The organism is Paramagnetospirillum magnetotacticum MS-1 (genome assembly GCF_000829825.1).
Classification (GTDB): Bacteria; Pseudomonadota; Alphaproteobacteria; order Rhodospirillales; family Magnetospirillaceae; genus Phaeospirillum; species Phaeospirillum magnetotacticum.
Window position 1 is genome coordinate 57487 of sequence record NZ_JXSL01000022.1, and the last position, 56270, is coordinate 113756.

Below are 56270 nucleotides of genomic sequence, written 5' to 3' on the forward strand. Positions count from 1 at the left end.
GACGCCATCATCTTCGGCTCGCCGACCTATATGGGCGCCGTCTTGGCCAAGTTCAAAGAGTTCATGGAATGGAGCTCCAAGACCTGGTACGGCCGGGGCTGGATCGACAAGCTGGCGGCTGGTTTCACCGTCTCGGCCAGCCAAAACGGTGACAAGCTGGCGGTTCTTCAGCAATTGTCGGTCTTCGCCGCCCAGCACGGCATGATCTGGGTCGGTCTCGACCTGCTGCCCGGCAACAACAATTCCAAGGGCAGCGTCGAGGATCTGAACCGCCTGGGCAGCTTCCTGGGGGCCATGGCCCAGGCCAATGCAGACCAAGGGCCAGAAGGCGTCACAAACGCCGACAAGAAGACCGCCACCCATCTGGGCAAGCGCGTCGCCGAGGCGGCCGCGCGGTGGAAGAAATAGGAGGGGGAAGACGGCCTGGCGTCTGTCTGATTTACACTGAATCGGCTTTTTTGTTCCGTCACCCTCGGGCTTGACCCGAGGGTCCATGGATGGCCGGGTGAAGCCCACGGCTGTGCGGTTTAAATTTCCATGAGAGACCCGAATGGCAAAGCCAATGCGGGTTTCATCCGGTCATGGAACACGGAGGACACGGATGCCGCTTCGCGGCCAAGAATGATCACGGATTATAAAAATCCCATATGGTCATTCTGGGCCAAGGTCAGGGAGATGGCCGGAAACAAGAACATTTCCGTGTCTATCCGTGAGCGGTGCAAAGCACCGCATCCGTGACATCCGTGTCTCATGACTCCACGTCTGCCGCCTTAAATTAAACCGGACAGCCGTAGGTCAAGCCCGGCCATGACCGAATAATAGGATGCCCCCGCTAAAAGCGGACGGCCCAACCGTTCTCGGCCAGCACCGTGCCCGCCAGATACAGCGAGCCGCAGATCAGGATGCGGGCCGGGTCGGTGCTGGCCGAGACCAGTTCGGCGATGGCGGCTTCCACCGAGGGCGAGGGCTTGGCGTCCAGGCAGAAATGCCGGGTCGCCGCATGGGCAGCGTCCTCGGCGGACAGGCTTGCCGCCTCGCCCGGAATACTGATGGTGCGCAGGGTATGAAAACGGGCCGCCAGGGGTTCCAGATAGCCGTCCACATCCTTGGTGGACAGAATGCCGAATACGCCCATCAGGGGCTTGTCCCGCCAGGAACGGGCGTGCTGGGCGATGGCTTCGGCGGCATGGGGGTTGTGCCCGCCGTCCAGCCACACTTCCCAGCCCTGGGGCAGCAGATCCACCAGCGGTCCCTTGGTCAGGCGTTGCAGCCGCGCGGGCCATTCCACCGACCGGATGCCAAGGCTCAGGGCGCCTTGGGGAAAGTCGGGAAAGACCGGGGGCGCCTGGGTGCGCGACAGGCGCTCGATACAGGCCAGGGCCAGGGCGGTGTTGCGGTACTGAAAGGCTCCGGCCAGGGCGGGGGCGGGCAGGCTCCATTCCACCGAGGGGCCGCGATAGAAAAGCCCGCCATCGGGAGCGGTGCGGGCGAAGAAGTGCTCGCCCTCCTTGATCAGCGGCACGCCCAGTTCGGTGGAACGGGCATCCAGCACCTTGGCCGCCTTTCGCCCCTGCTTGGCGACCATGCAGGCCACCCCGCGCTTCATGATGCCCGCCTTTTCGGCGGCGATGGCCTCGATGCGGCCGCCTAAGAAACTTTCGTGGTCCATGGCGATGGGGGTCAGCACGGTCAGCGCCGGGCGGTCCACCACATTGGTGGCATCCAGCCGCCCGCCCAGGCCAGTCTCCAGGATGCAGACCTCCGCGGGATGCCTGGCGAAGGCCAGGAAGGCGGCGGCGGTGGTGATCTCGAAGAAGGTGATGGGATTGCCGCCATTGGCCGCCTCGACCTCTTCCAACAGGGCCAGAAGCTCCGGATCGGTGGGCAGCGTGCCTGCGATGCGGATGCGCTCGGCAAAGCGCACCAGATGGGGCGAGGTGTAGACATGGGCCCGCATCCCAGCCGCCTCGAACAGGGCGCGCAAGGTCGCCACCGTAGAGCCTTTGCCGTTGGTTCCCGCCACATGGATCACCGGCGCCAGCTTGTCCTGGGGATTGCCCAGGGCGTCCAGCAGGCGCAGCACGCGCTCCAACGACAGGTCGATGACTTTGGGATGCAGCCGGGTCAGGCGGTCGAGAATACTGTCGATCATGGCCGTAAACTTGGGGTCAGGCGCGATCCGGCAGGGTGAAGGTGAAGGTGCTGCCCTGGTCGGGGGCGGACACCACCCGGATGCGGCCGCCGTGACGTTCCACGATCTTGCGGCAGATGGCAAGGCCAATCCCCGTCCCCTCATAGCGCTGGAGGGAATGAAGGCGCTGGAACACCACGAAGATCTTGTCCCAATAGGCTTCGTCGATGCCGATGCCGTTATCGGCGATGGAGAATTCCCAGGCTCCGTCGCTTCGCGCCGCCGTCACGCTGATGTCGGGCTTGCGGCCTTCATGGTGGAACTTGATGGCATTGGCGATCAGGTGCTGGAACAGAACCCGGATCTGCCCCGGATCGGCGTTGACCACGGGCAGGGCGCCGTGGCTGACCACGGCCTTGGTTTCGTCGATCTTGGGCTTCAGGGCATCGAGCGCGTCTATCAGCACAGCCTCGGTATCCGTCGGCGGGAAGGTGGCCGACCCCCGGTCGATCATGGTGTATTCCAGCAGACCGGCCAACTGGTCGCGCATGCGGTGGGCGCCATCGATGGCATAGGCGATATACTGGGCGGCGTCCTCGCCCAGCTTGTCGCCATAGCGCAGCTGCAGCAGTTGCAGGAAGCTGACGATGGTCCGGGCCGGCTCCTGCAGATCGTGGGCGGCGACGGCGGTGACCATTTCCAGATCGTAATGGGCGCGGCGCAGACTTTCCTCGGCGGATTTGCGGTCAGTGATGTCGCGGCTGACGCCCACCATGCCCAGCAAGCTTCCCTTGGCATCGTAAATGGGGGCCTTGACGGTTTCCAGCAGGACGTGGCGCCCGTCGGGATAGTCGATCCACTCCTCGTTGGTGGACGGGCGCCCGGCGGCCATGGCATCGCGGTCCTTGGCGCGGTAGAATTCGGCGACCTCGGCGGGGGCGAATTCGTGGTCGCTCTTGCCGATCATCTCGGATTCCGGTTTGCCGCAATAGGTGGCAAAGGCCCGGTTATAGCCAAGATAGCGCGACTGCGAATCCTTGAAGAAGATCAGGTCGGGAACCGAATCCATCAAGGTGCGCAGCAAGGCCTGTTCCTTGGCCAGGGCCGCATAAGGCGCCTTGATGCCTGAGACGAACAGCGCGCTGTAGATCAGCAGATAGGCCAGCGCCTTGCCCACATGCCCGGCCAGATTGAAGAAATCGCCCACATCGCCGTAAAGGGTCAGCAAGACACCGGCCAGGGCCAAAATCCAGGCGGCGGCGGCCAATTTCAGTTCATTGCGGTCGCCGGTGCGGCGGTAACGCAGATACAAGAGGCTGGCGGCACCCGTATAGGCGGCCGATAGAACGTATTCCGCGACGATCTTGAAGGGGGTAAGACCGCTGCCGGGAATGAAGGTCCGCGGGAACCAGTCGGGGTGGGCGACTCCAACGACGATCAGTCCCGCAGTCAGCACGCCGACCGCGCCCAGCCATGCCCGCCGGTTCATGCCGCTTAACTTGTGCTCGGAGGTGAGAATGGCCAAAAGAAGGCCCGCGGCCATGGCGAGACGACCGAGAAGCCAAAGATTGATGGCCTTTTCCGGGCCGCTGGGGGTGATCAGGTCCGGCATCCCGGCATAGGAGAGGGTGTGGAAGATGTCGATGGCTGAAGCCGACATGGCGGCCAGCCCCAGGATCAGATTTCTCTGACTGCGGTCGGAGTGGCGAACCGCCCAGCCGAGCGAGAACACCATCAGCGACACGGCGATGCTGACCAGCTCGAGGCCGGAATGAACCGCCAGATAGGCTGCCGGATTTTCAAAGACCTGCCCCGGCGGGACGATTCGCACGGCCGCGCCGCAAAGCACCGCGGCCGCCACCAGCAGAAGCGGCGGCAGGACCAGAGGCAGAATGACCTTATCGTCCGGACGCATGTCGGGAATCCTATGAGGGAAGCCCAAAAAGTAATACCGAGGTCCAGGACCTCGGTATTACCATTTATTTAGTATAGTGCCTTGGAGCGATGATTGCCAGTCCCGTTAAAGCGGGCTCAGTCCTGATCCACCGCATCCGGGATATCGATGGGCAGCGATAGCAGATCGCCCGCCGCCCCGCGATTGCGCAGCAGGGACAGGATGCGAATCATGGTGGCGCGCAGGTCGCGGCGCGGCACCACCATGTCGACCATGCCGTGCTCCAGCAGGTATTCCGCCTTCTGGAAGCCCTCGGGCAGCTTTTCGCGGATGGTGCTCTCGATGACGCGGGCGCCTGCGAAGCCGATCACCGCGCCGGGCTCGGCGATGGCGATGTCACCCAGCATGGCGAAGCTGGCCGAGACGCCGCCGGTGGTGGGGTCGGTCAGCAGCACGATATAGGGCAACCGCTTTTCCTTGACCTTGTCCACCGCCACGGTGGTGCGGGCCATCTGCATCAGGGACAGGATGCCTTCCTGCATGCGGGCGCCGCCCGAGGCGGGAATGACGATCAGCGGCGCATCCTGCAGCACGGCCAGTTCAGCCGCCGCCACGATACCCTCGCCCACCGCGACGCCCATGGAGCCGCCCTGGAAGTCGAAGTTGAAGCAGGCGGCCACCACATTCATGCCGCCCATGCGGCCGTGGGCCACCACGATGGCGTCGGTTTCGCCGGTCTTGGAGCGGGTGTCCTTGAGCCGGTCGGTATAGCGCTTCTGGTCCTTGAACTTCAGCGGGTCGTCGGCGACCTTGGGCAGTTCGATGCGCTGGAACTGGCCGTCATCGAACAGCATGCCGAGGCGCTTCTTAACCGAAAGCCGCAGGTGATGGCCGCAATGCTGGCAAACGTTCAGGGACTTCTCCAGGTCGCGGTGGAAGATCATATGACCGCAACCCGGGCATTTGAGCCACAGATTGTCGGGCACCTCCTTGGGCGCTACCAGTCCGACCAGGCGCTCCTTGAGCGAGCGGCGGGTCTCGTTGAGGTTGGTCAGCCAATTCATGGGGAATGCTCCTACTTGCGCGCGCCCCGCACGCCCTCGGCCAGGTCCTTGACCAGGGCCAGGGGGGCGGAGACGGCGGAAGGCTTGCCGATATTGTCGGCCAGAACCGAGACGATGGCGGAACCCACCACGGCGCCGTCGGCGACGCGCGCCACCTGGGCCGCCTGGGCGGGGGCCTTGATGCCGAAGCCGACACAGACTGGCAGATCCGTGTGGCGGCGGATGCGGGCGACCGCGTCGTCGATGGCCGATTGGGCCGCCGAAGCCGTGCCGGTGATGCCCGCGATGGACACGTAGTAAACGAAGCCCGAGGCGTTGGACAGCACCACGGGCAGGCGGGCGTCGTCGCTGGTGGGCGTGGTCAGCACGATGAAGTCGATGCCGGACCGGCGCAGATGGGGCACCAGTTCGTCGGCCTCCTCGGGCGGCAGGTCGACGATGATCAGCCCGTCCACTCCGGCCCGGGCGGCGTCGGCGGAGAACTTTTCCGCGCCCCAGGCATAGACGGGGTTGTAGTAGCCCATGAGGATGATGGGAGTCTCAGAATCCGTCTTGCGGAAGACCTCGACCATCTCCAGGGTTTGTTTCAACGAGCCGCCAGCCTTCAGCGCCCGGCCTGCCGCCAGTTCGATCACCGGGCCGTCGGCCATGGGATCGGTGAAGGGCATGCCCAGCTCAATGATGTCGGCGCCCGCCGCAGGCATGCCGTCCAGCAAGGCCTGGCTGGTGGCGCGGTCGGGGTCGCCCGCCGTGATGAAGGTCACCAGGGCGGCGCGGTTCTCGGCCTTCAGCTTGGCGAAGCGCTGTTCAAGCCTGCTCATCAGACTAACCCCCCCAGATGCTCGTCGCCCAGCGCCTTGGCGATGGTGCTGACATCCTTGTCGCCGCGTCCCGACAGATTGATCACCATCAGGTGATCCTTGGGCAGGGTGGGGGCGATCTTGGAGGCATAGGCGATGGCGTGGCTGGATTCCAGCGCCGGGATGATGCCTTCCAGGCGGGTGCATTGCTGGAAGGCGACGACGGCCTCGTCATCCTTGACCGAGACGTATTCCACCCGGCCACTTTCATGCAGCCAGGCATGTTCCGGCCCGATGCCGGGATAGTCCAGGCCCGCCGAGATGGAATGGGCCTCGGCGATCTGGCCGTCGGAATCTTGCAGAAGATAGGTGCGGTTGCCGTGCAGAACGCCCGGCTTGCCGCCGGTAAGGCTGGCGGCGTGCAGCTTGTCCAGGCCGTGACCGGCCGCCTCGACGCCGATGATGCGTACGCTCTTGTCATCGAGGAAGGGGTGGAACAGGCCCATGGCGTTGGAACCGCCCCCGATACAGGCCACCAGGGAATCGGGCAGGCGGCCTTCGGCGGCCATGATCTGGGCGCGCACTTCCTCGCCGATCACCGACTGGAAATCGCGGACCATGGCCGGATAGGGGTGCGGCCCGGCCACCGTGCCGATCAGGTAATAGGTATCGGAGACATTGGAGACCCAGTCGCGGAGCGCATCGTTCATGGCGTCCTTCAGGGTCGCCGCGCCGCTGGTCACCGGCTTGACCTCGGCGCCTAAGAGCTTCATGCGATAGACGTTGGGCATCTGCCGTTCGATATCGGTGGCGCCCATATAGATGACGCATTTCATGCCGAACAGGGCGCAGACGGTGGCGGTGGCCACGCCGTGCTGACCGGCTCCGGTCTCGGCGATGATGCGCTGCTTGCCCATGCGCCGGGCCAGCAGGATCTGGCCGATGCAGTTGTTGATCTTGTGGGCGCCGGTGTGGTTGAGGTCTTCGCGCTTCAAGAACACCTTGGCGCCGCCGAAGGCTTCAGTCAGGCGGCGCGCGAAATACAGCGGATTGGGGCGGCCCACATACTGGGCCAGCAGCGAACGGAACTCGGCCTGGAAGGCGGGATCGGCCTTGGCCGCCGCATAGGCCGCCTCAACCTGGAGAATGAGCGGCATCAGGGTCTCGGCCACATAGCGGCCGCCAAAGATGCCGAAATGGCCGCGCTCATCGGGACCGGCGCGATAGGTGTTCAGGCTTTGCATCGTTTCTATAAGACCCAGGGGGGCGGAAAGGCGCCAATAAAGCAGAAAGCGCCGCCCCTGAGGAGAGATTTTGTGGGGGAGGGCTTTCTCAGTGGGTCAGGCCGACCACGCACAGATGGTCGGGGTCCTGCTTGGCCTGCTTCTTGTGGGCGGCCAGCAGGCGCGAGATGTCGTCGGAGGATCTGGCCTCGCGTCCCGCCGCCAGATGCACCGCGACGCAGCTGATGGTCATCAGGGAAAAGCGGACCGTATTGCCCATCCGGTCCTGGCCGATGATATGACCCTGTCGGCGGGTGTCGTCGTCGTAGAAGCTTTCCACGTCACGGGCGAAATCCTCGATCAGGCGGCGGCAGGTTGCTTCCGCCTGGGCCGCCGCTTCGCCCTTGAACCCGGCGAAAAAATCGTCGCCGCCGATATGACCGGCAAATCCGCCCGCCGCCGCCATTTCCTTGGTCAGCAATTCGCCGAACAGCAAGATGGCGCGGTCGCCCAGCCGAAACCCGTATTTGTCGTTGAACGGTTTGAAATTGTCGAAGTCGAAATAGGCCAGCAGATAAGGTTCGGCGCGATCCTCCAGGGCCTGGCAGACCCAGGACAGGATGACGGCATTGCCGGGAAGCCGGGTCAGCGGGTTCTGGTCGCGCGCCATGGCCAGGTTCTTCTCGTTGATGACGCGCAGCAGGGAATCGGCGGACAGAAAGCCCACATAGCGCGAATCATCGACGATCAGGATGCCTTCGGACCGCTCCACCGCCGAATAGGCCTCCAGGATCTGTTCGGCCTTGGTGTTTATGTCGGCCACGGGACAATGGACGGTGAAGCCCTTGAGGGAGCGCCCATAGCTCTTGTTGGCCATCAGCTCCCGGCCGAAAGGCGAATAGGTGTAGTCCTTCAGTTCCTGGTCGCGCACGATTCCCACCGGGACGCCGGACCCGTCGACCACGGGAAAGAACGAGGCCGATTTATCGCTGCGGAACCGCTCGAACACCTTTTCCATGGGGGCGTCGATGCTTAACGGTTCGGGTCTGGCGATCTGGTCGGCGATGATGCGCTGGTCGCTTCCCGCGTCGCGGCGGTCCAGGCGGGCCAGACGTTCGATCTCGGGGTAGTGGGTCTGCAGTTCCGTCCACGAGAGGGTCGGGCGCTGGATCAGCCAGCCCTGGACCATGTCGCAGCCGATTTCCTTGCAGATGCGGAACTCCCGCTCGGTCTCTACCCCTTCCGCCACCACCACGGCGCCCAGCAGATGGGCGATGGTGACGATATGGGCCAGGAAGACCCGCTTCTTGGCGTCGGCGGCGATGTCGGCCACGAAGAAGCGGTCGATCTTCAGGTAATCGGGTTCGGAATAGTACAGCAGTTGCAGCCCGGAAAAGCCGGTGCCGAAATCGTCGATGGCCAGCCGGAACCCCTGGCGTTTGAAGTGGCGGAAGGTGGCCACCGCGTCCAAGCCGGTATCCAGGGGGTGGCGTTCGGAAATCTCGAACACCACCGAGGATTCGGAAATGCCGTGGCGTTCGGCGATGGCCCGCGTGCGCCGCGCCGGATCGCCCTCGATACTCAGGACGCGGTTGTCGATGTTGAGGAACAGCTTGGCCTGAGGGTGGTGAGGCAATGTGGCGAAGGCCGCCAGGGCCTTGTCGCGCAGAATCAGTTCGATCTCGGCCAGCCGCCCGGCCTCGTGGCAGGAATCAAAGAAGTCCGCGATGGAGTCGTATCCCGCCGCCTCGGTGCCGCGCAGCAGCGCCTCATAGCCATGGCAGACGCCCGAATGGATGCCGACCACCGGTTGCAGCGCGATGGTCAGCTGGTCCAGGACCTGGGAATCCATGATTTGGGCTGGCATTCCGATCGCTCCGGCCGGGCATCCCGGTGCGGATTCATCGGCTGAAGCGGCTAGGCCGTCAACCCTGGGACGGGTATCGGAGGATGAAATTCACGCTCCTGTCATATGCGACTCATGTTCTCACAGCCGTAAACAAAATTTAAACGAAAGACATACGAAATTTCACTTACGTTATTGAATTGTTATCACTCTGTTGATATCTAATCTTATCGTAGGGTTAATCGGCTGCATCGTAAGGGTGGTGGGGTGAATGAGCGGTAAAACTATTCAGCCCTCCGGGCGGGAGCGGACTTTTGCTGAAGACGAGATCATCGTCAGCAAGACCGATACCAAGGGCCGGATGACCTATGTCAACGACGTGTTCCTTTCGGTCTCGGGCTTCACAGAGGCGGAAGTCATCGGCCAGCCGCACAGCATGATCCGGCATCCCGACATGCCGCGCTGCGTGTTCAAGCTGTTGTGGGACACTATCGCGTCGGGCAAGGAGCTGTTCGCCTATGTGGTCAACCTGGCCAAGACCGGCGAGCATTACTGGGTTCTTGCCCACGTCACCCCGGATTTCGGCCCCGACGGCCAGATCGTCGGCTACCACTCCAACCGCCGCGTGCCGCGTCGCGACGCGCTTGCCAAGATTCAGCCCCTGTATCAGAGCCTGCTGAAGATCGAGGAGGCCAGCGCCGACCGCAAGCAGGGCATGGAGGCGGCTTTTGCCGCCCTGGTCGATCAGTTGAAGCGCGAAGGAAAGCCCTATGCAGAATTTGTCCTCGGTCTCTAAGGCCACGCGGGCGTGCCAGATCACCCTCGGACTCTGCGCCGCCTTCGCTCTTGTCGCCCTTCTGCTGCAGAATTGGGTGGCCGCCGGTTTCGCCGTGGTGACCGCCGTGTCGGCCTGGATGCCGCTGGGCTATCTCAGCCGTACCCATGTCAGCGTCGAAAAGGCGGTGAAGGTCTGCCAGGCCGCCGCTTCAGGCAATCTGGGCGTGCGCATCATGGACATCCGCGGCACCGGCAATCTGGCCCTGATGCTGCGCTCCATCAATCGTCTGCTGGATCTGACCGAGGCCTATTGCCGCGAATCCCAGGCGGCCATGGAACACGCCAACCAGCGCCAGTATTTCCGTAAGATCATCCAGACCGGCCTGCGTGGCGATTTCGCCCGCTATGCTGGCGTCATCAACGCGTCTCTGGACCTGATGAAGAGCCGCGACGCCGAAGCCCTGACCTTCGCCGAGCAGAATGTGCGCATTCTGGTCCAGGAGGTGTCGTCCGCCTCCACCCAGTTGCGTCAAAGCTCGGACCGCCTGATGAACAACGCCACCCAGACGGTGGAGCAGGCCATGACCTCGGCTGCCGCCGCGGAGGAGGCTTCGGTCAATGTCCAGTCGGTGGCTGGCGCCGCCGAGGAGCTTGCCGCTTCGTTCGGCGAGATCAACATGCAGACCACGCGGGCCACCGCCATTTCGTCCGAGGCCATGGTGACCGCCCAGCGCACTGACGAGACGGTGCGCGATCTGGGCACGGCGGCGGAAAAGATCGGCTCCGTCCTGTCGCTGATTCAGGATATCGCGTCGCAGACCAACCTGCTGGCCCTCAACGCCACCATCGAGGCGGCCCGTGCGGGCGAGGCGGGCAAGGGCTTCGCCGTGGTCGCCAACGAGGTCAAGACCCTGGCCAACCAGACGGCGCGGGCCACCGAGGAAATCTCGGCCCATGTCAGTCAGATCCAGTTGGCCTCCCAGGGGGCCGCCGTGGCCATCCGCGAGATTGCCCAGATCGTCGGCACCATCCAGGAGACCTCCACCGCCGTGGCCGGTGCCGTGGAAGAGCAGAACGCGGTGACCATGGAAATCTCGCGCAATGTCCAGGAAGCCGCCACCGGCACCGCTTCGGTGTCGGAAGCGGTGGCCTATGTGAAGGATACTGCCGAGACCACCGACAAAGAGGCCCGCGACATCTCCGCCGCCGCCGCCAGTCTGGCGGCGCGCGCCGACGACCTGGAAGCCCAGATCAGCGGCTTCATCGCCAAGATCAAGGGGCAGGCCGCCTGAGTTTCGGGCGGTGGGAGAGCCGGGCATCCGGCTCTCCCGCTTGCTCCCGCCGCCGCGTCGGGGTAAACCGGGTGATGGCTTTGGCGGGGGTTTCATGAAAAAAATCGGTGTGATCGGCGGAGGCGCCTGGGGAACCGCGTTGGCGCTGACCGCGCGTAGGGCGGGGCGCGACGTGGTGCTGTGGGCCCGCGAGCCCCAGGTGGTGGACGACGTCAACACCCGCCACGTCAATTCCGATTTCCTGCCGGGCGTCGATCTCGATCCCGCTCTTCGCGCCACGGCGGATCTGGCCGAGGCGGCCGATGCCGACGCAGTGTTGCTGGTGTCACCGGCCCAGCATCTGCGCGCCGCCTGCCGGGCCTTGGCGCCCCATTGGCGTTCCGGTGTTCCCGCCGTGATCTGTGCCAAGGGAATCGAACTGGCCACCTGTGCCCTGATGCAAGATGCCGTCGCCGCCGAACTGCCCCAGGCGCCCATCGCCGTTCTGTCGGGTCCCACCTTCGCCATCGAGGTGGCGCGCGGTCTACCCACCGCCATCACCCTGGCTTGCGGGGATGCCGCCCTCGGGCGCAAGCTGGTGGACGCCCTGGGCACCGCCACATTCCGTCCCTATCTCTCCGACGATCTGGTGGGCGCGCAGGTCGGCGGCGCCGTCAAGAATGTGCTGGCTATCGCCTGCGGCATCGTCGAGGGCAGGGGCCTGGGCGACAATGCGCGGGCCGCCCTGATCACGCGTGGGCTGGCGGAACTGACCCGTCTGGCCATGGCCAAGGGCGGACGGCCCGAGACCCTGATGGGCCTGTCGGGTCTGGGCGATCTGATCCTGACCGCGTCGTCCACCCAGTCGCGCAACTACTCCTTGGGGTTCGCGCTGGGCGAGGGCCGCGCCCTGGCCGATATCCTGGGCGAGCGCCATTCGGTGACCGAGGGTGTCTACAGCGCCGGGGCCGTGGTCGATATGGCCGGGCGCACCGGCGTCGAAATGCCCATCTCGGCGGCGGTGGACGCGGTGATCAATGGCGGTCAAAGTCTGGACGAGGCCATCCGCGCCCTGCTGTCGCGCCCGTTCCGCAACGAAGGATTATAGCCATGCCCACGCTGCTGAAGATCCGGGGCGTCCTCGCCCTTTGCGTCCTCGCCCTGGCGGGCTGCGCCGAGAACCCGACCGAGGGTCAGGTCTGGGGCACCGGGGCGGGCGCCGTCATCGGCGGCGGTATCGGGCGGGCGGCGGCCATCGGCGCCCCCCAACTGGTCAGCACGTTTACTCCGGTGGGCGCCGTGGCGGGCGCGGCGGCGGGCTACGTGATCGGCGGCTATTTCGACCCGCATCCCAATCGTCTGTGGGCGGCGGCCACCGTCGAGGCGGCCGAAAGCGGCAAGCCCGCGCTCTGGGCGGCGCGTGGATTGGAAGGCAGCGTCACGCCCCAGGGCGAGGGCTGGACCGATGGCGGCGGGCGGGCCTGCCGCCGGTTGCTGCAATCGGCGATGCGGACCGGTGAGGCCGACAGCGTCTATTCCCGCCAGGTGGTGGCCTGCCGCCTTGTCGACGGCACCTGGGAAGTGGTCCTTCCCCCCGAGGACGAAGCCAAGGGCTGAAAATCGTTCCCCATCATGGACTTGCTTGACGGGGGCGGGGGCGTTGGGCATGCTGGCGCCCAAGTTGGAACACAACCAAGGACATGAAATCCATGACCAAGTCGGAGCTGATCGCCCGCCTGGCCGAGGCCAATCCCCATCTCTATCAGCGGGATGTGGAGCGCATCGTCACCACCATTTTTGACGAGATCGCTTCGGCCCTGGCCCGTGGCGACCGGGTGGAGCTGCGGGGCTTCGGCGCTTTCTCGGTGAAAAAGCGTGATCCGCGCACCGGCCGCAATCCCCGTACCGGCGAAACCGTGTCGGTGGACGGCAAGGCGGTTCCCTTCTTCAAGACCGGCAAGCAGCTGCGCGAGAAGCTCAATGTCGGCGGCGGCTCGTGAGGCTCTTCGCCTGGATCATCGGCCTGCCCTTGGCCGTTGCGGTGACGGTCTTCGCTGTCGCCAACCGGGCGGAGATACGTTTCGACCTGTGGCCCCTGCCTTTCGGAATCGACCTGCCCGCCTATCTGGCGGTGCTGGTGCCTTTGGGCCTGGGGCTGGTGGCCGGTTTCCTGCTGGGCTGGGCGTCGGGGCTGAAGGCCCGCCTGCGCGCCGGTTCGCTGCGGCGTCGGCTCGACGCCGCTGAAAAGACCCAGTCTCAAGCCTGAGAGTGTTGTCCCTTGATCAATCCCGTCTATGTCGCCATCGATACCACCGAGGCCGCCCGCGCCATCTCCCTTGCCGAACGCCTGAAGGGGCAGGTCGGCGGTTTCAAGCTGGGCCTGGAATACTTCACCGCCAACGGCCCCGCCGGTATGGAGGCGGTGTCGGGTCTGGGCATGCCGCTCTTCGTCGATCTCAAGCTGCATGACATTCCCAATACCGTGGCCGCCGCCATGAAGGGCGTGGTCCGTCTGGGCGCCGCCATCACCACCATTCATGCCTCGGGCGGCGCCGCCATGATCCGCGCCGCCGTCGATGCCGCCAATGACGAGGCGGCCAAGTTGGGCATCGCCCCGCCCGCCGTGGTGGCGGTGACCGTGCTGACCAGCCTGGATCAGGCCGGGGCCGAGCAGGTGGGTTTCGATCGTCCGGTGCTCGATCAGGTCAAGCGCCTCGCCGCCCTGGCCCAGGACAGCGGCGCAGCCGGTATCGTCTGTTCGCCCCTGGAAGTGGAGGCGGTGCGCGCGCTCTGCGGTCCCGATTTCAAGCTGGTCATTCCGGGCATCCGCCCGGCCTGGAGCGAAGCGGGTGACCAGAAGCGCTTTCTTACCCCCGCCGAGGCCCGCGCCAAGGGCGCCGATGTCCTGGTGATCGGGCGGCCCATCACCGGCGCCGCCGATCCGGCCGAGGCCGCCGCGCGGATCAAGGCCGAACTGGGGCTTTAAGATCATGCCGGTCGAGGTCAAGATCTGCGGCATCACCGACGAAGAGGCCATGGACGCGGCCATCGAGGCCGAGGCCGATTACGTCGGTCTGGTGTTCTTTGCCAAGAGCCCCCGCAATGTCACCCCTGACCGCGCCGCCGAATTGGTGGAATTCGCGCCCGGCGACGTGACCAAGGTCGGCCTGTTCGTCGATCCCGACGATGCCACCCTTGATGCCGTGCTGACCCGGGTGCGGCTCGACCTGCTGCAACTGCACGGCAACGAATCGCCCGAGCGGGTTGAAGCCATCCGCCTGGAATATGGCCTGCCGGTGATGAAAGTGCTGTCGGTGGCGGAGCCCGCCGATCTGGACGGGGCCGAGCCCTATCTGGCGGTGGCCGACCGCCTGCTCTTCGACGCCAAGCCGCCCAAGGGCGCCTTGCTGCCCGGCGGCAACGCGGTCAGCTTCGACTGGTCCATCCTCACGGGGCGCAAATGGGGACTGCCCTGGATGCTGGCCGGGGGGCTGACGCCCGCCAATGTGGCCGAGGCGGTGCGCATCAGCGGAGCATTGGCCGTCGACGTCTCCTCGGGCGTGGAAAGTGCGCCGGGCGTCAAGGATCCCGACAAGATCCGCGCTTTCATCCAGGCCGCTCGAGGCGGCTTGGTGTAATACCATGCCCCGATGAGATGGACACACCGGGGTATGGTTAGGCCCAAAGGGCCGCGTCGCTTATGCGGCGGAAGGCAAGGACGCACAGCGTCCGCCCGCCGTTTGAGGGCGATCATCGGGATCTGGTATAAGTCAGCGAATTCTAAGCCTCGGATGTGAGGAACAGGGTCCGTTCGGCGGCGCGGCGCTTGGTCAGGCCGGGCAGAGCCTTTTTCACGCCGTCCACCGTGGCCTTGTCCCATTTCAGGAACTCGTCTGCGGCGCCCGCATTCAGCTTCTTGAGCAAAGTGGAACCGGCCAAGGCCCCCGCCCCCAGATTGAAGACGAAGTCGCACAGCGCGGCATATTGATTGTCGTTCAATGATGCCTTCACCGCCTTGATGACGCCCTCGCCCGCATGGGCCAGGTCAGCGGCCAGCAGCGCCTCGGCCTTGGCCTCGTCGATGACCATGCCATCGGTGACATTGGGACCGGTATGGCCGTAACCGATGGTCAGCCTGCCCGCCGGGCATAGATAGGTCTTGAGGCGCAGGCCTTCCGAATCCTTGGTGAGGTCCAGACCAGCCTGATTGATTGCTCTCGTCACGACAGAGCCTCACATCGCAATATCCGCTAGGACGCACTTTGCAAGAACAAAGCAGGAATATCAATGCCGATTCTGTAGCTTTTTCGCTACTTGCAGATGGTGATGCCCGGCCCGGCCTCGGTACAGATGAGCTTGCGGTTGCCGAAGCGGGCCACGGATAGGCCGTCCATCTTCTGAATGATCAGTTTCTGCTCGCCGATCAGCCCCATCATGTTGCCCTGGCCGTCGCGGATGACGCTCATGGGCCGTCCGGCCAGTTTGGAATAGGCGACGCCCTCGCCGCCCTTGAGGATCACCGTCTCGCCCGCATCGGTACAAGACAGGGTTTCGCCCTGAGTGATGCACATGCCCGCCCGGGCGGCCCAGGGCAGCAGAACCGCCACCAGAAAAGCCGCCAGGACCTTCGGCATCAGTGAAGTTCCGCGCGGATCTTCTGGCGCAGCACGTCGATGGGCAGGTAATCCTCGCCCGAGGCCTGGAAATGCCAGTAGGTCCAGCCGTTGCAGGCCGGGGCGCCCTGGACCAGGGCTCCCACCTTGTGGATGGAACCGCGATGATCGTCGGTGATCAGCGTGCCGTCGGCCCTGACCTTGGCCACCTTGTCGTGCCGGGTGCCGCCGAACAGAAGATCGCCGGGGGTCAGCAGCCCGCGTTCCAGCACGGTGCCGAAGGGAATGCGCGGCTCGGCCCGCTTGGACGGCGTCATCAGCAAGGAGGGATCGGCCACCTGGATCACCTTGGCGATGCGCTCCTTGGCGGCGGCGATATAGTCGGGATCGCGCTCGCAGCCGATGAAGTTGCGGCCCAGCTTCTTGGCCACCGCGCCGGTGGTGCCGGTGCCGAAGAAGGGGTCCAGCACCACGTCACCCGGCTTGGTCGACGCCATGATGACCCGGTAGAGCAGGGATTCCGGCTTCTGGGTCGGATGGGTCTTGCGCCCGGCCTTGCGCAGGCGCTCGGCCCCGGTGCACAGCGGCAAGGTCCAGTCGCTGCGCATCTGCAGATCGTCGTTCAGCGACTTCATGCTGTCGTAATTGAAGGTGTAGCGCGAATCCGACGACTTGGCGCACCAGATCATGGTCTCATGCGCATTGGTAAAGCGGGTGCCCTTGAAATTGGGCATGGGATTGGTCTTGCGCCACACGATGTCGTTCAGCATCCAAAAGCCCAGATCCTGGAGGATGGCGCCGACGCGGAAGATATTGTGGTAGCTGCCGATCACCCACAGACCGCCGTCGTCCTTCAGCACCCGGCGCGCCGCCTTCAGCCATTCGCGGGTAAAGGCGTCATAGGCGGCGAAGTCGGAGAAGCGGTCCCAATCCTCGTCCACACCCTCGACCTTGGAATTATTGGGCCGCAAAAGCTCGCCGCCCAGCTGCAGGTTATAGGGCGGATCGGCGAAGACCAGATCCACCGAACCGGCGGGCAGGGAGTTCATCATGGCGATGCAATCGCCGGACAGAATGGTGTTGAGGGGCAGGCTCATGGCGGACCAATTCAAGTGGGTTAGACGACTCAATTTGAGTCAAACATGAGAGTCCGTCAAGAACGCATTGGAATCTAATGATTCATCTCTACAGGTTGTGATTTATCCACAGGTTAGAACAGCACATATTGCGCCACGGGGGCGAAAGAGCGGCGGTGATGAGGGGTGGGGCCAAGGCGTTTTAACGCGTCGAGATGCTCCGCCGTGCCGTATCCGGCATTTCTCTCCCAGCCGAATTCGGGATGAGCCAGGGCCAGTTCGGCCATCAGGCCGTCACGCCGGACCTTGGCCACCACGGAAGCCGCCGCGATGGACAGCGAGATGCCATCGCCGCCCACCACACAGCGGATAGGGCAGGGCAGCCGGGGCGGCCGGTTGCCATCCACCAGGGCATGGCCGCATTCTCTGCCTAGGGCGTCATAGGCCCGGCGCATGGCGAGAAAGGTGGCCTGGAGAATATTCAGGCGGTCGATCTCGTCGACCGAGGCCTCGCCGAAGCCGATGGTGGCGGTAGCGGGGACCAGTTCGGCCAGTTCTTCTCGGTTGCGCTTGGACAGCTTCTTGGAATCATCCAGCCGGTCCAGCAGGGCCTTGGGCAGGCGCGCGGCGTCGAGGATCACGGCCGCCGCCACAACCGGCCCGGCCAAAGGCCCGCGGCCCACCTCGTCGATGCCGCAGACGATGCCCCCGATCTCAGATTCCAGTGCCAGGTCCGGCATTGTGATCATCCCTCCAAGAGCCCCGCCGCACCAGGGTGCGGGCCCGCCGCGCGGTGCGGGCTTCGTCGCCGTAAAGCCGCGAGACCAATTCGCGGAACGAATGGACATGCACCGCCGCCACCCGATGCATGCGCCGCATGGTGAACAGCCAGAAGGGCGACAACACCAGGGACAGCACGGTGACCGCCACCACCAGCTTGGTCTCCTGGGCGCTGATCAGCTTAACCGCCTTGCCGGTATCGGCCAGCAAAAACGAGAACTCGCCGATCTGGGCCAGGGCCACCCCGGCCAGGAAAGCGCTGGGCCAGTCCTGACGCGCCAGACGCAGCGCGGCGACGTTCAGCGCCGTCTTGAACAGCGTCACCATGGCTAAAAGAGTGAGAACGGTGCCCAGATTCTTCCAGATGAACTTGAAATCAAGCAGCAACCCGATGGACAGGAAGAACACCATCAACAGCACGCTGCCGATGGGCTGGGCGCGCTTCAAGAGCATGTCGCGCTGGGCGGAATTGCCCAGCACCACGCCGCCCAGAAAGGCGCCATAGGCGGGCGACAGGTCCAGCACCCCGGAAATGGCCGCCGTGCCAAAGCACCAGGCCAGGGAGGAAAGGGTGGCCAGATCGGAATCCCGCGACAGCCGCGAGGTCAGCGGCAGGTCGATACGGCGCTTGGACAGCCACCAGAACAGCAGCACCAGGAACAGCACGGACAGGATCACGCGGGCCAGATCGGCGGGCAGCAACACCTTGGTCTCGAAGGATTCCAGCACCAGCATCATGGGGACCACCGCCATGTCCTGGGCAATCAGGATGCCCAGCGTGGTGCGCCCCACCGGCGTTTCCAACTCGCCCGAGGATTCCAGCACCTTGATCACCACGGCGGTGGACGACACCGCCACGGCGCAGCCCAGCACCACCGCCAGCCCCAGGCTCCAGCCCAAACCGTGGCGCAGCAGCAGCGCCGTGCCGATGGAGCCCGCGATCTGCAAAACGGTGGTGAAGACCGCCGTCTTCCACACTTCGAGAAAACGGATGATGTCCAGCTTCATGCCGATGACGAAGAGCAGCATCAGCACGCCGAACTCGGCCAGGGTGGCCACGGCGTCGCGGTTGCTCACCAGCCCGAAGCCGCTGGGGCCCAGCACCACCCCGGCCAGGATATAGCCGACGATGGCCGGTTGCTTGAGGCGCGTCATCAGCCCGCCGCACAGAACGGCGGCCAGGGCGACGATGGCGGCATAGGTCAGTTCGGGATGATGCAGGTCCATGGCACGTTCTTAACACGAAGGCAGCCCACGGTCTAAAGTGCGGATGTGGCAAGAGTGAGGCGGCTGGAGGGGGGCGGAAAATCATCGGGACGGAAATGGGGATAAGCGATCGGTGGCCGAATCCCACCTGACGCCACCCCCTTGGGTGGGAAGAATCTTGCCGCAACGCAGCATCCGGCATGGCGCGACCCCGCAAACCCCCTGATTTACCAATGCAATTCAGCGTGTTGGCCTCGCCGGTTTGAGTCCTTGACACGGGTGGGTCCAGACCTTATGGTGCCCGCGCTTTTGGCACCAAAGCGCCAGAAGGGGGATTTCGAGGACTGACCTATGGCTGACCACGAGACGCCCCCGTCTTTCGATGACCTCGACGCCCGTCTGCGCGCTGCGCGCGCCAGGGAGGAAGAGGACTCGGGCCGCGGACCGGAACGGCGTGGAACGCCCTCCGGAATGGGTCTGGGGATGCGCATCGGCGTCGAATTGGTGACAAGCGTGCTGGTGGGGACCGGCATCGGTTGGGCGTTGGACGCCTGGCTGAAGACCGCCCCCTGGCTGATGGTGGTTTTCCTGCTCCTTGGCGGAGCGGCCGGCGTCTTGAATGTGTACCGCCTGATGCGCGGCATGGACGAGACGGTGGGCCTGGGCCAGGCGCAGCGGAGAGCCGAACGGGCCGGAGAGAATCCGGCGAAGGACCATTAAGAGAGGCAATGCGGTGGCTAATCCGATCGAGCAGTTCAAGATCCAGCCGTTGGTTCCCCTCAAGGTGGGGAGCGTGGACATTTCGTTCACCAATTCCTCCGCCATGATGGTGCTGTCCATCTGCCTGATCACCCTGTTCCTGACTCTGTCGGTCCGGTCCCGCGCCCTGGTGCCCGGCCGCTGGCAGTCCATGGCCGAGGTGTTCTACGAATTCATCGCCGGAATGCTGCGCGACAATGTGGGCCAGGAAGGGCGGAAGTACTTCCCCTTCATCTTCTCGCTGTTCATGTTCGTGCTGTTCGGCAACCTGCTGGGCATGATGCCCATTCCGGTGATCGGCTTTACCTATACCAGCCATGTGATCGTCACCTTCGCCATGGCCCTGGTGGTGTTCGTGGGCGTCACGGTGATCGGCTTCGCCCGTCACGGCACCCATTATCTGCGCATGTTCTTCCCGCACGGCGCGCCCATCGCGACGGCGGTCATCCTGATCCCCATCGAGCTGATCTCGTATTTCTCGCGTCCCTTCAGCCTCGCCGTCCGTCTCTTCGCCAACATGACCGTGGGTCACATCATCCTCAAGGTCATGGGCGGTTTCGTGGTGTCGCTGGGCGCGTTCTACCTGATCCCGGGCGTTGTTCCCTTCGCCTTCCTGTCGGCCATCACGGTGCTGGAATTCGGTATCGCGCTGCTGCAGGCCTATGTGTTCACCATCCTCTCCTGCATCTATCTGCACGACGCCATCCACATGCACTAAGGTGGTCGGCCGGGCGGTTTGCCGGTTGGGTTACGTTTCAAGTTTCATCTGTTCCGTTTTGTCCTGAAGGAGTTGAGTAAATGGAAGCGAGCGCTGCTAAGTTCATCGGTGCCGGTCTGGCTGCCATCGGCATGATCGGTTCGGGTATCGGCGTGGGCAACATCTGGGCGAACCTGATCGCCACCGTCGGCCGCAACCCCTCCGCCAAGGCCAATGTCGAGCTGTACGGCTGGATCGGCTTCGCGGTGACCGAGGCCATCGCGCTGTTCGCCCTGGTCGTCGCCCTGATGGTTCTCTTCGCCTAATCGCGAAGAACTCTCCTTACGGAACGGTAGGGTCCGCGGCAAGGTGCTGTAACAGCGTCTTGCCGCGGTTCACCGGCCGCTCCGCCCAGTTTTTTCGGGCCTTCCCCGTTTGGGAGCTTTGGGATGCCTCAATTCGATCCCACCTTCTTCGCGCCGCAGCTGTTCTGGCTGGCGCTCACCTTCGTCACCTTGTACTTCGTGATGTCGACGGTGGCCCTGCCCAAGATCGGTGCCGTTCTCGACGAGCGTCAGCGCAAGATCGACGACAACCTCGACAAGGCCGCTCAGTTGAAGGCCGAAGCCGAGGCCGCCGTGGCCGCCTATGAAAAGGCCCTGGCCGAATCCCGCGCCCACGCCCAGTCGGTGATCAAGGAAGCCTCGGACCGCCTGGCGGCCGAAGCCGAGACCCGCAATCGCGAGCTTGCCGCCCGTCTGGCCGATCAGGTCAAGGCTGGCGAGGCCCGCATCGCCGAGGCCAAGGACAAGGCCCTGGCCAATGTCCGCGACGTCGCCATCGACGTTGCCGGCGCGACCATCGCCCGTCTGGTGGGCAGCCCCGCCGACAATGCCCGGCTGGAAGCCGCCGTCGCTAGCGCCCTCAAGGAGCACGGCAAATGATTTCCGTCGCTTACGCCGCCGACGCCGCCCACGCCGCCGCCCACGGCGCCTTCTACACCGAACCCCACTTCTGGGTCGACGTGGCCTTCATCCTGGTGGTGGCCCTGGCTTTCAAGCCGGTGTCGCGCGCCATCGCCGCCGCCCTGGACGCCCGCTCGGCCAAGATCAAGTCCCGTCTCGACGAGGCCCACAAGCTGCGCGAGGAGGCCCAGGAAATGCTGGCCACCTATCAGCGCAAGCAGCGTGACGCCATGAAGGAAGCCGAAGAGATCATCGCCCATGCCAAGGCCGAGGCCGAGCGCCTTGCCAAGCAGGCGGCCAAGGATCTCGAAGCCTCCATGAAGCGCCGCGAACAGATGGCCATGGACCGTATCGCCCAGGCTGAAGCCCAGGCGGTGCGTGAAGTCCAGAACCTGGCCGTGGATGTCGCCATCGGCGCCGCCCAGAAGGTCATCGGCGAAAGCCTGTCGGCCGCCCAGACCGGCGCGCTGCTCGACAACGCCATCAAGGATCTGCCGGGCAAGCTGCACTAGCCCGCCCGATCCGGACCAAACAGAACCCCCGCTGGGCGACCGGCGGGGGTTTTTGTTTGGCTGGCCGGGAATTCTTCACCACGACGGCACGAAGGAGAGGGAAGAAAAAGGAAGGAGAAAAGGACAGAAGATTATCCCTTCTTCATGCTCCTTCCCGCCTTCATGCCTTCGTGGTGAGCAGAGGCCTCACCCCAGATCGAACAGAAGGAACTCGGCCCCGCTTTCCGAAGACAGGGCCAGCTTTGCCTCGTCCTCGATGGCCGCGCCGTCGCCGGCCGCCAGGACTTGACCATTGATCACCAAGGTCCCTGCCACCACCTGAATCCAGGCGCCGCGGCCGTCCGCCAGATGGTGGGTAAGAGTGTGGCCGGGGCTGAGGATGCTGGCATAGATGGCCACATCCTGGTGCAGGATCAGCGAACCGTCGCGCCCATGGCGCGAGGCGATCAGGCGCAGATTGTCGCGCTTGGATTCATCGTTGAAGACGGCCTGACTGTAGCCGGGGGTCAGCCGTTGCGCCTCCGGCAGTATCCAGATCTGCAAAAGGTGCAGGGTCTGGTCCGAAAGCGGATTCATTTCCGAGTGACGGATCCCGGTTCCGGCGGTCATGGCCTGGACCTCGCCGCGCCGGGTCAGGCTATGCGCGCCCGTGCTGTCCTTATGCTCGACGGTGCCGTTGATCACATAGGTCAGGATCTCCATGTCGCGGTGGGGATGGGTGTCGAACCCGGTTTCGGGGGCCACCCAATCCTCGTTGATCACCCGAAGGGCCCGGAAACCCATATGGGCCGGATCGAAATAGTCGGCGAAAGAAAAGGTATGGCGGCTGTCCAGCCAGCCGTGATTGGCGTGGCCGCGTTGGGCGGCGGGGCGCAGATGAAGGGTCATCTCACATCTCCTGTTGGTTTGTTCCCATGCCCAACAGATAGGCTGCTGGAGAAAATTCAACAATTAGCAATGACGTAACAATACTGTTGCTATTGGCGCAACCATCATATCACGCTGCGGCATTGACTCCCGCGCCTCCCTCTCGCTATAAACTGAACTGAACGGTTTAGTTTCGGACATGCCATGAAAAAGCCCATCGCCATTGCTGCCGCCTTGATCGTCGCCTCCATCGGGGGGTGGAGCCTGCTTCGCTGGTCCCAGGACTGGCGCTGGCAGGAATCCACCGACGACGCCTATGTGGATGGCGACATTACCGCCATCTCACCCAAAGTGGCGGGACATGTGGTCGAGCTTGCCGCCCGCGACAACCGAATGGTGGCCAAGGGTGATGTGCTGGTCCGTATCGATGAGCGCGATTACCGGGCCCGTCTGGACGAGGCGGCGGGGCAGGTCAAGGCCCGCCTGGCCCAACTGGTGCAGATCGACGACCGGGTCGCCGTGCAGGAATCGGTGATCGCCCAGTCGGGGGCCTCGATTTCCGCCGCAAAGGCTGAAGTGGTGCGCGCCACCGCCGATTTCGAACGGTCGCGCAAGCTGGTGCGCGAGGATTATGTCAGCCGCCAGCGCTTCGACATATCCCAGGCCGACGCAGCCCGCGCCGCGGCGGGGCTTACCGGTTCGGGCGCCCAATTGCAGGGCGCTCGGCGGCAATTATCGGTACTGGCCTCCGAACACAATGTGGCCCTGGCCCAGTTGGAGCAGGCCAAGGCCGCATTGATACTGGCCGAGACAGAGTTGGAAGCCACCGTCATCCGCTCTCCCGTGGATGGGGTGATCGGCAACCGCGCGGTGCGGGACGGCCAATATGTGCGTCCCGGCCAGATGCTGCTGGCCGTGGTACCTCTGGGCAATGTCTGGATCGACGCCAATTTCAAGGAAACCCAGATCGGCCGCATGAAGCCCGGCAACCGGGCGGAGATCAAGGTCGATGCCTTTCCCGGCGCGGTGATCACCGGTACGGTGGACAGCTTCGCCCCGGCTTCGGGCGCCAAGTTCAGCCTGTTGCCGCCTGAAAACGCCACCGGCAATTTCACCAAGGTGGTCCAGCGCATTCCGGTGCGCATCCGGGTCGATCCCGACAGCCCCCTGGCCGGACAGTTGCGGCCCGGCCTGTCGGTGGTGGTCAAGGTGGATACGCGGGACGAGGGGAAATGACAACGTCCCCAGCCACGCCTCCGCCTCCCATCCGGCCCGAGGACAGGGTGGTCACGGCCCGCGACTGGGTGGGCTTCATGGCCATGGTGGTGGGGATGTTCATGGCGATCCTGGATATCCAGATCGTCGCCAGTTCCATCGCTCAGATCCAGGCGGGCGTCTCGGCCTCGGCCGAGGAGATCAGTTGGGTCCAGACCTCCTATCTCATCGCCGAGGTGGTGATGATCCCGCTATCGGGCTGGCTGGCCCGCGTTGTCTCCACCCGCTATCTGTTCTTCGCTTCCTGCGTCACCTTCACCGTGGCCAGCGCGGCTTGCGCCGTGTCGTGGAGCATTGAATCCATGATCGCCTTCCGCGCCATTCAGGGCTTTCTGGGCGGCGCCATGATTCCCACGGTTTTCGCCACCACCTACATCATCTTTCCACCGCGCATGCAGGCGACCATGTCGGTGGTCATCGGCCTGACCGCCACCATGGCGCCCACCATCGGCCCCAGCCTGGGAGGCTGGCTGACCGAGACCTGGAGCTGGCATTGGCTGTTTCTGGTCAACGTGGTGCCGGGCGTGGTGGTGGCCAGTCTGGTCTATCTCTTCGGACGCAGGGACAAGCCGCAACTGCACATGCTCAAGGGCTTCGACCTGGCGGGCATCGTCCTGGTGGCGCTCTTCCTGGGCGCGCTGCAATACGTACTGGAGGAAGGCCCCGGCGACGACTGGTTCGAGGACCGCCGCATCGTTTTCGTATCGCTGATCTCGGCCATGGCCGGGCTGGCCTTCGTCTGGCGGGAACTGACCGCCAAGTCGCCGGTCGTTGATCTGCGGGCCTTTTCCGACAGCAATTTCGCGGTGGGCTGCCTTTATTCCTTCATCATCGGCATCGGGCTTTATGGCTCGGTCTATGTCATCCCGCTCTATCTGGGCCGCGTGCGGGGCTATTCGGCGCTGGAGATCGGCATCACCATGATGGTGACCGGGCTGTTCCAGGCCCTGTCGGCACCCCTGGCCGGGAATCTGGCCCGTCATGTGGATCTGCGCTATTTGCTGGGCATGGGTCTGGCCCTGTTCGGCGGCGGATTGTGGCTGAACAGCCACCTCACCTCGGAATGGGGGTATTGGGAGATGTTCCTGCCCCAGGCGGTGCGCGGATTGTCGCTGATGTTCTGCTTCGTGCCCATCAATGCGGTGGCCCTGGGCCATCTGCCCCAGGACAAGGTGCAGAACGCGTCGGGGCTTTACAATCTGATGCGCAATCTGGGCGGCGCCATCGGGCTGGCCGCCATCAACACCGCGCTCACCCACCGCATGGATATGCACTATTTACGGATTTCCGAAAGCCTGACCGCCGCCAGGGGCGCGGCGGTGGGAATGCTGGACGGGCTGTCTTCGCGTCTGCAGCCCCTGCTGGACGGCGGTGCCGACCTGGCGGCGCTGAAGTTCCTGTCGCAGCTTTCCCGGCGTGAAGCCATGACCATGGCCTTCGGCGATGTTCTCCTGATGATGGCTTCGGTCTTCGCCCTGGGCCTTGTCCTGCTGCCCCTGCTGCAACCGGTCCGCCATCCCAGCGCGGGAGGGGGAGCGGACGCACATTAAACCGGAACGCGATGGAAGCTGTGGAAACAGATGCCGCTTCCATGCATGATTGCGGTTCAGGGAAAAGCCAGGACCGCCATAGAAGCGGCCGGCGGCAAACGTCAAACGGGGGAAGCGGTGCCGACCTCACGCAACATAGAATCCGCGCATGTTTTTGCGGTGCGGCTGATGCAGCACCTCGTTGTGCCCACTTTCGTGATCAATGCCGAACGGCGCGTGATCATCTGGAACAGGGCCTGCGAGCGCCTGACCGGCGTTCCCGCCCACGAGGTGATCGGCACCTCAGATCACTGGCGGGCCTTCTATGATGAACAGCGCCATTGTCTGGCCGATCTGGTTCTGATGGGCCGCCCCGAGGCCATGGACGAGCTTTACGTCACCCATGCCGAGCCCGGCGACAGCACCCATGGCCTCAGGGCCGAGAATTGGTGCGTCATGCCCCAGGTGAAAAAGCGCCTTTATCTGGCGGTGGATGCGGGTCCCATCTTCGACGAGGACGGCGCTCTCATGGCGGTGGTGGAGACGCTGCGCGACCAGACCGAGCAGAAGCTGGCACAGATGGCGCTGCAAAGCCTGGCGGTCAAGGATGGGCTGACCGGACTGGCCAATCGCCGCTCCTTCGACGAGAAGCTGGAGGCCGAGTGGCTGCATAATCAGCGCGAAGGCACCAGCATGGCCGTCCTGCTGATGGATGTGGATCACTTCAAGCTCTACAACGACACCTATGGTCACCAGATGGGCGACACCTGCCTGAAATCCGTGGCGGCCGCCATCGACAAGCAGGTGTTCCGCCCGTCGGATCTGGCGGCGCGCTATGGCGGCGAGGAATTCGCGGTGATCATGCCCAACACCGACCTGGACGGGGCGCGCCACGTGGCCGACCGCCTGATCGAGGCGGTGCGCGAGCTGCGGCTTCCCCATAGCGCCAGCCAGACCGAGGATTGCGTCACCATTTCCCTCGGCGCGGCCGCCTTCATTCCGTCCGACCAACGCGGCTCGGGCGATCTGGTGGCGGCGGCCGACGCGGCGCTCTACCGCGCCAAGCACCAGGGCCGCAACCGCGTGGTCTGCGCCGACCGGGTGGCGGAACTGGTGGAGGCCTAAAGCGTGATGCCTTAAATATGCATCACGCTTTAGCTTCACTTGTTATGCCCTCTGCCTTAGCGGGCGCCTCCGCGCCCTTGGCCGCTCGCTCAATGCTTGCCTAGAGCACCGCCCGATTATTTCGGGCAGGGATGGCGCTGGGGGTCGGCTTCGTCGCAGACCGCCACGCCGCGCAGGAACTGGGACCATTCCTTCAGCATGTCGGGAGGGACGGGGGCCGTGGCATTGCGCTCGAAGGGCTGGCCGCGCCAGATGCGCTCGACCACGTAAAGCGCCTGGGCGCCCCGGATGGCCTTGACGGCGACCAGACCGCCCAGACCGCTCTGACGGCCCTTGGTGCAGGTGACGGTCAGGGTCGAGACGGGATAGCCGTTGCTGTTGCCCTCGGTTACCGGGCTGGGGCCCGACGCCTCGCAGTTGGTGCGGCTGGCCTCGATGATCCGCTGGATATGTTCGCGGGCATCGGCCTTGGAATCGCCCATGACCTGGATGGTCAGCATCTCGTTCCACTTCTCGGCATTCTGGCCGGGCGGAAAAAGATGGGTGGTCAGCGCATTGCCACCCCGGCTGGTTCCGGCCTCCAGCCATCCAGCGGGCGGGACCAGCAGCAGCCTTTCGCTCAATTGACCGCTGCCCGAGGCCTGCGGCTCCTGAGCCGGGCGTCCTTGCTGGCGCATCTGCGCCTCGGCGGGAAGGGCGGATATGGCCAGGGGCACAACTGCGAGAAGGGCAAGCCGACGCATCATCTGTTCATTTCCCTCAATAGGCTTTGGCCAGGGCGTGGCGCGCCACCTTGCGCATCAGGGTGGGCAGCGCCTGTTCCTCGAGCCGGTCCAGAGGGCACCATACACCACGGACCGCCGCCTGGGCAGAGGCGCGTCCCGCCGCCACCGTCAGTTCCAGGTGGAAGTGGGTAAAGCTGTGAGCCACCACACCCGGCAGAAGCTTCCAGGACTTGGCGGGCAGGGGAGAGGCGGGGGCGGCCTCGTCCAGGCTCCAAGCCGCCTCGCGCCAGTCGGTGGAGGGAAATTCCATCATGCCCCCCAACAGCCCCTTGGGCGGACGGCGGCGCAGCAGCACCGATCCGTCCGGGGCGGTCAGCCAGAAAACCACGCCCCGCCGCGTCGGGCGCTCCGCCTTGGCCAGTTTGGCGGGCAGGGTTTCGGCGATTCCCTGAGCCTGGGCCTGGCAGGTGGGCCGCCAGGGGCACAGGCCACAGGCCGGGCCGCGCGGCGTGCATATGGTGGCGCCCAGATCCATCACCGCCTGGGCGTAATCGCCCGCGCGCAAGTCGGGCGTCAGTGTCGCCGCCAATTCCTTGATCCGGGGTTTGGCGGCGGGCAGAGGTTCGGTTACCGCGAACATCCGCGCCATCACCCGCTCCACATTGCCGTCCACCACCACCGCCCGGCGGCCGAAGGCGATGGCGGCGATGGCTGCCGCGGTGTAATCGCCGATCCCCGGCAATTGCCGCAATCCCGCCTCGTCGTCGGGAAAGCGTCCGCCCCGCCACTCGGCCACCAGCTTGGCGCAGGCGTGGAGGTTGCGCGCCCGGGCGTAATAGCCCAGTCCCGCCCAGGCGGTCATCACCTCGTCCACCGGCGCGGCGGCCAGATCCTCGACCCTGGGCCAGCGGCGGGTAAAGGTCTGGAAATAGGGAATCACGGCGGCGACGGTGGTCTGCTGCAGCATCACCTCGGACAGCCAGACATGATAAGCGTCGGCGGTCTCGCCTGGGCCATAGCGCCACGGCAGAATCCGGCGGTCGCGGTCGTACCAGGCAAGCAAGATGGCGGAGAGGTCGGCAGGACGCATGCCCGAACCATAGTGCAAATCCCCCGCCTCGGGTATGCTTGTAAGATGGCCGACCCCAAGCAAAAGCCCCCGAACAAGCCGTCTGACGAACGCCGCACCCATGGGCTGGTGTCCATCGCCGTGCCCAGCGATCGGGTGACGCGCCCGGTTTTCGGCCGCCATGGCTTTGCCGGAGGCGCCCTGGTGGTGGACTGGCCCGCCATCGTCGGTTCGGCGGTGGCCAGCCATACCCTGCCCATCGGCATCAAGTTTCCGCCTAAGGAACGCACCGAGGGCAGCCTGACGGTCAAGGTGGATTCCGGCGCCTTCGCGCTGGAGATGCAGCATCTGGAGCCGCTGATCCTCGAGCGCATCAACGGTTATTTCGGCTGGAAGGCAGTGGCGCGGCTGAAACTGCGCCAGGGTCCCTTGCCCGATTCCGCCAGGGCCAGCCCCAAGGACGCGGTGCCGGGTTCGCCCTCCAATGCCCCGCTGCCGGCTGGCGAGAGCCTGGCCCAGGTGGAGGACCCGGATCTGCGCGCCGTGTTGGAACGCCTGGGCCGCCTCCTGGCCAAATGATTGCCCTAACCAAATCCTAACGGCTTGCCATATAGTATGAGAGGTTGCCGCAAGCGGCATGGAGCCACCGGATGAACGCCTTTCACGACTTCGCCGACATGACCCGTGATTACGGGCTGGTACGTTATTTCGTGATGACCGTTGCCGTGGCCTCGTTCCTGATGCTGATCCTGTTTCTGTGGGGTCACATCCCCGACCAGCCCGAGGCGCCGGCCGCCCTTCCGGCCGTAACGGCTCCGCAATCGACGGCTCCCTCCTCGTACTGACCTCCCTACGCCTTGTGCGCGGGCGGATCACCACCTAATATCCCGGCCGGATTTCCCATTTTCGGAGGGACCTTGAGGTGAAGCCGTTCCATCGTCTGCTCGGTGCCGCCGCCGCGCTGTTTCTGGTGACCCAGACCGCCGCCGCCGCCGATCTCAGCTATCCCATCGATCAGGTCCTGGGCAAAGCCGATGCGCCCATCACGGTGATCGAATACGCTTCGACCACATGTCCCCACTGCGCCACCTTCCACAAGACCACCCTGCCCAAGTTCAAGGCAGAGTGGATCGAGACCGGCAAGGCCCGGCTGATCTATCGCGACTTCCCCACCGGGCCGCGCGGTCTGTCGGTGGGCGCCTCCATGATCGCCCATTGCGCGGGCCCCGAGCGCTATTTCGGCCTGCTGGCCCTGATCATGGAGCAGCAGGAGAAGTGGATGAGTTCTCCCAATCCCCTGGTCGAGCTGAAGAAGCTGGCCAAACTTGCCGGGATGGGCGAGGACAAGGTGGATGACTGCCTGAAGCGTCAGGATCTGGCCAGCGCCATCAACGAGCGGGCCAAGGAGGGCAACGAGAAGCTGGGAGTGGAGAGCACGCCTTCCCTGATCATCGGCGGCAAGGTCACTCCCGGCGCCATCCCCTATGACGAGTTGGACAAGCTGCTGAAGGCCGCGTCCAAGTAGAATAACACAGGGCGGGAGCCTTCCCCGGGTGATCCAGTTCACCAAGCTGCGTCTGTCGGGCTTCAAGTCCTTCGTCGATCCGGCGGAGCTCGTGATCGAGCCCGGCATGACCGGCGTGGTCGGCCCCAATGGCTGCGGCAAGTCCAATCTTATCGAGGCGCTGCGCTGGGTCATGGGCGAGACCTCGGCGCGCCAGATGCGCGGCGGCGAGATGGACGACGTCATCTTCGGCGGCACGTCGGGGCGGCCTGCCCGCAACGTGGCCGAGGTGATGCTGGGACTGGACAATACGGCGCGCACCGCGCCCCCCCAGTTCGACCGCGACGAGATCGAGGTCATGCGCCGCATCGAGCGGGGCAACGGTTCCAACTACCGCATCAACGGCCTCGATACCCGGGCGCGCGACGTGCAATTGCTGTTCGCCGATGCGGCCACGGGGGCGCGGTCCTCGGGGCTGGTGAGCCAGGGTCGGGTGGGCGCCCTGATCAATGCCAAGCCCGCCGACCGGCGGTCACTGCTGGAAGAGGCGGCGGGCATTTCCGGCCTTTACTCCCGCCGTCACGAGGCCGAGCTTCGCCTCAAGAATGCCGAGCTGAACCTCTCGCGCCTGGACGACGTGCTCGCCACCCTGGACGAGCAGTTGAAGTCGCTGCAAAAGCAGGCGCGCCAGGCCAACCGCTACCGTACGCTTTCGGAACAGATCCGCAGGGTGGAGGCTCAGGTCCTGTATCTGGGCTGGCTGGAAGCCTTGGTTGCCGTGGATGCGGCGCGCGCCGCTTTGCGCGAATCGGAAATGAAGGTGGAGGAGGCCACCGGCCACGCCGCGAACGCTTCGGCCTTCCAGGCGGAAACCGCCGCCGGTCTGCCCGATCTGCGCCGCGCCGATGCCGAAGCCGCCGCCTTGCTGCAAAAAGCCATGGCCGAGCGCGAGCAATTGGAGGCCGAGGAGGGGCGTCTGGCCGAACTGCGCCGCGACCTGGAACGCCGCCTGGAACAGGCCGGGGCCGATCTCCAGCGTGAACACGCGCGCGCCGCCGATGCCGCCCAGGCTCTGGCCCGGCTGGAGGAGGAACGCGCCCTGCTGGCCGAGGCGGGCGAAGGCGAGGCCGAGGCCAAGCTTCTGGCCGAGCAGGCGGTGGATCTGGCCGCCGAGGCCGTGGTCTTGGTGGAACAGGAACTCTCCGCCCTGATGGAGGAGGTGGCTGCCGCCGATGCCGAGCGCGCGGCCGCCCTGCGCCGTCTGTCGGAAAACGAGACCCGCCTTGGCCGCCTTGCCGAGCGCCTGGCCCTGACCGAGCGCCAGAAGGCCGAGATCGAGGGCGAAAGCATCGACCGCTCCGATCTCACCGCCTTGGAAATGGAGTTGGAGGAGACCCTGGAATTCCTGGAGGAATCCAGGGAACAGGCGGAAAAAGCCGACCGCCGCCGGGTGGAAGCCCTGGCGGCGCGCGAATCCGCCCGCGACGCCTTCCAGGCCGCCAATGCCGCCCGGTCGCGGCTGCAGGCCGAGGCCGACGGCCTGCGTCAGGTGTTGGCCCAGGGAAAGGCGGGCGATCATCGTCCGGTACTCGACGACGTTTCGGCGCGTACCGGTTTCGAGCCCGCCTTGGCCGCCGCCTTGGGCGAAGACCTTTCCGCCCCCCTTGATCCCGCCGCGCCGCTACACTGGGAGGATCTGGGGCCGCTGGACCATCCTCCCGCTCTGCCCGATGGCGCCGAGCCCCTGGCGCGCTTCGTGGCGGCGCCTCCCCAACTGGCGCGCCGCCTCGCCCAGGTGGGCGTGGTCAAGGATATGGCCAGCGGCGAGGCCTTGCGCGCCCTGCTGGCGGTGGGCCAGCGTCTGGTGACGCCCGAGGGCGATCTATGGCGCTGGGACGGCTATGTGGCCCGTTCGGGCGCGCCGTCGCCCATGGCCCTGCGTCTGGCCCAGCGCAACCGCCTGCGTGAGCTTGAGGCCTCCCTGGACGATGCCGCCATGGGGGTGGGGGAGGCCGAGGAGAAGGTCGAGACCGCCACTCGCGAAGTGGACAGTGCCGCCGAGGCCGAGCGCCGCGCCAAGGAGGCGGTGAAACAGGCCGAGGCCGAGGCCGCCAAGGCCCGCGACTCCCACGCCAAGCTGTCCCAACGCTTCGCCGCCTTCGAGACCCGCATGGCCGCCGCCACCCAGGCCTGGAACGATGCAACCGCCGACCACGCCCAGGCCGAGGCCGATCTGGCCGAGGCCCGCGCCGCGGTGGCGGCCTTCCCCGAATCCAGCGATGGCCGCGACAAGGTCAATGTGCTGCGCGCCTCACTGGCCGAGCGCCGCTCCACCCTGGTGGAGGCCCGCTCAAGCCTCGACGGCGTGGCCCGCGAAGGTGCCGAGCGCCGCCGCCGCCTTGATGCCTTGGACGGCGACGCCAAATCCTGGCGGGCCCGCGCCGAGGCCGCCAAGGCCCATGTGGATGAACTGGCCGAGCGGCGCGAGGAAATCGCGCTCGAGATGGAACGCCTCGCCAGCCTGCCCGACACCATCGCCAAGCGCCGCGCCGAATTGCTGGACCGCCTGGAAAACGCGGAAACCGCGCGCAAGGCCGCCGCCGATGCGCTGATCAGTGCCGAGCAGCGTCTGGGGGAGGCCGATCGCCGCATGCGCGAAGCCGAAGCCCTGCTGGCCAATGCCCGCGAGGAGCGTATCCGCCGCGAGGCCGCCGTCTCCGCCGCCGATCAGGCCTGCCGTGGCGTGGCGGTGCGCATTGCCGAGCGTCTGGACATGACGCCCGAGCAGTTGCGTGAAGTGGCCGGTCTGGTGGAAGAGGAACGTCCCGACCCCGAGGAGCTTCAACGCAAGTTCGACCGTCTCTCGCGCGAGCGTGACAATATGGGCCCCGTCAATCTGCGCGCCGAGCAGGAGGTGGAGGAACTCGAAGCCCGAATCGGCGGCATGGTGGCGGAAAAGGACGATCTGGTCTCGGCCATCGCCAAGCTGCGCCACGCCATCGGCGACCTCAACCGCGAAGGACGCGAGCGCCTGCTGGCCAGCTTCCAGGCGGTGGACCAGCATTTCCGCGATCTCTTCGTCAAACTGTTCGGCGGCGGCCGCGCTCATCTGGCACTGACCGAATCCGCCGATCCCTTGGAAGCCGGGCTGGAGATCATGGCCAGCCCGCCGGGCAAACGATTGCAGCAACTCTCCTTGCTGTCGGGTGGCGAACAGGCGCTTACCGCCCTGGCCCTGCTGTTCGCCGTGTTCATGACCAATCCGGCGCCCATCTGCGTGCTGGACGAGGTGGACGCGCCCTTGGACGACGCCAATGTGGACCGCTTCTGCTCGCTGGTGGAAGGCATCGCCGGCGTCACCAAGACCCGCTTCCTGATCGTCACCCACCACCGCATGACCATGGCCCGCATGGACCGCCTCTATGGCGTCACCATGGCCGAACGCGGGGTTTCGCAACTGGTCTCGGTCGATCTGGCCCAGGCCGAGGCCTTGCGCGACAAGGTTCTGGCTTAGGGCGCCATATGCGACACACGGTCATCCTGAGGCGTAAGCCAAGGATCTTTCAGGCAGAAGCGGCAGCCGACCCTTCCTGAAAGGCTCTTCGGCTTGCCCGGTTCAGATTTCCATGAGAGCCCCGAATGACAGAGCCAATGCGGAATTCATCTCGTCATGGAACACGGATAGACACGGATGCCGCTTCGCGGCCACGGACGAACACGGATTATGACAATCTTATAGGGTCGTCTTGAGCGTTTCCGTGTTTATCCGCGAGCGGGGCGAAGCACCGCATCCGTGTCATCCGTGTCTCATGACTCCACGTCTGCCAGTACAAGGCCGGTATGACGAGGAAAAGAAGATGTAGACGAAGCTAGCGTCCACGGGCGACAGCCCGTCATTTCGACGCACTACACCTGCCCGATGGGCGGCAGGGTGACGGAGAAGCGCGAGCCCTGGCCGGGGGTGGACTCCACCCAGATGCGGCCGCCATGATGCTCGACGATCTTCTTGCAGACGGCCAGACCGATGCCGGTGCCCTCGTATTCGCCGCGGCGGTGCAGGCGCTGGAAGATGAGGAAGACGCGCTCGAAGTATTTGGGCTCGATACCGATGCCGTTGTCGATCACGGTCAGAATCCATTCCTTGCCGGTATTCTCGGCTTCGATGGAGATGACCGGCTTGCGTTCGGGATCGCGGTACTTGATGGCATTGCCGATCAGGTTCTGGAACAGCCGCATCAGTTCTTCGGCGTCGCCCAGCACGGTGGGAAGGACTTCGGGCGGGGTGGCGAATTCGGCGCCGCATTCCTCGATCTTGGGAGCCAGGGCGCGCAGGGCCCGTTCCACCACGCCTCCCAGCGATACCGGCAGCATGGGGCGCGTCACGCGGCCGATGCGGGAATATTCCAGCAGTTCCAGGATCAGGCGATCCATGCGGGTGGCGCCGTCCTTGGCGAAGGCGATGAATTCGCGGGCGTCGTCATCCAGCTTGTCGTTATAGCGCCGCGCCAGCAGATCCACATAGGACGAGACCATGCGTAGAGGCTCGCGCAGATCGTGGGAGGCCACATAGGCGAATTGCTCAAGCTCGGTGTTGGACCGCTCCAGTTCGTCGGCCTTGTCGCGCAGGCTCTGTTCCGCCCGGTGCTGCTCGGTGATGTCTTTGATGGTGCCGACCATGCGGGTGGGGCGGCCTTCGGCGTCGCGCTCGATCTTGCCCAGCCCGGCGACCCAACGTTCCTCCCCGTCACAGGGCCGGATGATGGGGTAAACCTTGTCGAAATCATGCTGGCCCGCCTGAATCTCCAGCAGATAGGCGCCCATCTCGGCCCTCATGGCCGGGGCCACCAGTTCGAGCCAGCCCTGGCCGGTGCGGATATAGTCGGTAGTGATGCCGAAAATCGTGTCCAGAATGGGCGAACTGCGCCACAGGTCGGTGCGGATGTCGTAGTCGTAATAGCCCAGCTTGGCCACGCTCTGGACCTCAAGCAGCAAGGCCTGGTGTTCGCGGATGGCGATTTCGGCCTGCTTCTTCTCGGTGATATCTTGGACGGTGCCCAGGATTTCCTGTGGTTCGCCCGTCGGAGCCGTGGTGAGCAGGGCCTTGGCGGCCACATATTTGACCTCTCCTCCGGCAGTGATGACGCGATGCTCCACGTCATAGGGCGCGCCGGTCAGAAGGGCGGAAATCGCGTCCTGAACCTGGGCCCGGTCGTCAGGGTGGACCATCGCCATCACCGTGGTGAAGGTGACGGGGGTGCCAGGGGTGATGCCGAAGATGCGGTAGGTCTCTTGCGACCAGCGCACATGGTCGGAGGGAAGGTCCACTTGCCAGGAGCCGATATGGGCGACGCTCTGGGCGCGGTTGAGCGTGGCCTCGCTGTTCTTGAGTTCGGCGCGGGCCGCCACCTCGGTGTGATAGCGGCGCAGCAGCATGACGAACAGGGCCGAAAGCACCAGGATGCCGACCCCCACCATGGAGGACATGCGGATGGTTTGGCGTCGCCACTCGCCCAGGACGGTCTCCACCGGAATGGCGGTGATGACGATCAGCCCATAGCGGTTGATGCGCTGAAAGGCGGTAATGCGGGAAAGGCCGTCCAGGGGCGAATCCGTGACGGCGGTACCTCTGGGCTTGCCCTCGGCGATGGCGGGAAAGGCCTTGGAATTGTCGACCTTGCGGCCCACCGCGCCCTCCATGAACGGCTGGCGGGCCAGGATGATTCCGTCGGGACGTTGCAGATTGACGACGGCTCCGCCGCCCAGGCCAAGGGTCTGGAAAAAGGCCTGGAAGGCGTCGGCCTTGAGGGTGGCGCCCACCACTCCGCCGAAACTGCCGTCGGGATTGGTGATGCGCCGGCTGACGATGATGACCTGATTGCCCGTGACGAGGCCAGTTATCGGCGCGCTGATCAGAGGTATATCGGCAGGGTCGGCCCGATGGGCGACGAAATAGTCGCGTTCGACGATGGAAATCGGCCTGAAGGGAAAGCTTTGACCGTGCAGACGGATGATTCCCTGGGCATCGGCCATGTACAAGATGGGCACGGCGGACATGGCGTCGCCGTAATCACGGAGGATCTGCCAGGATTTATGGTCCTGGCTCAGCTTTTCCCAGTCGCCCATGTGGCGTAACTGGGTTCGGGCCGCCTTCAAAGCCGTGTCGGCGCCTTCGATGGTGCGCAGCACCTGTTCGGCGGCCAGATCGGCCAGGGACTGGGTGCGGTACTCCGCCTGGGCCATGAATATGTCGCGGTCGTGCAGGGCGGTCACGGCCGTCCAGGCCACGACGATCCCCATGGCCAGACCCCATAACACCAGGGGCCACCACTTGATGGGGACGGCCGAGGCGGAAGAGCGGCGGGAGGCGGAAGGCAAAGCTTTGACCATGCAGATTGCGTCGATTCTATCCAATAGTATAAAAGCCCATGGAATGCGTAAAGCGGATAGATCAAATCGCTCAAAAACAAAGGGCCCCGCCGCGGCGGGGCCCTCATAATATTCGCAGAGTAGTAGGTGTTATTGCTTAGCCGCGCGCCATCTTGGCCAGACGCATGCGCAGTGCGTTCAGCTTGATGAAGCCCTGGGCGTCGCGCTGATCATAGACGCTGTCTTTCTCGAAAGTGACGTAGTCCATGCGATAGAGCGACCTGGGCGACTTGCGGCCGACCACCGAGGCGACGCCCTTGTAAAGCTTGAGCCGCACGGTGCCGGAGACGTTCTCGCTGACCTTGTCGATCATGGTCTGGATGGCGACACGTTCGGGGCTGAACCAGAAGCCGTTATAGATCAGCTCGGCATAACGGGGCATCAGCTCGTCCTTGAGGTGGGCCTCGCCGCGATCGAGCGTCAGGCTTTCCACGGCGCGATGCGCCACGATCAGCACCGAGCCGCCGGGGGTCTCGTAGACGCCGCGGCTCTTCATGCCGACGAAGCGGTTTTCCACCAGATCCAGACGGCCGATGCCGTTGGCCCCGCCCAACTGGTTGAGCTTGGTCAGCAGGGCGGCGGGCGACAGGCGCACGCCGTCGATGGCCACGGCGTCGCCCTTCTCGAACTCGATTTCCACATAAGTGGGCTTGTCGGGGGCGTTCTCCGGGCTGACCGAGCGGGTGTACATGTCGTCATTGGGCTCGATCCACGGATCTTCCAGCGCCTTGCCCTCATAGGAGATGTGCAGCAGATTGGCGTCGGTGGAATAAGGCGCCTCGCCGCGCTTGTCCTTGGCGATGGGAATCTGATGCTTCTCGGCGAAGTCCAGCAGGGCGGTGCGCGAGTTCAGGTCCCACAGACGCCAGGGCGCGATGACCTTGATGTCGGGCTTCAAGGCGTAATAGCCCATCTCGAAGCGGACCTGATCATTGCCCTTGCCGGTGGCGCCGTGGGACACGGCATCGGCGCCCACCAGATTGGCGATCTCGATCTGACGCTTGGAGATCAGCGGCCGGGCGATGGAGGTGCCCAGCAGATAGACGCCCTCGTACAGCGCATTGGCGCGGAACATGGGGAAGACGAAGTCCTTCACGAATTCCTCGCGCAGGTCGTCGATGAAGATGTTCTCTTCCTTGATGCCCATCAGGCGGGCCTTGGCGCGGGCCGGTTCCAGTTCCTCGCCCTGGCCGAGATCGGCGGTGAAGGTCACCACTTCGCAACTGTACTGATCTTGCAGCCAGCGCAGGATGATGGAGGTATCGAGACCGCCGGAATAGGCCAGAACGACCTTCTTGACTTCGCCCTTCATGGCAGACGCCTTTCCGAGATGGGGAGGGAATTGGGCGCGCAGTATAGGCAAAGCGCGCCCGAGGGCAAGGAGAGTCAGCCGTGATGCTCGTCGATGATCCCTTGGGCGGCGCGGGCCTTGGCGCGGCTGGCCTTTTCCCGCTGGCTTTCCGAGCGCAACTGGCCGCAAGCCGCCAGGATGTCGCGGCCCCTGGGCATGCGGATGGGGGCGGAATAGCCGGCATCTTGCAAGATGTCCGAGAAGGCCTTGGTGGTCTTGATGTCGGGAGTCTCGAACTCGGAGCCCGGCCAGGGATTGAACGGGATCAGGTTGAACTTGGCGGGCAGGCCCTTGATCAGCTTTAAGAGCGCGCGGGCGTCGGCGGCGGAATCATTGACGCCCTTCAGCATGATATATTCGAAGGTGATGCGCCGGGCGTTGGAGGCGCCGGGATAGTCGCGGCAGGCCTGCATCAGCTCCTTCAAGGGGTACTTCTTGTTGATGGGCATGATGCGGTCGCGGATCTCGTCGGTGACCGCGTGCAGGGATACCGCCAGATTGACCCCCAACCGCTCGCCGCAGATCTTCATCATGGGAACCACGCCCGAGGTGGACAGCGTGATGCGGCGCTTGGAGATGCCGATTCCCTCGCCGTCCATGGCGATTTCCAGGGCGGTGGCGACGTTCTCGAAATTATAAAGCGGTTCGCCCATGCCCATGACCACGATATTGGACAACTGGCGTCCGCCGTCATCGGGAGTGGGCCACTCGCCATAGGAATCGCGGGCCACCATGAACTGGCCGACGATCTCGGCCGCGGTCAGGTTGCGCACCAGCAACTGGGTGCCCGTATGGCAGAATCGACAGGTGAGCGTGCAGCCCACCTGGGTGGAGATGCACACCGCGCCCCTGTCCTCGTCGGCATCGGGGATGTAGACGGTCTCGGCCTCATGCCCATCGTCGAACTTCAGCAGCCATTTGCGGGTGGTGTCCGCCGAGATCAATTCCTTGGTCATCTGCGGGCGGCGCACCACATAGCGCTCGGCCAGGGCGCCGTGCATGCTCTTGGAGATGGAGGTCATCTTGGCGAAATCGGTTTCGCCGCGATTATACATCCAGTGCCAAAGCTGCTTGGCCCGGAAGGGCTTTTCGCCGATGGCGGCCATCTCGGCGATCAGCTGATCGCGCGACAGGCCGATGAGGTTGATCTTGGTGTCGGTCATGAAGGCAACACATAAGGATGACGGCGCCGCAAAGCAATGGTGCGTTGCGGTTCTCTTATCAAGCTGGTTATGATCCATGCTTAACCGGTCGGTATATTTTGGAGGTTGGCATGGCACCCCCGTCCCGCAGGGAAGATCTGGTCGAAGCGGCATTGCGCCTGTTTTTGCGCGATGGCTTTCACGCCACGGGCATCGCCGCCATCCTGGACGAGGCGGGGCTGACCAAGATGACGCTCTACCACCACTTCAAGTCCAAGGAAGAGCTGATCGTCGCGGCGCTGGAACTGCGCGACCGGCGCTTCCGCGATTGGCTGTTCGGCCGCGTGCAGGCCATGGGCGGAACACCGCGCGCCCAGGTGCTGAACATATTTGAGGCCTTGGGAGAGTGGTTTCGGGGCGAGGCGCAAATCGGCAATGACGGCCCCGAGGCGTTCTGCGGCTGCCCCTTCGTCAAGGCCTCGGCGGAATATGCCGATCAGGCGGACCCCATTCACCGGGTGGCCAGCGATCACAAGCGCCGCATCGTCGAGACCTTGGGCGAGATGTGTCACAAGGCGGAACTGCCCGAGCCTGAGCGTCTGGCGCGGCGCCTGGTCCTGCTCAAGGAAGGCGCCATCGCCGACGCCACCATCGCCGGAGATTCCTTGGCGGCCGCCGAGGCCAAGCTGATGGCCGTGCGGATGCTGTAGGGGCTGATTTAGCGGGCTGCGGAAAAAACTCTCGTCATTCCCGCGGACTGCGGGGGTGACGAAATCCAAGTGGGCCAGCGGAGTTTTTCCGCAGCCTGTCAGGGCGCGCCGCCCTAAGTATTGTTACAGAAAAAGCCGAAGCCCCGCCGGAGACGTCATGCTCCGCGCGGGGCTTATGGCTTGGGGACCTACAGGTCCTATGTATTCGGCGCAAAGGCCGATAAGTCGTTCGACAGATATGTTGTAATGCAGTGTGCTAGTATCTCAGCACCTCAAACTCGACCCGGTGGTGTCATGCTGTCAACATCCTCCTCACCGATGCAGACCGCGCCTCAACTGAGGTGGACGGCTCATCGGATACTGTTGTGACAACCTTCCAATCCCGGTGCGCCTCCATCTTTGTTACGGGTTAATTATCGCCAAGCCGGGGGCAATTGTCAAGAACTAGCCCCTCATCCGGCGTAAGCAAAAGGGCGCTCCCGCAAGAGCGCCCTGGTTGCGGTTTACTCCACCAGTTCGGGGATCTTGTCCGCCGTCTTGTGGATGGTGGCCAGGAACTCGAATGCCAGCTTGTTGTCCTCGCCCACCCGGATGCGGACGATGCCGCCCTTGGAAAGGCGTCCGAACAGCAGTTCCTCGGCCAGGGGCTTTTTGATGTGTTCCTGGATGACGCGGGCCAGGGGCCGTGCGCCGAACGAACGATCGTAGCCCTTCTTGGACAGCCAGGCGCGGGCTTCGTCGGTCAGTTCGATGGTGACGTCACGGTCGCCCAACTGGGTTTCCAGATGCATGACGAATTTGTCGACCACCTGGGCGACGATTTCGGGCGTCAGGCTGGCGAAGGCGATGGTGGAGTCCAGGCGGTTGCGGAATTCCGGGCTGAACATGCGGTTGATGGCGTCGGTATCGTCGCCTTCCCTGCTTTCGCGACCGAAGCCGATGGCCGATTTGGCCAGATCGGCGGCGCCCGCATTGGTGGTCATGATCAGGATCACGTTGCGGAAGTCCACGGTCTTGCCGTTATGGTCGGTCAGCCGCCCGTGATCCATGACCTGGAGCAGGATGTTGAACAGGTCGGGATGGGCCTTTTCGATTTCGTCGAGCAGCAGGACGCTGTGCGGATGCTGGTCGATGGCGTCGGTGAGCAGGCCGCCCTGGTCGAAGCCCACATAGCCGGGCGGCGCGCCGATGAGGCGCGAGACCGAGTGGCGCTCCATATACTCGCTCATGTCGAAGCGGGTGAGCTCGATGCCCATGATCTTGGCCAATTGGCGGGCCACCTCGGTCTTGCCGACGCCGGTGGGGCCGGAGAACAGGTAGCAGCCGATGGGTTTTTCCGGTTCGCGCAGGCCAGCGCGGGCCAGCTTGATGGCGCTGGCCAGGGCTTCGATGGCCTTGTCCTGGCCGAAGACCAGGGTCTTCAGGTCGCGTTCCAGGTTGCGCAAGGCCTCCACATCGTTGGTGGAAACGCTTTTCGGGGGGATGCGGGCGATCTTGGCGACGATGTCCTCGATGTCCTTGACCGTCACCGTCTTGCGCCGCTTGGATTCGGGCAGCAGCATGCGTGACGCGCCCACCTCGTCGATGACGTCGATGGCCTTGTCGGGCAGCTTGCGGTCGGTGATGTACTTGGCCGACAGCTCCACCGCCGCCTTGATGGCTTCGGCGGTGTAGCGGACCTTATGGTGGCTTTCGTAATAGGTCTTGATGCCGTTCAGGATCTTGATGGCATCGGGGATGGAGGGTTCCGCCACATCGATCTTCTGGAAGCGCCGCACCAGGGCGCGGTCCTTTTCGAAGTGGTTGCGGAACTCCTTGTAGGTGGTCGAACCGATGCAGCGCAAAGACCCTGAGGCCAGGGCGGGCTTCAACAGGTTGGACGCGTCCATGGAGCCGCCCGATGTGGCGCCAGCGCCGATCACCGTATGGATCTCGTCGATGAACATCACCGCGCCGTCGTAATTTTCCAGTTCGGTGACCACCGCCTTCAGGCGTTCCTCGAAATCGCCGCGATAGCGGGTGCCCGCCAGCAGTGCGCCCATGTCGAGAGCGAAGATGGTGGCGTTCTTGAGGACGTCGGGCACCTCGCCATTGACGATGCGCCGCGCCAGTCCTTCCGCGATGGCGGTCTTGCCCACGCCGGGATCGCCCACATAGAGCGGGTTGTTCTTGGACCGGCGGCACAGAATCTGGATGGTGCGGTCGATTTCCTCATCGCGGCCGATCAGCGGGTCGATCTTGCCCTGGGCGGCCTTCTTGTTGAGGTTGACGCAATAGGCGTTGAGCGCCTCCTGGCCCTTCTTGACCACCTTGTCGGGATTGGCATCCTCGTCGGCGCCGTGGACGGTGCGGCTTTGGCCGCGGCCCGGCGCCTTGGCGACGCCGTGGCTGATATAGTTGACCGCGTCCAGCCGGGTCATGTCCTGGTTTTGCAGGAAGTAGACGGCGTGGCTTTCGCGTTCGGAGAACAGCGCCACGATGACATTGGCGCCGGTCACTTCTTCCCGGCCCGAGGATTGGACGTGGATGGCGGCGCGCTGCACGACGCGCTGGAATCCGGCCGTAGGCTTGGGGTCGGTGCCGCGGGGGCTGACCAGTTCCGACAGATTGGTGTCGATGAACTCGCCCAGGTCCCGTTTTAGTTTGTCGATGTCGACATTGCAGGCGCGCAGCACGGCCACGGCGTCCTGATCATCGGTGAGTGCCAGCAGCAGATGCTCGAGCGTCGCGTATTCGTGACGGCGCTCCGAGGCTTGAGACAAGGCACGGTGCAGGCTCTGCTCCAGGTTGCGCGACAGCATAGGGGCCGATCCTTATCCAAGGGGAACGCAGGCGGGAGGCCAGCTATTCCTTTTCTATCGTACACTGCAGCGGATGTTGGTTCTGGCGCGCCAGATCCATGACCTGGGTTACCTTGGTCTCCGCCACCTCGTATGTGTAAACACCGCAAATCCCGACACCGCGGGTATGGACATTGAGCATGACGCGGGTCGCGTCCTCGCGGCTCTTGTTGAAAAAGCGCTCGAGGACATGCACGACGAACTCCATGGGAGTGTAGTCGTCGTTCAGCATCAGGACCTTGTACATGGACGGCTTCTTGGTTTTCGGGCGGGTCTTGATGACCACTCCCGTTTGACCGTCGTCGCCGCCCTGCTTGTCGTTGCCGTTTTCGCTCATGCCTGTGTGCTTGGACCTTGGTTGCATCTTTACACCCCTATCATATTGGGTGCGGATGGCCGGGGAAAAGGCCCCTTTTTCCGCATAAGGGGAATGCAGGCACGAAAAAAGGCCCGGCGGTTGGCCGCCGGGCCTCTTGACAGAGATCAAGTCGCCGAATTAGGCGGCCTTCTTCACCAGCTTGTCGACGGTGGCGTTGACGCGCTGGCTGATGGGGGCCAGGGCGTCTTCGACCAGCTTCACCGACTGCTCGGTGAGACGGGTGGACTCGACAACCAGCTTGTCGACGCCAGCCTTGGCGATGTCGGTCTGCAGGTCGATGTATTCCTTCAAGGTCTTGGCCGACAGCAGGGTCTTGGAGGCGGCGACCTGCTCTTCGATGCCAGACTTGGTCAGGCCGATGAAAGCCTTGGAGATGTCCTGGAAGCCCTTGGCGAAGATGGTGCCGGCCTTGACGAAAGCTTCCACATTCTCCTTGCCGAAGGACAGAACGTCCTCGTAGCCCTTATAGGCGGCGGTCTGGGCCTTCACGGCGGCCTCGACCTGCTCCTTGCTGATGGCGACGGCCTTGTCGTAGCCCTTGGCGGCGGCTTCGGAGGAGGCCTTCACCACGCTGTCCAGGGTCTCCTTGGAAGCGGCGACGGCGACATCGACCTGCTCCTTGCCGAGCGCAACGGCCTTGTCGTAACCCTTGGCGGCCACGTCGGCGGAAGCCTTCACCACGGTCTCGATGGTCTCCTTGGAGACGGCGACGGCGGCCTCGACCTGCTCCTTACCGATGGCGACGGCCTTGTCATAGCCCTTGGCGGCCTTGTCATAGCCCTTGACGGCGGCGTCGGCGGAAGCCTTCACCACGGTCTGGATGGTCTCCTTGCCGACGGTGACCGCCTCTTCGATGGTCTTGACGGCCTCGGCATGGGCGGCGGCGATGGGGGTCGGGGCGGGGGCGGCGACGGCCTTGACCGGAGCGGGAGCGGGGGCGGCAACGGCCTTCACCGGAGCGGGAGCGGCAACGGCCTTGGCCACGGCGGGGGCGGCGGTCGCCTTCACCGGAGCGGGGGCGGCGACGGCCTTGGCGGCGGGCTTGGCAGTGGCAGGCTTGGCCTTAGTGGTGGTGGTCATGATGTGGATTCCCTGTCTTGAGTGAGCGGCAGGGGCGCAAACCGCCCCATGCTGCATTGCAACATGGGGCGTATAGTGAGGCCTGACTAGCAGCGAGTCAATAGGATATATTGCGCTGCAACATATCCTTAACCGGCTATGCTTTCAGATGTTCAAGCGGCCTTCTTTTCCGCCAAAAAGGCGGCAAGGGCCTTGTCGTCCTTACGGATGTGCTGGCTCAGCCAGGTAGCGACATAATCGAACAACTCGCCCCCTGCCTCGGCGCTTCCCGCGGCAATGGCGGCGCGCAAGGGATCGACCCGCTCGAAGAAGGCGTGGTGCGATCTGCGATGGGTTTCGATCTCCGCATAGGCGCTGCGGCTCATCAGGCTTTCTTCCTCGGTGAAATGGCTGCGCATGGTGCGGTCGAGCTCGGCCAGCAGGGGGACGGCCATCTGACTGCCCTCGCCGCTCATCATTTGACGGTAGGCCTTGTTGACCAGTTCGAACAGGTCGCGGTGATGTTTGTCCACCGTCGCTTCGCCGGTTTCGGCCGTGGCGTCCCAATGAAGCAGAGTCATGTCTTTCTTGTCCGAGCGGACCTGGGCCAGGAAGACGCCCACTTCGTGACGGAGAAACTCCGCTTGCCGTGACAGGTCGCCCGAGGATTCCTTGATCTGTTCCGCCGCCTGTCCGGTTTCTCGGGCGGCCTGCTCCACCGAGACGATATTGCTGGACACTTCCGAGGTCCCGGCCGCGGCCTGTTCCACATTGCGGGCGATTTCGCCGGTGGCGGCGGTCTGCTCCTGGACGGCGGAGGCCACCGAGGTGCTGATCTCGCCCATTTCGCCGATCACCGTGGAAATGCTGTCGATGGCGGCGACGGCGGCGCTGGTGCTTTGCTGCACCGCCGAGATCTGGCTGCCGATCTCGCTGGTGGCGCGCGCGGTCTGGTTGGCCAGATTCTTCACCTCGTTGGCGACGACGGCGAAGCCTTTGCCAGCGTCGCCCGCGCGGGCCGCCTCGATGGTGGCGTTGAGCGCCAGAAGATTGGTCTGGGACGCGATGTCGTTGATCAGATCGACGATTTCGCCGATGCGCCCCACATTCTCGGACAGGGCCCGAACCTGTTGCGTGGTGTGGTCGGCCTCTTCGCGGGCGCGCTCTGCCACGGCCTGGGAACGTTCCACCTGATGGGCGATTTCGTTGATGGAGGCGGCCAGTTCCTCGGTGGCGGCGGCGACGGTCTCCACATTGGTGGAGGCCTCCTGGGCGGCCGAGGCGACGGTGGTGGCCTGGGAACTGGTCTCGGTGGCCGTTCCGGCCATCTGGCCCGAGGCCGCCTGAAGCTCGGTGGCCGCCGAGGTCACGGTCTCGATCACCTTGCCGACGCTGTCTTCGAAGGTGTCGGCCATTTTGCGCATGGCCATCAGGCGGTCGGCCTCGGCCTGCTTCTTCTGCCGTTCCTGCTCGGCTTCCAACTGACGGACGCGGACCAGTTGATCCTTGAAGTGCGCCACCGACTTGGCCATGACCCCGATCTCATCGGCCCGACCGGCGAAGGGCACCTCGACATCGAGATTGTTGCTGGCCAGTTGCCCCATGACCCCGGTCATGGCGTCGATGGGGCCCAGGATGGAGCGGGCGATCAGGACGGCGAAGGTCAGGCCGATAATCACGGCCAATACCGACAGAATCCGGGACTGAAGTTCCTTGGCGTTGATCGTGTCCCCGGTTTCCTGGCCCAGGCTCGCTAAGCGCTCCAACTGGGAGTTTTTCACCTTGGTGGACTGATCGGCGAATTCGGCGGCCAGGGCGGCGTTGTCCTTGGTGACGATCTGATCCATGGCGGTGGTGGCATCCACCAATTGCCGGAAGACGGAGGCGTAGGCGGGCAGGGATTGAGAGAGGCTGTCCACCACTTTGCGGGTGCGCGCGTCGCGGGCCTGGGTTCCCAGAGTCTTGACCGCTGCTTCTGCGGCGGCGATCTGATCGTTGGCGGCCTGGGCAAACTGGGCTTGGGGGGTTGCCAGGAAACGGTTGGCATTGAGCCGGGCCAGCAGCAACTGCTCCTGCGCCTTGCCCGTATGGGCGGCGGTGGTGTAATCGCCTTCAGCCATGGCGGCGTCCATGAGGCCGGTCAGTTGGCTGCGCATGGCGGCGCCCGAGGGAACCAACTGCTCGTCCAGCATCTTGTCGCGCTTGGCGCGCAGGGCGATGACCTTCTCGAAATTGGCGTTATAGCCGTCCACCAGTGCCTTCATCCGTTCGAGCGCAGCCTTTCGCTCGGGATTGGCCGTGGCCGAGATGGCTTCGCCCAGATCCTTGGCAAGCTCAGATTGCAGCACCCGCACGCGGGTCAAAGCCTTCTCGTCGCCCAGGCTGCCGGTAAAGAGCAGCACATTGCGCCGCAGGCCAACCACGTTGCGGTCGATGGACAGGACCCGAAGCGTGTTGGTGTTGATCCTTTGGTACTGATCGATATTGGTCTCGATGGCGATGAAGCCGAACCCGACCACGACCGCAATCGCGATCAGCAGGCCGAGAATGGTTAGAAAGCCGCCATAAATGCGGTTCTTGACGGTGAACGAGATCGTCATCGTACCCCCCCCTAACAGACGGCATGCGGCTTTCTACCGCCCCAAACGCCATACGACCAAGGAGTATGTCAAAACCACCCCTTGGAAAGGGTACCTAAAACTATATATGCAAAAGTATCAATATTGTGAATGTGACGATTTGGAATGCTACTTTGCTGACGGAACAGGTAAAACGGCCCTAATTTCTGGCCGTTTTACCTCGGGTTGATGTCTGTGCGTCGGTGTTCTACCAAGAAGCCAGGCCCGATGGACCGACCTTCAGGGTGAACTCGGCCACCGCCCCACGTTTGAGGTCGTATTCGCGGAAAGGATCGACGGGAACCGGGCCGGGGGTGACGATGGCCTCCCGGCCGGGATCGAGGGCGGCCAGGGCGGCGGGAAAGCGGGCCGCATCATAGGCGCTCGAGGGATAGGCCCAGGCAGTGAAACTGTATTTGCCCTGGCGGCACGAGGCGGCGGTCCAATAATAGGAATGGGACGGCAATTGCAGTCCGACAGCGGGCGGTCCGAACGCACCCGACCGGTCCAGGGCGTCGGCCAGTCCGGCATAGGCGACCTGATCCAGGGAAACCGTGGCCGAGTCGGCGCGCCAGGGCGACAGGGGATCCCACAGGTCCATGGTGGCCACATTGCCGCTGCGGATGGTGGTGATCTTCAGGGTTTTGGCCGGGGAATCCCATTCATAGACGCGGACCTGCTGGTCCCACAGGCCGTTATAGACCAGGCGGAAGCGTTCGGGCGCCCCGGCGGCGCAGGCGCCCGCGATATCGCTGCCTTCCACGAAGGAGTACCACTGGGCCTTGCGATAGATGGGGTTGCCGATATCGTCGCCGCTATAGGCGCAGCCCGCCAGCAGAGCGAGAGAAGCGGAGATCACGGGAAGGGCGAGGCGACGGGGCATGGTATTTGCCTTGGCATGGGGTTGGGGCATTGGATAAATGCGCAGGAAAATATGGCGGGAATCGGGCCTTTCGCGAAGCTTTACACCGATTCGCAAAATCTTTAAGGTTTGCGCGTTACCCTAAACCAACTCAGTCGCAGAACGGAAGGTCGAGACGTTGCACCTGAGCCGCACTGGATTCCCGAATCGCCTTCGCCTGTTGGCCGCCGCCCTGGCCGCCGCCTTTGTCCTGGCGGTCCAGCCTGCCCAGGCCGGGCGTTATGCCTCCATCGTCATCGATGCGCAAACCGGTTCGGTCCTGCATGCGGCCAATCCCGACGCCAGATCCTATCCCGCGTCCCTGACCAAGGTGATGACGCTGTTCTTGCTGTTCGACGAGTTGGATTCGGGGCGGATCAGGATGGACTCCAAGTTCACCGCCTCGGCCCATGCCGCCGCCCAGTCTCCGTCAAAACTGGGTCTGGAGCCGGGTGAGACCATTTCCGTGGAAAACCTGATTTTGGCCCTGGTCACCAAATCCGCCAATGACGCCGCCGTCGTGGCAGCCGAAGGCGTGGGCGGCACCGAGTCCAAATTCGCCCAAATGATGACCCGCAAGGCCCAGGCGCTCGGCATGCGTAACACGGTCTACCGCAATGCATCGGGCCTGCCCGATACGGGGCAGGTCTCGACGGTGCGCGATCAGGCCATTCTGGCCCGCGCCCTGATCCGCAGCCATCCCGGCTATTACAAATACTTTTCCACCCGCCAGTTCGTCTATGAGGGTCAGCCCATCAATACCCATAACCGGCTGATGCTGCGCTATCAGGGCGCCGACGGCATCAAGACCGGCTATATCCACGCCTCGGGCTTCAATCTCATCTCGTCGGCCAAGCGCGGCGACCAGCGCATCATCGGCGTGGTGTTCGGCGGCGCCACCGCCACGTCGCGCGACAATCATATGGCGCAGCTGCTGGACAAGGGCTTTGCCAAGCTGCGCCGCGGCGGCGGCGTCGAGATGGCGTCGGCCGAGACAGAGGCCGAAAGCAACGACGATCTGCCCGATCTGGACGATCTGGAAGCCGCCGCCCAGGCGGCCAAGGCGCCCGCCAAGGCCCCCGTCCTCGTCAAGCCCAAGCCTGCATCCTCCAAGAAAATCGCCATGCGCGCGCCGTCACGCGCCGCCAATGACGATGACGACGACGACGACGCGGTGGGCGATGCCGATCCGGCGGCCTGGGCCATCCAGGTGGGCGCCTTCAGCGAATATCGCCCGGCCCACAAGGCGGCCAGCGATGCCGCCAAGAAGCTGGGCGGGCTGGTCTCGAAGGCTTCCATCGATATCGACAAGGCGGGTAAGGGCAAGAAGGCCCTCTTCCGCGCCCGCATTTCCGGCTTTACCGAGGATCAGGCCCGCGCCGCCTGCAAGCGTCTGGGTCGGGCGGGCAAGTCCTGCAAGCCGGTCAATCCCAACGCCTGATTCCGTCTAATCCCGCCATCCCGCTAATCCCGCCATCCCGCCATCAAGGCGCCGATACGGGTCAGGGCGGCGCGTTTGTGGCGCAGGCGCCAGGTGTCCAGACGCCACTCCTCCCGGCTGGCGTTTACCTCAGGCTTGCCGAGATAGGCCTCGGCCGTCACCTCGCGGCCATCCTTTAAGCGCACCGGCAAAAGTCCGATCCTGTATTCGGGGCCTTCGTAATAGCTGAGCCGGTCGCGATCCGTCTCATCCAGTCCGCTGACCAGGATGCCTTCGACCACCCCGGTGGCGTGGGGGATCAGCATGGGATAGCTGCGTCCGGCGATGGTTACCCGGCGCCATCCCGACAGACGGGCGGGCTCCTGGGCTTGCGGCGCGCACGGATGGCCCAGGACGACCGCAAGCACATCCCCGTCCATCAGGGTTCCGAAAAAGAACATGGGCAGGTCGTCTTGGGGCACCGCGGCTGTCTCCGGGAAGGTGATGCCCCCCAAGGATAGCGCCGCCGGGCTCAGTCGGAAAGCTGGCTGGACCGTTCGATGAGTATGCCAAAAGCTTCGGTGAAGGTCCGCAGAGTGTCCTGCGCCGCCGAGGAGAAGAAATTGGGAACCGCGGCGCCGTAGGTGACGAAGCCGAGAAAACGCCCTTCGATATTGATGGGCGCGGTCATGCAGGAGCGGCTTTCGGAGGCTCGCGCCTTGCTGGTGTGGTATCGGCCCTCTCCCCCGAAGGCGGCCATGTCGGCAACGATCCGGGGTGTGGTTTCGTCGGCCAGCAGGACCAGCGACGGAACGTCGGTCATCCTGATCTCGGTGATTTCAGGGGGGCCTTTATCGTCGGAATTACAGGGAAAGGCCCATAGGGTGTCATGCTGGGCGCAATAGACCGAAAGGGACAGGTGGTGCAGGGAGGCAAGGCCCGGAACTTCCCGGATCATGGCGTGAAGTCGCCGGGCTGGCTCTTGCAGCCAAGCCACCATGGACTCCATGGACACGGTAAGTCCCGCCGACATCGGCGATAGAGCGGGGTGGAGACTGGCCTGAGCAGAGCTTGCATTCATAAGTCGATTCTACCCCGTGGGAATCCATCAGGGGAAGGCACGACTTTTTACATAAGTTGATGATTTAGTATGAACTAAGCATGGCCCCGAATTTCCGGATCAAAGGCGCGATGTATACTTTTGCATGCGTGCCAGAGAATGCACGGACGGCTATCGGCGCAACGGCAGCCATCCTCGATCAGCGGCGCCACGGACTCGGAACCCGCATGAGAGTTCATGATTCCGATGATGGTTTGAATTCGAGTCGGCAGGCAATGGCGCAGGTCATTATTCATGGTACCCCCCGTTTCCAGCGTTCGACCTATCCTATGGTATGAGGTGGAAGGCGGAGGATGGAATAGCGAGATTGTACTTATTGGCGACCAAATATGACGATATGGTTCGCACTCGTCCAAACCGCCTCGTCCCGAAGCTTGTGGGGCCAAGGCCGTATTGAAAAGAGCCGGGGGCGGACGGATACTCCGGGTGGGGATGGGCCTTGTTGACGGGTTCGCAAGACATGGACGTGATCGACGGCGGCTTGGCCCGCGTTTCCCTTTTTTCCGACATGGACGAGGCCGCCCTCAGCGACATCGAGGCGCGGTGCAACTGGTCGCGCGTGCCGTCGGGCAGTCAGATCTTCGACAAGGACAGCGACACACTGGAAGTCTATTTCGTGGTGGAGGGCGCGGTGCGCATCCTGACCACCGGCGCCGACGAGCGCGAAGTCGCCCTGGCCGACGTTATCGGCGGCAATTATTTCGGGGAACTGGCCGCCATCGACGGCATGAAGCGGTCGGCCCGGGTGGTCGCCACCAAGGATTCGCTGCTGGCCTCCCTGGAGGGGGGCGCTTTCCTCGATCTGATGCGGCAATACCCCGCAATCGCCATCAAAGTGGTCGAACGCCTGACTCGCATCGTGCGCAGCCTGGATAGCCGGGTGGCGCAACTTTCCACCCAGAACGAGAGCCAGCGCGTCTGGGGTGAAATCCTCCGTCTGGCCCAGCCCGATCCCGCCAGGCCCGATTCATGGCAGATCGCCGATCTGCCCAATCACAAGGAAATCGCCGCCTGGGCCGGGACGACCCGCGAAAAGGTGGCCCAAGCCATCGGTGAACTGGCCCGCGAAGGCGTGGTTCGCCGCCGCTCCATGGGGCTGGTCATTTGCGATCTTGCCCGCCTGCAATTGATGGCGGCATCGCGCGGCGCGGCGTGATGGGCGAAATTACCTAAAATTTGAACAAATCTGCAACAATAAAACTTTGGTCTCTGTGCGGCTATTCACAGATGGCATTGGTATGTTGTGTCAAATTGGTTTCAACGAGACAGAGGGCGGGAAGCAGAAATCAACCTGGGCCTGAAGCTCTCGAACGGAAGCGGAGACAATTGTCGATGTTTTCGCCACATAAACTGAGGAGATACAAAATGTTTACTTCGATCCGCACCATGATCACCAAGATGACCCGTGACGAGCAGGGCGCCACCGCCATCGAATACGGTTTGATCGCCGCCCTGATCTCCGTGGTCGCCATCCCCGGCATGCTGGTGCTTGGGCCCAAGCTGTCCACCCTGTTCACGACCATCTCCGGCAAATTCTAGCTGGTTGCCGCGCCGCATCGGCGGCGCCCCAGCACACAGGCTGGAAGAAACAAGGCGCCTCTCGGACCGAGGGGCGCCTTTCTTATTGAACGGAGCGGAGTTGTATAAAAATTTAAGCAATATCCATAGTTAAAACTTACGTCTATGTGTATTTCGCCACAGATAGCATGAGCATAATATGCCATATTTGCTTCAACGAGACAGAGGGCGGGAAAACAAGATGCAGTCTTGGCCTGGAAATCTCGAGTGAAAATGAAGGCGGATGTCGATAGTCCCGCCGACTAAATTAAGGAGACGACAAATGTTTACTTCGATCCGCACCATGATCGCCAAGATGGCTCGTGACGAGCAGGGCGCTACCGCCATCGAATACGGCCTGATCGCCGCCCTGATCTCCGTGGTCGCCATCCCCGGTATGCTGGTGCTTGGGCCCAAGCTGTCCACCCTGTTCACGACAATCTCCGGCAATATGTAGCTGCCCGGCGCGCCGCTTCGGCGGCGCCCCAGCGCGCAAGCGGGAAGAAACAAGGCGCCTCTCGGATAGGGGCGCCTTGTTTCGTGGAATCCATAGGCAGTGGCGCGGATTGACAAATAATAGAGTCATAGTATCTGTGCATGTTGTCACAGTCATAAAGGGCGTGAAGTTGTAGATTTTTCCTTGGGAAAATAGTGGGAACGGGCCGTGAAATCTCTCCTCAAGGAGGGGCCGGTTCCAGGAGGCGGGAATGGGCCATATCATCTTGATCCTATCGGCCATGGTTTTTGTCGCGGCCTTGCTGGACGCGGCCTGGGGGGACTTGCGCTCGTTGCGCATCCGCAACCGGGTTCCTCTGACCATTCTGGCGGCCTTCGTGCCTTGGGCATTGTGCGCCGGTTATGACGGCGGGCAATGGCTGGCCCATCTCGGCACCGGCGTGCTGTGCTTCGTGGCCGCCGCGATCCTGTTCAGCCTGGGTCTGTGGGGCGGTGGCGACGCCAAGCTGGTTCCCGCCGTGGTGCTGTGGGTCGGTCCCTCGGACCTGCCGCGCTTTCTTCTGATCATGGCGGTGGCTGGCGGCCTAGTGGCCTTGGCCGCCCTTGTGGTCCGTCGCGCCGAGGCCGGTGGCCCGCATCCGGTCATGCGGGGTCATATACCCTATGGTATCGCCATCGCCGCAGGTGGTTTAGACTGGGCGGCGGTCGCGCTGCTGCCCCGGTTGACCGGCTGAGCGCCGGAGGGGGAAGGTCATGCGTCCCATCGTCATCATCGTCGTCGTGGCCGCCCTGGCGGCGGGTGGAACCGGCATGCTGGCCAATGCCTGGCTCGACCGTCAGGAAAGCCGTCATGCCAAGGCCGATGACGCGCCGGTGGTCGAGGTTCTGGTGATCAATCGTGATGTTCCCTCCGGCGCGGCGCTGTCCGTCGATGATCTGCGCTATGAAAGCTGGCCCCGTTCCGCCGCCACCGCCCGTCTGGTGGTGCGCAGGCCGGGCGAGGATGCCAAGGCCGCCTTTGTCGGCATGATCGCGCGTCGCGCCCTGACCGAGGGCGAGCCGGTTTCGGCCGCCACCACCTTCAAGCCCGACAGTTCCGGCGTGCTGGCCGGATTGCTGGGGCCGGGCAAGCGCGCCATTTCCATCACCATCACCAATCCCACGGCGGTGTCGGGCTTCATTACACCGGGTGATCGGGTGGATGTGGTCATGTTGACCGACCTCAAGAAGATCGAGGACGCCCAGGGCCGCGAGAGCAAGCAGGAAGAAGGGCGCTTCGGTGGCGAGACATTGCTGGTCCGCTTCGGGGCCGAGACGGTGCTCTCCGATATCAGGGTGCTGGCCATCGACCAGCAGATCACGCGTGGCCGCGACGGCGCGGCCATCCAGGGCAAGACCGCCACGCTGGAAGTGACGCCGAAACAGGCGGAAATTCTGGTTCTGGCGGAAACCATGGGGATGCTGCAATTGTCGCTGCGCCCGCAACAGGGCGATGGCCCGGCGGTCGCCCCGCAGCCGGGCGAGATGCTGGACTTTACCGCCGATCTTGAAGCGGGCAAGGCCCTGCAGGCCTCGGTCGGCTTCGCGGCCAAGAAAAAGGGCACCAAGGCTTCGTCCCCGGTTCGGGTCAATCGGGGCGGCCAGGTCAGTGGGGAAGGGGCGGGGCGATGAGGGGGCGTTTTATTCCGGCAGCCATTCTGGCGATTCTTCTCGCCATGCCCGCCTGGGCGCAAAGCGAAGAGCCTCCGCCGCCCCATTCGGCCCCGCGCGCCATGGTGATCACCCTGGGGGCTCCGTCCGGGCCGGGACAGGCGCAGCGCGCTGGCACCCCCCGATCCCTGCTGGGCGCCACGGCCGCATCCGCCGAATCCATGCAGGTTCCCGTGGGCAAAAGCGTGGATCTGACCCTGCCCGGTGCCGTCAGGGAGGTGGTGATCGGCAATTCCGACATCGCCGATGTGATGGTGCGCAGCCCCAATCTGGTGCATATCACTGGCCGGGCGGTGGGGCAGACCAATGTCTTTCTGGTCGATCGCGCGGGCCGCGTCATGCGGCGCATCGATCTCAATGTGTCCATCGATTCCCAGGCGGTTCGGGACGCCTTGCGCGCCGTCCTGCCCGACGAGCGCGCCATCAACGTGGAGGCCGTGGCCGACAGCCTGTATCTGTCGGGTTCGGTCAAGAACGACGCGGCGGCGCGAGACGCCAAGATGCTGGCCAGGCGTTTCGTGGCCGAGGACGCAAAGCTGGTCAATCTCTTGCGGGTGGTCAACGAGCAGCAGGTACTGCTCCACGTCAAGGTGGCGGAGATCCAGCGCACCGTTCTCAAGGAACTGGGCTTCGGCCTGACCGCCAATAAGGGCATTCCCCTGATCGGCAGTTCGGTCCTGGGCTCGGGATCCAAGACCAGTTCCACGGTGGGCCTGATTGATTCGTCTTCCACCGCCATCTTCGGCACCGCCACCATCACCGGCATCGGCGCCCTGGCGGCAAATCTCAACATCCTTGAGAATCAGGGGCTGATCCGCACCCTGGTGGAGCCCAATCTGACCGCGGTGTCGGGCGAGACCGCCACCATGCTGGCGGGCGGCGAACTGCCCATTCCCATCTCCCAGACCAACGGCGCGGTCAGTGTCGAGTTCAAGCCCTATGGCGTGCTGCTGTCCTTCACGCCCACCGTGCTGGACCCCGGCCGTCTCAGCCTCAAGATGAGCACCGAAGTCAGCGCCATCGACAACAACAACAAGACCGCCATCTCGTCGAGCATCTCGGTGCCCGCCTTCAAGGTCCGCCGCGCCGGATCCACGGTGGAACTGCCCTCGGGCGGCTCCATCATGATCGCCGGTTTGCTGCAAAACGACATCACCAGCAATATCACCGGCCTGCCGGGCCTGATGGACCTGCCGGTGCTAGGCTTGCTGTTTCGCTCCAACGCTTTTCAGCGCAACGAGACCGAACTGGTGGTGATCCTGTCGGCCTATGTGGTCCGTCCGGTGGAACAGCCGGTTCTGGGCACGCCCAATGACGGCTTCGCGCCCAGTTCCGATCTGAAGCGCTTTTTGTTGGGGCGGCTGCAGGATACCTATACCAAGCGCTCGCGCGAACTGCCCGCCACGCCGCCTTCCCTGCAAGGCCCCTACGGCCATATCGTCCAGTGAGGAGGATCGCCATGACTCCGTTCCGCGCCATCCTCGCCACCCTGGTCCTGATGCCTGTGCTGGCGGGCTGCGAGGCTGATCTGGCCGAGCATGATTATCGCCTCTCCCATCCCATCGCCGTGGAGGAGAAGGCGGCGGTGGCCCTGTTTGCCCGCCCGGCGCCGGGCGCGCCCCTATCCGACATTGACCGCGACCGCCTGGGCCGTCTGGCCGAGGAATCGCTGAGGCGCGGCGCTGGCCCCATCCAGATCACGGTCGGGGCACGGACGGGCGAGGAAGCCGACGCCCAGGCCTTCGCCCAGACCCTGTCCGACACCATGCGGGCCTGGGGCGTCGGGCCTGTCGTGGTGGCGGTGGCCGGTGGTGCCGATGCGGTGCCTCAGCCGGGTCTCGCCCAGGTCCGCGTGCCGGTCTGGGAGGCCAAGGCCCCGGAATGCGGCACCTTCGATCGCGGCCTCAATCCCGATTACGCCAATGCGCCGCACAGCAACTGGGGCTGCTCCATCCAGCGCAACAAGGCGTTGATGGTGCAAAATCCCGCCGATCTGGTCCGGGCCCGCGACACGTCGGGCCGCGATGCGAACCGCGCCAATGACGTGCTGGAAAAGTATGGCAAGGGCGAGGCCACCAGTTCCGCCCGCGAACCCATCACCGCCGGATCCACCTCGGCGGTGGGTTCGAGCGGCGCGAAATAGAAGGAGGCACAAATGGTCTTTCGCCTGACCATCGAGGCCTTCTGTTGCGGGGCCGAGACCGCCGAAGCCCTGCGCAATGCCTGCACCGACCGGCAGTTGGCCAAGTCGCGCCTCGGTCTGATGGAGGGCGGGCTGGCGGCGGCCATCACTCATTACGCCGATCTGCCCACGCCCCAGGTCCTGGTGGTGGAGGAAAGCGATCCCACCCAATTGCGGTCGCGTCTCGATCAACTGGCCGAGGTCTGTGTTTCCGGCACCAAGGTGGTGGTGATCGGTCCGGTCAACGATATCCGTCTTTACCGCGAACTGATGGCCAAGGGGGTTGCCGATTATCTTCCCGCCCCGGCCGGGGCGCGGCAACTGGTGGACTCCCTTGCCGGTCTGTTCGCCGACCCGGCTTCGGCGCCCAGGGCCCGCGTGGTGGCCTGCTGGGGGGCCAGGGGCGGCACCGGCTCGTCCACTCTGGCCCAGAATCTGGCTTGGGCGGCGGCGCGGCATCTGGCCGAGAAGGTCATCCTCATCGATCTCGACATCGCCTTCGGCACCTCCGTCCTGGCCTTCAATCTGGAGGCCAAGCAAAGCATCGCCGATGTGCTGGCCAACCCGGAGCGCCTGGACGAGGTTCTGGTGGATCGCTGCATGGCCGAATACGACGACCATCTGCAGATCCTTGCGGCTCCCGGCGATGGGCGCGGCCACGGCGTCACCACTTTGGAGCCCCTGGAGCATC

General features: G+C 64.2%; 55 protein-coding genes (2 of these 55 only partly in view). 31 read left to right on the top strand and 24 right to left on the bottom strand.

Annotated features, from left to right (window positions below):
• Nucleotides 1-408 carry the 3' portion of a flavodoxin family protein gene (locus CCC_RS05350; protein ID WP_009870533.1) on the top strand. 156 nt of this gene lie to the left of the window's left edge, so 408 of the gene's 564 nt are visible here — the last part of the coding sequence; the start codon falls outside the window, past its left edge; it ends in the stop codon at nt 406-408.
• Nucleotides 409-832: 424 nt separating this feature from the next.
• Here the strand turns inward: CCC_RS05350 and CCC_RS05355 are convergent, their stop codons facing one another.
• The 6 genes from CCC_RS05355 to CCC_RS05380 form a co-directional block, all read right to left on the bottom strand.
• The gene (locus tag CCC_RS05355) at nt 833-2152 is read right to left on the bottom strand and encodes a bifunctional folylpolyglutamate synthase/dihydrofolate synthase (protein WP_009870534.1); all 1320 of its coding nucleotides are present in this window, start codon (nt 2150-2152) and stop codon (nt 833-835) included.
• Nucleotides 2153-2168: 16 nt separating this feature from the next.
• Complete coding sequence (locus CCC_RS05360) at nt 2169-4046, bottom strand: sensor histidine kinase (RefSeq protein ID WP_009870535.1); 1878 nt, start codon at nt 4044-4046, stop codon at nt 2169-2171.
• Between the two features lie 116 nt (nt 4047-4162).
• Nucleotides 4163-5089 (bottom strand): acetyl-CoA carboxylase, carboxyltransferase subunit beta, encoded by a 927-nt coding sequence (gene accD / locus CCC_RS05365; protein WP_009870536.1) that lies wholly within the window; start codon nt 5087-5089, stop codon nt 4163-4165.
• 11 nt (nt 5090-5100) lie between these two features.
• Nucleotides 5101-5910 (bottom strand): tryptophan synthase subunit alpha, encoded by an 810-nt coding sequence (trpA, locus tag CCC_RS05370; RefSeq protein ID WP_041040202.1) that lies wholly within the window; start codon nt 5908-5910, stop codon nt 5101-5103.
• Complete coding sequence (gene trpB, locus CCC_RS05375) at nt 5910-7133, bottom strand: tryptophan synthase subunit beta (RefSeq protein WP_009870538.1); 1224 nt, start codon at nt 7131-7133, stop codon at nt 5910-5912. Before trpB ends, trpA begins: the two co-directional genes overlap by 1 nt.
• An 88-nt stretch (nt 7134-7221) precedes the next feature.
• Nucleotides 7222-8979 carry a GGDEF domain-containing protein gene (locus tag CCC_RS05380; protein ID WP_041040204.1) on the bottom strand — a complete coding sequence of 586 codons (1758 nt, stop codon included), beginning with the start codon at nt 8977-8979 and terminating at the stop codon, nt 7222-7224.
• A gap of 250 nt (nt 8980-9229) precedes the next feature.
• On the opposite strand from CCC_RS05380, the gene CCC_RS05385 reads away from it, so the two are divergent.
• The 8 genes from CCC_RS05385 (at nt 9230) to CCC_RS05420 (ending at nt 14644) form a co-directional block, all read left to right on the top strand.
• Nucleotides 9230-9754: a PAS domain-containing protein gene (locus tag CCC_RS05385; RefSeq protein ID WP_041040206.1), complete on the top strand. Its 525-nt coding sequence runs from the start codon at nt 9230-9232 to the stop codon at nt 9752-9754.
• Entirely contained in the window at nt 9729-11027 is a 1299-nt protein-coding gene (locus CCC_RS05390; protein ID WP_041040208.1) for a methyl-accepting chemotaxis protein, read from the top strand. Before CCC_RS05385 ends, CCC_RS05390 begins: the two co-directional genes overlap by 26 nt.
• 94 nt (nt 11028-11121) lie before the next feature.
• On the top strand, nt 11122-12114 hold the full coding sequence (locus CCC_RS05395) for an NAD(P)H-dependent glycerol-3-phosphate dehydrogenase (RefSeq protein ID WP_041040210.1): 993 nt from the start codon (nt 11122-11124) through the stop codon (nt 12112-12114).
• 2 nt (nt 12115-12116) lie between these two features.
• Nucleotides 12117-12623, top strand: coding sequence for a hypothetical protein (locus CCC_RS05400; RefSeq protein WP_009870542.1), 507 nt, complete (start codon nt 12117-12119; stop codon nt 12621-12623).
• Between the two features lie 92 nt (nt 12624-12715).
• Entirely contained in the window at nt 12716-13006 is a 291-nt protein-coding gene (gene ihfB / locus CCC_RS05405) for an integration host factor subunit beta (protein ID WP_041040276.1), read from the top strand.
• Nucleotides 13003-13272 carry a LapA family protein gene (locus CCC_RS05410; protein ID WP_009870544.1) on the top strand — a complete coding sequence of 90 codons (270 nt, stop codon included), beginning with the start codon at nt 13003-13005 and terminating at the stop codon, nt 13270-13272. Before ihfB ends, CCC_RS05410 begins: the two co-directional genes overlap by 4 nt.
• A gap of 12 nt (nt 13273-13284) precedes the next feature.
• Complete coding sequence (gene pyrF, locus CCC_RS05415) at nt 13285-13992, top strand: orotidine-5'-phosphate decarboxylase (protein ID WP_009870545.1); 708 nt, start codon at nt 13285-13287, stop codon at nt 13990-13992.
• A gap of 4 nt (nt 13993-13996) precedes the next feature.
• Nucleotides 13997-14644: a phosphoribosylanthranilate isomerase gene (locus CCC_RS05420; RefSeq protein ID WP_009870546.1), complete on the top strand. Its 648-nt coding sequence runs from the start codon at nt 13997-13999 to the stop codon at nt 14642-14644.
• 142 nt (nt 14645-14786) lie between these two features.
• Here CCC_RS05420 and CCC_RS05425 read toward each other — a convergent pair whose 3' ends face one another.
• The 5 genes from CCC_RS05425 to magA form a co-directional block, all read right to left on the bottom strand.
• Nucleotides 14787-15230 carry a lysozyme gene (locus tag CCC_RS05425; protein ID WP_009870547.1) on the bottom strand — a complete coding sequence of 148 codons (444 nt, stop codon included), beginning with the start codon at nt 15228-15230 and terminating at the stop codon, nt 14787-14789.
• A gap of 86 nt (nt 15231-15316) precedes the next feature.
• On the bottom strand, nt 15317-15640 hold the full coding sequence (locus CCC_RS05430; protein WP_009870548.1) for a hypothetical protein: 324 nt from the start codon (nt 15638-15640) through the stop codon (nt 15317-15319).
• The gene (locus tag CCC_RS05435; RefSeq protein ID WP_009870549.1) at nt 15640-16716 is read right to left on the bottom strand and encodes a site-specific DNA-methyltransferase; all 1077 of its coding nucleotides are present in this window, start codon (nt 16714-16716) and stop codon (nt 15640-15642) included. Before CCC_RS05435 ends, CCC_RS05430 begins: the two co-directional genes overlap by 1 nt.
• A 113-nt stretch (nt 16717-16829) precedes the next feature.
• Complete coding sequence (locus CCC_RS05440; RefSeq protein WP_009870550.1) at nt 16830-17435, bottom strand: ribonuclease HII; 606 nt, start codon at nt 17433-17435, stop codon at nt 16830-16832.
• The gene (gene magA, locus CCC_RS05445; RefSeq protein ID WP_009870551.1) at nt 17410-18702 is read right to left on the bottom strand and encodes an iron transporter MagA; all 1293 of its coding nucleotides are present in this window, start codon (nt 18700-18702) and stop codon (nt 17410-17412) included. Before magA ends, CCC_RS05440 begins: the two co-directional genes overlap by 26 nt.
• 330 nt (nt 18703-19032) lie before the next feature.
• Here magA and CCC_RS05450 point away from each other — a divergent pair, with 330 nt between their 5' ends.
• The 5 genes from CCC_RS05450 to CCC_RS05470 all read left to right on the top strand — a co-directional run bounded on the left by CCC_RS05450 (nt 19033) and on the right by CCC_RS05470 (nt 21614).
• A complete protein-coding gene (locus CCC_RS05450; RefSeq protein WP_009870552.1) occupies nt 19033-19401 on the top strand; it encodes an AtpZ/AtpI family protein in 369 nt (122 codons plus the stop codon).
• Between the two features lie 13 nt (nt 19402-19414).
• The gene (locus CCC_RS05455; RefSeq protein WP_009870553.1) at nt 19415-20158 is read left to right on the top strand and encodes a F0F1 ATP synthase subunit A; all 744 of its coding nucleotides are present in this window, start codon (nt 19415-19417) and stop codon (nt 20156-20158) included.
• A gap of 80 nt (nt 20159-20238) precedes the next feature.
• Nucleotides 20239-20463 (top strand): F0F1 ATP synthase subunit C, encoded by a 225-nt coding sequence (locus CCC_RS05460; RefSeq protein WP_009870554.1) that lies wholly within the window; start codon nt 20239-20241, stop codon nt 20461-20463.
• Between the two features lie 123 nt (nt 20464-20586).
• The gene (locus CCC_RS05465; protein ID WP_009870555.1) at nt 20587-21081 is read left to right on the top strand and encodes a F0F1 ATP synthase subunit B family protein; all 495 of its coding nucleotides are present in this window, start codon (nt 20587-20589) and stop codon (nt 21079-21081) included.
• Nucleotides 21078-21614, top strand: coding sequence for a F0F1 ATP synthase subunit B family protein (locus CCC_RS05470; protein WP_009870556.1), 537 nt, complete (start codon nt 21078-21080; stop codon nt 21612-21614). The genes CCC_RS05465 and CCC_RS05470 overlap by 4 nt, the downstream gene beginning before the upstream one ends.
• A gap of 186 nt (nt 21615-21800) precedes the next feature.
• Here CCC_RS05470 and CCC_RS05475 read toward each other — a convergent pair whose 3' ends face one another.
• A complete protein-coding gene (locus CCC_RS05475) occupies nt 21801-22502 on the bottom strand; it encodes a pirin family protein (RefSeq protein ID WP_009870557.1) in 702 nt (233 codons plus the stop codon).
• A gap of 183 nt (nt 22503-22685) precedes the next feature.
• Here CCC_RS05475 and CCC_RS05480 point away from each other — a divergent pair, with 183 nt between their 5' ends.
• From CCC_RS05480 to CCC_RS05490, 3 genes are all read left to right on the top strand, one after another.
• On the top strand, nt 22686-23717 hold the full coding sequence (locus CCC_RS05480; protein WP_009870558.1) for an HlyD family secretion protein: 1032 nt from the start codon (nt 22686-22688) through the stop codon (nt 23715-23717).
• A complete protein-coding gene (locus tag CCC_RS05485; RefSeq protein WP_152619704.1) occupies nt 23714-25306 on the top strand; it encodes a DHA2 family efflux MFS transporter permease subunit in 1593 nt (530 codons plus the stop codon). The genes CCC_RS05480 and CCC_RS05485 overlap by 4 nt, the downstream gene beginning before the upstream one ends.
• A gap of 168 nt (nt 25307-25474) precedes the next feature.
• Nucleotides 25475-26410, top strand: a complete 936-nt coding sequence (locus CCC_RS05490; RefSeq protein WP_236686311.1) for a sensor domain-containing diguanylate cyclase — start codon at nt 25475-25477, stop codon at nt 26408-26410.
• A gap of 116 nt (nt 26411-26526) precedes the next feature.
• On the opposite strand, the gene CCC_RS05495 is transcribed toward CCC_RS05490, so the two are convergent.
• The gene (locus tag CCC_RS05495; protein WP_041040213.1) at nt 26527-27156 is read right to left on the bottom strand and encodes a hypothetical protein; all 630 of its coding nucleotides are present in this window, start codon (nt 27154-27156) and stop codon (nt 26527-26529) included.
• A 13-nt stretch (nt 27157-27169) separates the two neighbouring features.
• Nucleotides 27170-28225, bottom strand: a complete 1056-nt coding sequence (gene mutY, locus CCC_RS05500; RefSeq protein ID WP_009870562.1) for an A/G-specific adenine glycosylase — start codon at nt 28223-28225, stop codon at nt 27170-27172.
• Nucleotides 28226-28270: 45 nt separating this feature from the next.
• Here mutY and CCC_RS05505 point away from each other — a divergent pair, with 45 nt between their 5' ends.
• From CCC_RS05505 to CCC_RS05520, 4 genes are all read left to right on the top strand, one after another.
• Nucleotides 28271-28783 (top strand): DUF721 domain-containing protein, encoded by a 513-nt coding sequence (locus CCC_RS05505; RefSeq protein ID WP_009870563.1) that lies wholly within the window; start codon nt 28271-28273, stop codon nt 28781-28783.
• 71 nt (nt 28784-28854) lie between these two features.
• Nucleotides 28855-29049 carry a hypothetical protein gene (locus tag CCC_RS05510; protein WP_009870564.1) on the top strand — a complete coding sequence of 65 codons (195 nt, stop codon included), beginning with the start codon at nt 28855-28857 and terminating at the stop codon, nt 29047-29049.
• A 77-nt stretch (nt 29050-29126) separates the two neighbouring features.
• Nucleotides 29127-29729 carry a DsbA family protein gene (locus CCC_RS05515; protein WP_009870565.1) on the top strand — a complete coding sequence of 201 codons (603 nt, stop codon included), beginning with the start codon at nt 29127-29129 and terminating at the stop codon, nt 29727-29729.
• Nucleotides 29730-29757: 28 nt separating this feature from the next.
• On the top strand, nt 29758-33222 hold the full coding sequence (locus CCC_RS05520; protein ID WP_009870566.1) for an AAA family ATPase: 3465 nt from the start codon (nt 29758-29760) through the stop codon (nt 33220-33222).
• Nucleotides 33223-33614: 392 nt separating this feature from the next.
• Here the strand turns inward: CCC_RS05520 and CCC_RS05525 are convergent, their stop codons facing one another.
• The 3 genes from CCC_RS05525 to rlmN form a co-directional block, all read right to left on the bottom strand.
• Nucleotides 33615-36095 carry an ATP-binding protein gene (locus CCC_RS05525; RefSeq protein ID WP_236686312.1) on the bottom strand — a complete coding sequence of 827 codons (2481 nt, stop codon included), beginning with the start codon at nt 36093-36095 and terminating at the stop codon, nt 33615-33617.
• A 136-nt stretch (nt 36096-36231) separates the two neighbouring features.
• Nucleotides 36232-37446: an argininosuccinate synthase gene (locus CCC_RS05530; RefSeq protein WP_041040215.1), complete on the bottom strand. Its 1215-nt coding sequence runs from the start codon at nt 37444-37446 to the stop codon at nt 36232-36234.
• A 74-nt stretch (nt 37447-37520) separates the two neighbouring features.
• Nucleotides 37521-38648 carry a 23S rRNA (adenine(2503)-C(2))-methyltransferase RlmN gene (gene rlmN, locus CCC_RS05535; protein ID WP_009870569.1) on the bottom strand — a complete coding sequence of 376 codons (1128 nt, stop codon included), beginning with the start codon at nt 38646-38648 and terminating at the stop codon, nt 37521-37523.
• 110 nt (nt 38649-38758) lie between these two features.
• Between rlmN and CCC_RS05540 the strand changes: the two genes are divergently transcribed.
• Nucleotides 38759-39337, top strand: coding sequence for a TetR/AcrR family transcriptional regulator (locus CCC_RS05540; protein ID WP_009870570.1), 579 nt, complete (start codon nt 38759-38761; stop codon nt 39335-39337).
• Nucleotides 39338-39840: 503 nt separating this feature from the next.
• Here the strand turns inward: CCC_RS05540 and clpA are convergent.
• From clpA to CCC_RS05565, 5 genes are all read right to left on the bottom strand, one after another.
• The gene (clpA, locus tag CCC_RS05545; protein WP_009870571.1) at nt 39841-42138 is read right to left on the bottom strand and encodes an ATP-dependent Clp protease ATP-binding subunit ClpA; all 2298 of its coding nucleotides are present in this window, start codon (nt 42136-42138) and stop codon (nt 39841-39843) included.
• A gap of 43 nt (nt 42139-42181) precedes the next feature.
• Nucleotides 42182-42514 (bottom strand): ATP-dependent Clp protease adapter ClpS, encoded by a 333-nt coding sequence (gene clpS, locus CCC_RS05550; RefSeq protein ID WP_009870572.1) that lies wholly within the window; start codon nt 42512-42514, stop codon nt 42182-42184.
• Between the two features lie 159 nt (nt 42515-42673).
• Nucleotides 42674-43636 carry a phasin family protein gene (gene phaP / locus CCC_RS21060; protein ID WP_052472946.1) on the bottom strand — a complete coding sequence of 321 codons (963 nt, stop codon included), beginning with the start codon at nt 43634-43636 and terminating at the stop codon, nt 42674-42676.
• A gap of 152 nt (nt 43637-43788) precedes the next feature.
• A complete protein-coding gene (locus tag CCC_RS05560; RefSeq protein ID WP_009870575.1) occupies nt 43789-46215 on the bottom strand; it encodes a bacteriohemerythrin in 2427 nt (808 codons plus the stop codon).
• Between the two features lie 226 nt (nt 46216-46441).
• A complete protein-coding gene (locus tag CCC_RS05565) occupies nt 46442-47116 on the bottom strand; it encodes a hypothetical protein (RefSeq protein ID WP_041040283.1) in 675 nt (224 codons plus the stop codon).
• A gap of 157 nt (nt 47117-47273) precedes the next feature.
• Here CCC_RS05565 and CCC_RS05570 point away from each other — a divergent pair, with 157 nt between their 5' ends.
• Entirely contained in the window at nt 47274-48575 is a 1302-nt protein-coding gene (locus CCC_RS05570) for a D-alanyl-D-alanine carboxypeptidase (protein WP_041040217.1), read from the top strand.
• Nucleotides 48576-48598: 23 nt separating this feature from the next.
• Here the strand turns inward: CCC_RS05570 and CCC_RS05575 are convergent, their stop codons facing one another.
• Nucleotides 48599-49036 (bottom strand): gamma-glutamylcyclotransferase family protein, encoded by a 438-nt coding sequence (locus tag CCC_RS05575; protein WP_236686313.1) that lies wholly within the window; start codon nt 49034-49036, stop codon nt 48599-48601.
• Between the two features lie 50 nt (nt 49037-49086).
• A complete protein-coding gene (locus CCC_RS05580; RefSeq protein WP_009870579.1) occupies nt 49087-49563 on the bottom strand; it encodes a GAF domain-containing protein in 477 nt (158 codons plus the stop codon).
• A gap of 553 nt (nt 49564-50116) precedes the next feature.
• On the opposite strand from CCC_RS05580, the gene CCC_RS05585 reads away from it, so the two are divergent.
• The 8 genes from CCC_RS05585 to CCC_RS05620 form a co-directional block, all read left to right on the top strand.
• A complete protein-coding gene (locus CCC_RS05585) occupies nt 50117-50830 on the top strand; it encodes a Crp/Fnr family transcriptional regulator (protein WP_236686314.1) in 714 nt (237 codons plus the stop codon).
• 209 nt (nt 50831-51039) lie between these two features.
• On the top strand, nt 51040-51213 hold the full coding sequence (locus CCC_RS05590) for a Flp family type IVb pilin (RefSeq protein WP_009870581.1): 174 nt from the start codon (nt 51040-51042) through the stop codon (nt 51211-51213).
• A gap of 301 nt (nt 51214-51514) precedes the next feature.
• Nucleotides 51515-51688 carry a Flp family type IVb pilin gene (locus tag CCC_RS05595; RefSeq protein ID WP_009870582.1) on the top strand — a complete coding sequence of 58 codons (174 nt, stop codon included), beginning with the start codon at nt 51515-51517 and terminating at the stop codon, nt 51686-51688.
• A 250-nt stretch (nt 51689-51938) separates the two neighbouring features.
• Nucleotides 51939-52421, top strand: coding sequence for an A24 family peptidase (locus tag CCC_RS05600; protein WP_009870583.1), 483 nt, complete (start codon nt 51939-51941; stop codon nt 52419-52421).
• A gap of 19 nt (nt 52422-52440) precedes the next feature.
• Entirely contained in the window at nt 52441-53358 is a 918-nt protein-coding gene (cpaB, locus tag CCC_RS21065; protein WP_052472947.1) for a Flp pilus assembly protein CpaB, read from the top strand.
• Complete coding sequence (locus tag CCC_RS05610; RefSeq protein WP_041040219.1) at nt 53355-54845, top strand: type II and III secretion system protein family protein; 1491 nt, start codon at nt 53355-53357, stop codon at nt 54843-54845. The genes cpaB and CCC_RS05610 overlap by 4 nt, the downstream gene beginning before the upstream one ends.
• An 11-nt stretch (nt 54846-54856) precedes the next feature.
• Entirely contained in the window at nt 54857-55540 is a 684-nt protein-coding gene (locus tag CCC_RS05615) for a CpaD family pilus assembly protein (protein WP_009870586.1), read from the top strand.
• A 12-nt stretch (nt 55541-55552) separates the two neighbouring features.
• A protein-coding gene (locus CCC_RS05620; protein ID WP_009870587.1) for an AAA family ATPase crosses the window boundary here: on the top strand, nt 55553-56270 show its 5' portion. Its footprint extends 473 nt past the window's final position; only the first 718 of its 1191 coding nucleotides appear in the window; its start codon is at nt 55553-55555; its stop codon lies off the right edge, out of view.

Bases quoted from the DNA above. Each gene is read 5' to 3' on its own strand.
- CCC_RS05355 (WP_009870534.1), bottom strand. From the start codon at position 2,152: ATGATCGACAGTATTCTCGACCGCCTGACCCGGCTGCATCCCAAAGTC.
- CCC_RS05360 (WP_009870535.1), bottom strand. From the start codon at position 4,046: ATGCGTCCGGACGATAAGGTCATTCTGCCTCTGGTCCTGCCGCCGCTT.
- accD (WP_009870536.1), bottom strand. From the start codon at position 5,089: ATGAATTGGCTGACCAACCTCAACGAGACCCGCCGCTCGCTCAAGGAG.
- trpA (WP_041040202.1), bottom strand. From the start codon at position 5,910: ATGAGCAGGCTTGAACAGCGCTTCGCCAAGCTGAAGGCCGAGAACCGC.
- trpB (WP_009870538.1), bottom strand. From the start codon at position 7,133: ATGCAAAGCCTGAACACCTATCGCGCCGGTCCCGATGAGCGCGGCCAT.
- CCC_RS05380 (WP_041040204.1), bottom strand. From the start codon at position 8,979: ATGCCAGCCCAAATCATGGATTCCCAGGTCCTGGACCAGCTGACCATC.
- CCC_RS05385 (WP_041040206.1), top strand. From the start codon at position 9,230: ATGAGCGGTAAAACTATTCAGCCCTCCGGGCGGGAGCGGACTTTTGCT.
- CCC_RS05390 (WP_041040208.1), top strand. From the start codon at position 9,729: ATGCAGAATTTGTCCTCGGTCTCTAAGGCCACGCGGGCGTGCCAGATC.
- CCC_RS05395 (WP_041040210.1), top strand. From the start codon at position 11,122: ATGAAAAAAATCGGTGTGATCGGCGGAGGCGCCTGGGGAACCGCGTTG.
- CCC_RS05400 (WP_009870542.1), top strand. From the start codon at position 12,117: ATGCCCACGCTGCTGAAGATCCGGGGCGTCCTCGCCCTTTGCGTCCTC.
- ihfB (WP_041040276.1), top strand. From the start codon at position 12,716: ATGACCAAGTCGGAGCTGATCGCCCGCCTGGCCGAGGCCAATCCCCAT.
- CCC_RS05420 (WP_009870546.1), top strand. From the start codon at position 13,997: ATGCCGGTCGAGGTCAAGATCTGCGGCATCACCGACGAAGAGGCCATG.
- CCC_RS05430 (WP_009870548.1), bottom strand. From the start codon at position 15,640: ATGCCGAAGGTCCTGGCGGCTTTTCTGGTGGCGGTTCTGCTGCCCTGG.
- CCC_RS05435 (WP_009870549.1), bottom strand. From the start codon at position 16,716: ATGAGCCTGCCCCTCAACACCATTCTGTCCGGCGATTGCATCGCCATG.
- CCC_RS05440 (WP_009870550.1), bottom strand. From the start codon at position 17,435: ATGCCGGACCTGGCACTGGAATCTGAGATCGGGGGCATCGTCTGCGGC.
- magA (WP_009870551.1), bottom strand. From the start codon at position 18,702: ATGGACCTGCATCATCCCGAACTGACCTATGCCGCCATCGTCGCCCTG.
- CCC_RS05450 (WP_009870552.1), top strand. From the start codon at position 19,033: ATGGCTGACCACGAGACGCCCCCGTCTTTCGATGACCTCGACGCCCGT.
- CCC_RS05460 (WP_009870554.1), top strand. From the start codon at position 20,239: ATGGAAGCGAGCGCTGCTAAGTTCATCGGTGCCGGTCTGGCTGCCATC.
- CCC_RS05465 (WP_009870555.1), top strand. From the start codon at position 20,587: ATGCCTCAATTCGATCCCACCTTCTTCGCGCCGCAGCTGTTCTGGCTG.
- CCC_RS05470 (WP_009870556.1), top strand. From the start codon at position 21,078: ATGATTTCCGTCGCTTACGCCGCCGACGCCGCCCACGCCGCCGCCCAC.
- CCC_RS05475 (WP_009870557.1), bottom strand. From the start codon at position 22,502: ATGACCCTTCATCTGCGCCCCGCCGCCCAACGCGGCCACGCCAATCAC.
- CCC_RS05480 (WP_009870558.1), top strand. From the start codon at position 22,686: ATGAAAAAGCCCATCGCCATTGCTGCCGCCTTGATCGTCGCCTCCATC.
- CCC_RS05485 (WP_152619704.1), top strand. From the start codon at position 23,714: ATGACAACGTCCCCAGCCACGCCTCCGCCTCCCATCCGGCCCGAGGAC.
- CCC_RS05490 (WP_236686311.1), top strand. From the start codon at position 25,475: ATGCAGCACCTCGTTGTGCCCACTTTCGTGATCAATGCCGAACGGCGC.
- CCC_RS05495 (WP_041040213.1), bottom strand. From the start codon at position 27,156: ATGATGCGTCGGCTTGCCCTTCTCGCAGTTGTGCCCCTGGCCATATCC.
- mutY (WP_009870562.1), bottom strand. From the start codon at position 28,225: ATGCGTCCTGCCGACCTCTCCGCCATCTTGCTTGCCTGGTACGACCGC.
- CCC_RS05505 (WP_009870563.1), top strand. From the start codon at position 28,271: ATGGCCGACCCCAAGCAAAAGCCCCCGAACAAGCCGTCTGACGAACGC.
- CCC_RS05510 (WP_009870564.1), top strand. From the start codon at position 28,855: ATGAACGCCTTTCACGACTTCGCCGACATGACCCGTGATTACGGGCTG.
- CCC_RS05525 (WP_236686312.1), bottom strand. From the start codon at position 36,095: ATGGTCAAAGCTTTGCCTTCCGCCTCCCGCCGCTCTTCCGCCTCGGCC.
- CCC_RS05530 (WP_041040215.1), bottom strand. From the start codon at position 37,446: ATGAAGGGCGAAGTCAAGAAGGTCGTTCTGGCCTATTCCGGCGGTCTC.
- rlmN (WP_009870569.1), bottom strand. From the start codon at position 38,648: ATGACCGACACCAAGATCAACCTCATCGGCCTGTCGCGCGATCAGCTG.
- CCC_RS05540 (WP_009870570.1), top strand. From the start codon at position 38,759: ATGGCACCCCCGTCCCGCAGGGAAGATCTGGTCGAAGCGGCATTGCGC.
- clpA (WP_009870571.1), bottom strand. From the start codon at position 42,138: ATGCTGTCGCGCAACCTGGAGCAGAGCCTGCACCGTGCCTTGTCTCAA.
- clpS (WP_009870572.1), bottom strand. From the start codon at position 42,514: ATGAGCGAAAACGGCAACGACAAGCAGGGCGGCGACGACGGTCAAACG.
- phaP (WP_052472946.1), bottom strand. From the start codon at position 43,636: ATGACCACCACCACTAAGGCCAAGCCTGCCACTGCCAAGCCCGCCGCC.
- CCC_RS05560 (WP_009870575.1), bottom strand. From the start codon at position 46,215: ATGACGATCTCGTTCACCGTCAAGAACCGCATTTATGGCGGCTTTCTA.
- CCC_RS05565 (WP_041040283.1), bottom strand. From the start codon at position 47,116: ATGCCCCGTCGCCTCGCCCTTCCCGTGATCTCCGCTTCTCTCGCTCTG.
- CCC_RS05580 (WP_009870579.1), bottom strand. From the start codon at position 49,563: ATGGAGTCCATGGTGGCTTGGCTGCAAGAGCCAGCCCGGCGACTTCAC.
- CCC_RS05590 (WP_009870581.1), top strand. From the start codon at position 51,040: ATGTTTACTTCGATCCGCACCATGATCACCAAGATGACCCGTGACGAG.
- CCC_RS05595 (WP_009870582.1), top strand. From the start codon at position 51,515: ATGTTTACTTCGATCCGCACCATGATCGCCAAGATGGCTCGTGACGAG.
- CCC_RS05600 (WP_009870583.1), top strand. From the start codon at position 51,939: ATGGGCCATATCATCTTGATCCTATCGGCCATGGTTTTTGTCGCGGCC.
- cpaB (WP_052472947.1), top strand. From the start codon at position 52,441: ATGCGTCCCATCGTCATCATCGTCGTCGTGGCCGCCCTGGCGGCGGGT.
- CCC_RS05610 (WP_041040219.1), top strand. From the start codon at position 53,355: ATGAGGGGGCGTTTTATTCCGGCAGCCATTCTGGCGATTCTTCTCGCC.
- CCC_RS05615 (WP_009870586.1), top strand. From the start codon at position 54,857: ATGACTCCGTTCCGCGCCATCCTCGCCACCCTGGTCCTGATGCCTGTG.